This window comes from Neisseria sicca (genome assembly GCF_003044565.1).
GTDB lineage: Bacteria > Pseudomonadota > Gammaproteobacteria > Burkholderiales > Neisseriaceae > Neisseria > Neisseria sicca_A.
Window position 1 is genome coordinate 112408 of the sequence record NZ_POXG01000002.1, and the last position, 57671, is coordinate 170078.

The following is a 57671-nucleotide window of genomic DNA, read 5'->3' on the forward strand; positions in this document are numbered from 1 at the left end:
TGCCCATAAGGTTGTTTGGGAGCAGAGGAGCAGGCGGCCAGAACAGCGGCAAGTGCAGCCAATAAAATCATTTTCATATCAGTTTCCTTTTTTAAAAGTACAAAAGCCCGCACAGTGGATACTGTCGGGCTTTTAACGCTCAGGTATAAAATCAGTTGTCGTACCAATCTCTGCGGTCGAAACTGACCATTCCTACCAATGCAATAGGGAACACCAAAGCCATCATAATGGCAGGACCGATGTTGTTATGGCGGTTCAAATAGGCAATAAATACCAAACCGAACAAGATACCGACTCCTAGCAACATTTTCATAATGGAATTTCCTTCCCTTTATTTGATGTTATCAAAGGCATAATCATTAACAAACGCGCTCCAGTCGCGGCCGTTATGCAGGTTTTTGACCGTAACGCTTCTTCCATATCTGTCGAGCAGGTAGATGGTATAACTATGAGAAGCCCAGCCGAAAATACTTTGCCGGTACTGCGCCTGATCGAAGTTTTCCCAGCGAATGCCGCGAATGCCTTCAGACCACGGAAACAGACCGCTGTAATACCATACACCGGTCTCATCCATATAGGCACGGCAACAGGAAAGTCGGAACAGTATCCAACCGAACCCAACCAGATACAGCAGTGTCAGACCATAGAATACCGTTTGTGCTGCGCTTTTACCCAATGCCAATCCGAGCATCCCTGAAATAACGGCAAAGGCGGAAGACACAACAAACAGATAGAGCAGGATTCCTATAACAAAATACTGGATATACGCTACCCAAGACAGGCGTGCAGTCATGTTCGACTCCTATCGATTAAATTAAGATGGGCGTTTGTTAGACACCGGGGAGACACCGCCGCCGCTACGGCGATTGGAGGCCGCATTGAGTGTGGCAGCCCCGGCTCGACCTACTAAACGGCCTGCCGTACCTAAACCACTTGCGAGAGACATCATATGACGGGAAGCTCCCGACACAGCCGCACCACCCGTCAAAGCTGAGGCAATACTCGGAATGTTGAAAACGACGACTAGGAAGATGATGGTTTGTAACAAAAACAGCGGTGGTAGTACTTCGGCGGCAGCGTAATCGGCAATACCGCCAGACATGGCCATGTTAATCGCCTTATCAAATGCCGCCATCTGAATTTTAACCAACAGAACAAACATCGTGCAGGTCAGAATATGGTTCAAACACTGGCCGATCCAATTGATCGCGTACTGCCGCGTTGCCGGAAACAACATGCAGCCGAGAAATACAGGTCCGATCATCAGAACCAAAGCCAAGGAAATTTTAGCGACCATGTAGAAGGCAAAAGACAGCCCGACAACCAATGCTCCACAAATCGTGATAACTAGACCTATCTTGATAACAAGTCCGAAATGTACGGCTATCTCATACCATTGATGTTGATCATGTAGTTCTGATATCTTATCAAGCAAATCCATTAACAATTTCCAACTGGCATCCATTGCCGACGCATCCACTTTGTAGCCGCCGGCAAAGATTCCAGCAATCTCGTCTGGCATTCTGTAAATGATATGGGCCAATTTCATGTAAGTCGCCGGAGCCAACGAGAGCCCGATAATCAACATCCATCCGCAGCATTTTTTGAGAAAATCCACGGCCAGAACATCAAGACTAGAATTGTAATAATCCCAAATGACAAGCAGTACGTAAAAAGAAAAACAGGCGACGAACAGTGGTGTAACCTGTCCGATAAAGTCGCCAGTCTTATCCAACAGGTTCTGCCCCAAATCCGCCCCGAGCGTTTTGGCCACGTCGGCAAAAAAGGTTGACATAAACGTCTCCAATAAGAAAACCACCGTCGAAACGGTGGTTTTAGCTAGTTAATCAGTGTTTATTTTTCAGGACGAGGATATTTCTTATCACAATCAATATTCGTATTGTTAATCCGATTTTGACGGATGCAACTGTTACGTTGTTTATTGATTTCAGATAATTCCCTATCCTTGTTCATCTGTTGATAAAACTTCTCTTCTTCGGACTGACCGCAGGCGGATAATAATAATGCCGCACAAAGCAGCCCCGATAGATGAAGTTTCATTTCAGATGTCCTTTCAGTTGTTAACTACAAGCCGTATTGGAGTTGTTAATCCGATTTTGACGAATACAACTATTGCGAGCCGCACGTTTTTTTACTTGGACTTTTTCATCCAGTGCCATAAACCGTTCCATCATATCCAGTTGAGTTTGGTTTTGCTGGATATAGGCGTTTTCTAAGGCGATACGGTTTTGCAGGTCGGCGGCTGCTTTGGCATCTTGGGTAGTATTTACCCTATCCATCAACGCCTTAATGTTTTGAAAGCGTAGTTCTGAATCCTTGATGGCTTTCAGAGTCAGATCAAAATGTTTGATCAAACGCTCATTATCCGCGTTTTGATTATAGCCTTTGGAACTCAATAGATTGTTAAAGTTCCCACCTTTCGTCTGCATGGCTGCATCATAAACCGATTTCCACTCATCGGGCAGTTGTTCGAGGGCATCGGTTTTCAGGATATTGCCCAGATTGCGGTTGCCGGTCAGGGCTTTGACTTGGTTCTTCAATTCGGTAATTTGCTTGATCTGGTTTTGAATTTGTTGCCCCAGTTGGATGCCCTGTTGTATCGACTGGGCAAGCTGCGCAGGGTCTATCACGGGAATACCACCCGCCATCGTTGGGGCAGAGGTAGCAATCATCAGACCAACGGCAAACGCCCCCGCTGTTTTTTTGACTTTGTAAAGTTTCATCGAAATCTCCTACGAACAATGAGAAACGCCGCATTGTGCGGCGGATGGGTGAGGCCGTCCGTAAACGGCAGGAAAGTAAAAGGCCGTCTGAAAACAGTTTCAGACGGCCTATGTGTTTATATTTCAGTGAATATTTGCGTTCGGCTTTTCTCCTTCGAACTAAGTAGATGTTTTACCAGATACAGCCTGATAAAGCAGTGGCAGCCAAACATCGGGATCTTCGCTACCGGTTTCTTCCATAATGCGGTGCATTAGGGCAACATTTTCTGATGTGCCTGAAAGTACGACCAATTCATCATGAAAGTCGTGTAAATCAAGAGTGGCGAACGTACTCTGCTTACTTTGCTTAATCAGGAAAATACGGCTTTCAACCGGTAATTTGAGAAGTTCGGCGCATTCTTTATCGGAAAGGCCGCATTTCATGTAAGATTCTTTGCTGCCGTCAGGGTTAGGTAGGAAAATTTTGGTCGGCGTTTGCTGTACGATGGCCGCAAAATTGGGGGAGTTGGCGGCATCTTCTGGCGACTGTGAATCTAAAAGCAAAAACTCACCTGATTTACGGCCGGTTTTCAGTGTTTTAAGCATCAAATCGGCTGTAATATCAAACCGGTCGGCATACCAGAACTCGGCAATGACCGAAGCCATCAAACTGCCTTCATCTGCCACACGGTCTGCCATTATTTCCTTCAAATACAGCAGATAAGCCAATACCGGACCTGTCGGTTCATAATCCTCTTTCAAGATACAGGTTACGTCCAGACCGATACGGAAAAACGCTTCCGGATCAAAGCGGTTTGACAGACTGTCCAAGCACCAAGCAAATTCTCCGCCCTCGCTGCGGCACCACTTGGAGAGGCGCGTACGCAAAGAGTTTGGCGCGGTAGAGTATGGCAAGTTGTCCAGCAGGGTGCTGAAATTACGCAGGTCAAACTCCAGTTCGTAGAGTGTATCGACTGCCAACTTGATTTGCCGTTCCTCCGAAGCGTCAGCGCCGCCGGCACATTGTTTGACCAAGCGGTACAGGAAACTACGGTGTTTCGGCTGATCGGGCAGTTGGAACGGGTTAAAGCCATTGTCAACGCCTTCTTCGACCGCGTAGTAAGTTCCGCCTAATGCCCGAACGAAGATTTCCATCCCCCTATCTAAATCCAGAACAAACAGATAAGGATCAAACCGCGCCATAAAGGTCAGAATTGCGGTTTCCAGAGCGGTTTTACCCGTACCGGTTGCTCCAGTAATCAAAGTATGTCCCGCAATCCGTTTGCCGCGCATATTAATGTCTTTGCGGCTGTAATGCAGGTTCAGGTTAAACAGGGTGTTTGACAGCGTTTTCAGAGGCATCACCGGTGAACCGTCGCCAATCGGATTGCCCCAGCTTTTCCCTTGGGAGTAGTTGTGCATTCCGAATACGGTGGCAAGATTGGTGGTTGTTTTCGGCATCATCCGTGGACGCTGTTTGTAACCCGGAATTTGGCTGAAAAAGGTTGAGGGCATCGAACCGGCTGCATGGACAAAACGGAATCCGTTTGCATTGAGGAACTCCGTCATCGCCGTCGAACCGTTTTTACGGGCAGCTTTCGGGGTATCACCATATACAACAAGGGAGGCGGAATAATCGCCGAACATGGTGCGCCCCGCAGACAGTTCACCTTTTCCCAAAGTCAGTTCGTCCTGCTGATCTGTCGCTTCGTCTTTGGCACTTTTCAAGGCATTACGCTGTTGGTTGATGGCCGACTGCATATCAGCATTTTCCGTATAGATAAAACTTTGCGTCAGCGTAAATTCACACGGAAGTGACAAGACCGGCAGCAAAGTCATAATTTTACTCCGGCCGAAGTCCTTCAAATCATAGCAGGTAGCAAACTTTCGATGTTCCGCACTTCTGATCTCCAGAATATCCGTACCGAAATGCAGGTCGGCAGTAGGGATCACTTTATATGCCGCAGAAGGGGTTAGGGGAATATTTTCCCTTAATCCCCCATTGCAAAGTGTTCCAAAGAATTGATAGACATCTGAAAATACCACCCCGTTCTCGTTTTCATAAACGCCCAACGGTTCGGGATCAAATATGCTTAATCCTTTTACGATCAAATCCAACAGCTCCGCCGTTTCTTCAACCCCATCTGAAAAATCATGGTATTTTAAGACGACCGATAAGTAGAACAAATTTTCAAAATAGTCTTTTTGGTTGAATTGTTCGATATAGTGATCTGCAAACTGTCGGCAGAAGTTATTTTTGAAAATATAGTTTCTTTTCAAATCAATTTTCTGCCGTTGGAGCGTCGTCCATATGGCAAGCCGACTGCCATACTGCTTGCCAGCAGCATTCAAAACCCTTTTGAGGGTTTCGTTTGCCGCTATCAAATGCCCGTCATTCACGCCTTCAAACGGAATACCGTCAAATTTAACGGTAAAGCCCAAGTAGCCGTTTTCATAATGCACAATGTGCTCAGCAACGTGCCGACTGACTTTCGGAAAAAAGTTTTGCTGCGGCGGCTGCCTCTTCAGTTTCTTCCTTAATAAATCGGATGTAATCATCGCGGTCTCTTCCAAATTTGGTTGCTGTAATGGTTAGGGTGTCACCGAAAAGATTTGACTTCCTCCGGACGAACCACCAGTAAATTTCCAAACCCAATATACGTAATGCCTGATCATCCCTTTTCGTGAGTATCCTCAAGAAATAGATACAGGGCAGGGCCAGCAGGAAAATCCCGAAAGCCTTCAAACCGTAAACAGGCATAAGAAACATGGCGGTAGCCATAAATACCACTAAGATAATAAAGCCCGGAATAATAGGAACTCCGGCCAGCATGGCGACACGTGACAGTCCCTCATAAGAACTGTACTCTGTGTCAATATTGATTTCGGGTAATCCGTTCATCCGTATTCACCCTGTGTCAATTAGAAGTTAACGCTTTTTGCTGCTTTAATAATCCCTGCCGCCAACGCCGGTCCGCATCCGAACAGAAAAATCCAACCGCAAACCCGAAGAATGTCGCCAATAGTTTTTTCTTGAAAATAACCGCCAACAGCAACCATGACAATTGCCACACCTGCAACAATCGCCAAAATGTTGTACCACTCTTGAAACCATTGTTTGACTGTACTCTCTCCGGTTGACAGGCCGCCGGCGGCCAAAGCCGTCTGAATACCCCCCAACATTGCACAAAACAAAAACGCTTTTACCCATTGACGGGTGTTTTCACTTACATATTTCATTTTTGAAGCTCCAAAAAAAAGACCGCCAATATGGCGGATACAAAAAAACGACCATAAGGTCGTGTATTAAAAATCACCGAAAACATCCCAAGACTTAGGTTCTGGTTTTTGTAGAACAACTTGCTGATGTATTCCTCTTTCAATTCGGACAGGTATATCGGAGAAATTGGTTCGCTCTGAGAATACTGCCTGTCTGTATGGCGAATCAGATGTTTTCTTATTGGCAACCGTTACCGGAACAGGTTGTATTGCAGCTGGATTTTTTCCACTTAAACGTGCGTAACGTGCTTTGACGTTGCGGACGTAAAGCTTGGTTTCCCGATATGGTGGAATACCACCATATCTACGAACTGCTCCTTCGCCGGCGTTATAGCCGGCAAGCACTAAGTCAAGATTACAGCCGTGAATACTGGATCTATCAGGAAAATGGTTACATAAAAAACGCAGGTAACGAGTACCTGCGATGATGTTTTGTTCCGGATCGTAAAGGTTTTTGGGGTTTACCCCCATCCGTGCTGCCGTCCCAGGAATAACCTGCAAAAGGCCTCGCGCATCTTTGTTAGACAGGGCATAACGGTTTCCTGAGCTCTCACGCCCCATAACCGCCCATACAATGTTTTTGTCTAATCGTTGCAATGCGGCATGCTTTTCAACCAAAGCCTCATATTGTGGATAAGGGGCTGCGGCAATTGCTGATGTTTGGTAAAAAGCAAAGAGTGATGTAGTCAGTATCAATATTTTTTTCATGTTTTTTTCACATCCCATTTCTCAACAGGGGACACCTGCCAATCATTTACATAACGGATACGGCCGCCCTCAATTGAGTGATACCGTGTTCCATAAACATACACTTTCAAACGACCGTCAGACATGGTTTTCAACACATTGCAGTACATCAAGTAATCAATCCGAGACCGACTATTCAATGAATGCGAACATTTAAGAAAATGCGAACCGTTCCAACCATCCGGTTGTTCCTTATGAATTCTTCTACCCATTACTTATCCTTTATTTTTTCTGAAAAATAAAAAAAACGAAAAGCGAAGCAAATTGATTAAAAATGCTTGGATTTTCGTTCTTTGGGGTGTGTCCATTTTGTGACTGAAACACATTGAAATAAATAGTATGTGATGGTATGTGCAGACTTCACTTCTATTTAAAAACAATGGGTTAGTTTTTGTATTTAAGTCTCATAATCCCTTGGTCGTGGGTTCGAACCCCACCGGACCCACCAAACAAATCAATGCCTTGCGTAAGCAAGGTATTTTTTCATGTCGCAACTGTGTCCAAGTTGTGTCTTTGTAAATAGCCCGATTCCGTCCAATACCGCGGCATGGACCTGCAGATGTTCCGCCGACAAATTCACTAAATCCGTTCCCTGTCTGATCTGCTTACATCAGGGTAAACCCATGCAGTTCCCACCCAATCCACTTGCTGCCATTCCAAATCCCAAGCAACCGACAAAGAATCGTGTGGCATTTATAGTGGATTAAATTTAAACCAGTACGGCGTTGCCTCGCCTTGCCGTACTATTTGTACTGTCTGCGGCTTCGTCGCCTTGTCCTGATTTAAATTTAATCCACTATAGTGCCAATCTAGTGCCACCTGATTAAAACGTCGTCTGAAAATCGACAATTCGTTTTCAGACGACGTTTTATGAAAAATTCAGCGAATCCCTTTCATCTTCCCCAAAAAATCAATCTCCTCACTCGTTCCTTCCTTCTTCCCCCGCCAAACCGTGCAGCAGCAATCCCAATATATCCTGCGGCAGCTTTTGCGGCGCAGCGGCATAAAGCGCGGCCAATTGCGGGTGGCGCATCAATATATCTGCCTGTCGGATGAACAGGTCGATGAGTTCCACCGGCAAATCGGGCTGAATCAGGCGGCGTTGTTGCAGGGTATGGAAGAAACCGCGCATAAAGGCGTATTTTTCTTCGTTCAACTCATGGAAAAACCGCTCCAGCTCCAAATCGGTGTTTTCTTCGATGTCGCGCAGGAAGGCGGCGGAATAGAGTTCTTCAAACGATTGTTTTTGTAGGGCGAACACGGCTTCGGCGGCTTCGCGCAGGCTGCATTGCCGTGCGAGCAGGTTTTCAAATTCGGCACGGATGCGGTTTTTCTGCTCGGTAACGATTTCCTGCAAGAGCGCGTTTTTGCCGCTGTAATGTTTGTAAAAAGTAACGCGGCTGACGGCGGTCTCGGCGCAGATTCCGCCTACGGATACGGCGGAAAAGCCGTGTTCGCGGAACAGGCGGCGGGCGGTGTCGGCGATGGTTTGTTGTTTGCTGGCGGTCATGACGGTAGGAAGCTTTTGATTTTGTTCATAAAGGGTTTTCATTAAAGTTATCCGCGAGTCGGATACTCATCATATTTCCCCACGGCGGCAATGGCAATACGGCGGTGTTTCAGACGACCTCTTTCCTTACCTCTCCTCTCCGCCCTACGGATGAGGGCTGTCGGATGCTTAGCAGGCCAAATTCATAAAGGTCACGGAATTGCCCTCCCCAACCTTCTCCTGCCGAACTGGGAGAGGGAATTGTTTTTAGATGGTTCACTGTAAAAAGGGGGGAAGTAAAGTGAATGATAAACACTTGCATTCCTGTTTTTTGTTTTTTATACTTTACATTAATAGTTTGTTTTATGTAAATGTGTAAACAACAAATATTTGCATACTGACGGAGCGGTTGGATTGTCTGATGTTCAATCCGCCCCGACGTATGTCGTCTGAAAGGATAAGGAAATGCAGAAACCTACCCTCCGCCGCCTGCCGCTGCTGCTTGCCGCCGCTTTCGCCTCCGAATGGATTTATGCCGCCGATGCGGCGCAAGATGCGGAACAAGTGCAGTTGGAAGAAGTCGTCGTCACCGGCGAACGCACCAACCGCAGCGGCTTTGAAACCGCCACGTCCAACCGCGTTTTCACCACGCCGAACATCGACCGCAGCGGCCACAACCTTTCCGCAACCGACCTGCTCAAACAGACCGTGAACACGGTGGACTTGGGCAGCGGCAACGATTTGCCGACCGTGCGCGGCGTGGACGGCTCCGGCCCTGCCGTCGGTGCGGTGGCGTTTTTCGCGGGCACGCGGCCGCGCTTGAACCTGTCCATAGACGGCCGCTCCGCCACTTATAACGAATACGCCTTCGGCACGCAGTCGCTGTGGGACATGCAGCAGGTGGAAGTCTTGCGCGGGCCGCAAAGCCATGTGCGCGGACAGAATGCGGTGGCGGGGGCGGTGGTGATGCGTTCCAAAGATCCGACCGACGAATGGGAAGGCGCGCTGCGCTTGGGTTTGGGCAACCAGAAAACGCGCAATGTTGCCGGCGTAGTGTCCGGCCCGATTGTGAAAAACAACCTTGCCTTCAGATTGAGCGCGGAGCGGCAGCAGCGCGAAAGCTACGAGCCGTTCGTGTCCTATGAGCCGACCGGCAACCCGCGCCGCGTGGAAAACACCAACGTGCGCTTCAAACTCCTGCTCACGCCCGAAAACCATCCCGATTTTTACAGCCGCCTGACGCTGAACCACATCCGTTCGCGCGCACCGCAAAACGAAATCATGGGCAATACCGCCAGCCGCCGTTTTTTAAAAGAAAAGCCCGTGTTCGTAACCGGCTCGACATCGGGCATCTGGGACGTATCGTGGCAGCTTAACGACTATCTGAAACTGGAAAACAAACTGGTTTACGGCCGCTACCACAACGAGCGGCTGCACCTGCCGATGACCGTCAGCCCGCAAGGCGTGCCCGCCGAACTCAAAGGCCGCGAACTGCAATGGGAACCGGTATTGCATTTTTCAAACAAAGGCCGTCTGAAAGGCCTTGCCGGACTGCACTACTTCCACAGCAAACAAGACGAATGGGTGGATATCCGCAGCGTCGGCGGCCGCAACACCTTTGACGACCGCAACAGCGTGCGCGCCCTGTTTGCCGAAACCACATACAGCCCCAGCGAAAAATGGGATATCACAGCCGCCGCCCGCATTGAAAAAGAAACGCACAAACGAAGCGGCGGCAGCGGCGCACTGCACCTCGATTTAGACAAAGGTCAGACCGTGTTCCTACCCAAAATCGACATCGCCTTCAAACCCACCGACCAATGGGTCAGCGGCATCAAAGCCGCGCGCGGCTACAACCCCGGCGGCGCGGGCATCACCTTCGGCCGCCCTGTCGTAACCTACACTTACGAGCCAGAATATGTGAACAACTATGAGTGGTACACCCGCTGGCGCAGCGCAGACCGCCGCCTGCAACTCTCCGGCAACCTGTTCCTGAACCACTACCGCGACATACAGCTTCCCTTCTATCTCGGCACCAACTCCGTCGTTATCCGCAACGCCAAAAAAGTCCATACCTACGGCGCAGAACTCGCCGCCGACTGGCAGGCGACCGACAGCCTGAAACTCACCACCGGACTGGGGCTGCTCAACACCAAAATCAAAAGCTATCCCGACAGCGGCATCGAAGGCAACAAACTCGGCCGCGCGCCCAAATACACCGCCAACATCGGCGTGAAATACCTGAACGACAAAGGCTGGGAAGCCGGCGGCGACGTGCGCTTCTACGGCGGCTACTACTCCGCTGCCGACAATGCCGAATCAGGCAAAATCGGTGCATACAACCAAGTCAACCTCTACACCGCCTACAACTTCAAACAAGGCCGCATCTCGCTCTACGCCGACAACGTGTTCAACCGCCGCCGCCCCATATTCATTTCCAGTGCCGACCGCCAAGACGCGCTCTACCAACGCCCCAGAAGCGTGGGCGTGAGCGCGGAATGGAAGTTTTAGGCAAGAGCACAGGTCAGGCATTCATGCCCGACCTGTGCCTATTTCCCCAACACCCAAAGGAACCCCATGCACTACTTCACCCCCGCCAAAACCCTGCCCGAAGGCACCGTCTACCTGACCGACCTGACCCACGTTGCCGACTTTTCCGACTGGCTGGCCGAATTCGAAACCCTGTTAAACCAAAACCGCCGCTTCGCCACCGTCTGCACCCCGATGCGGCGACAGGTGAGCGACGAACAGCGCATTGCCGACCGCAAAACCTACATCGAATGGATAAAGGCACACCGCCCGCAACTCGCCGAACGCTGCGCCGCCATGCTCCTCATCGAACCCGACGCGGCGCAACTGGCGTTCTTCCGCGAACAATCGTCCAAACTCGCCCCCGCGCTGGGCGTGAACTACATCGTCGAAGCCGACGAGCAAACCGCCCTGCAAAAGGCGGAAGAAGCGTTGAAGGTCGTCTGAAAACAGAATCCATGCTCCGGCAGCGGCTTTATAGTGGATTAACAAAAATCAGGACAAGGCGACGAAGCCGCAGACAGTACAGATAGTACGGAACCGATTCACTTGGTGCTTCAGCACCTTAGAGAATCGTTCTCTTTGAGCTAAGGCGAGGCAACGCCGTACTGGTTTAAAGTTAATCCACTATATCATTCAGCCTTGCCTGCCCGATACGGATTTGAGCAAACCGACATTCTTTTGATAGCATGGGAAAACTCGGCAACTGACTTTCAGGAGTACAAAAATGTCATTTACCACAATCATTTATGCCCATCCCTACGATCAAAGCTTCAATTACGGCATTTTGCGGCGCGTGCAGCAACTGTTGGACGAAAAAGGCGAAAAATACCAACTGATCGACTTATACGCAGACGGTTTCAATCCCGCCTACACCAAAGAAGAGCTTGCCCTGTTCAACCAAGGCAAAGCCCTTGATCCGCTGGTCTTACATTATCAAGAACTCTTGAAAACCACCAACCGTCTGATTTTTATCTTTCCGATCTGGTGGGCGGATATGCCCGCCATCGTCAAAGGATTTGAAGACAAAGTTTTCCTAAAGACACTCGCTTACGTCCCGACTGCCACAGGCTTGAAAGGCAACCTATCCCACATCAAAGAAGCACTGGTCATCAGCACGTCCACCGCCCCCACATGGTATCTGAAATGGTTTTGCGGCAACGGCATCGGCAAAGCGATGGTGGGATACACACTCAAAGGCATCGGTATCGCCAAACGCCGGTGGCTCAACTTCGGCAATATGGACAAATCCACCGACGAACAGCGGCAGGCGTTTTTGGTAGATTTGAGCCGAAGCGTGTAATCTTCAGGCGGTCTCTTACTTCACCGCCGAATTTCCGCCGTCCGCAAACAACGCCGTACCCGTTACAAAACTACCCATCGGGCTAATAAGGAACAAAATCGCGGCGGCGATTTCTTCGGGTCGGGCGATGCGTTTGACCGCATGCACCCCTTCCGCCCATGCCCGCTGCTGCGGGTCGGTAGTCATCATTTCCGTATCCGTACCGCCGGGAAGCAGGGCATTGGCTCGGATACCTTGGGCTGCATAGTCGGCGGTAATGCCTTTTGCCAGCGCGGCAAGTGCGGCTTTGGCGCAGCCGTAGGCGGTTTTGTTAGGCAGGGCACAACTGGTGCCGACAAAGCTGGACGTGAACACAATCGCGCCACCACCGCGTGCGAGCATAAGGGGAATTTGGCTGCGCGCGCCGAGAAAGGCAGCAGTCAGGTTTCCGTCCAGCGTTACCCGCCACTCTTCGGGCGAAAGTTCCGCCAAGGGTTTGTACACTCCGATGATGCCCGCGTTGTTCACGGCGATATCCAAGCTGCCGAACTCTCGCTCTGCCGCATGGACGACGGCTTCATGCGTTTCAGGCAGCACCGCGTCGCCTGCAACAGCAACAGCCCGTCCGCCGCGCGAGCGAATCAGGGCTGCGGTTTCCTCCAGTTTGTCGGCACGGCGGGCGCATAAGACAACGTTTGCGCCGTGCTCCGCCAACAGCAGTGCAACCGCGCGACCTATACCCGACGACGCGCCGATAACGGCGGCGGTTTTATTTTTCAAATTCAACAGGTTTGACATAACTTTCCTTACATGTGCGGTTAAAGACGATGCAAGTTTAAGGAAGTCGCGATATAAAGACGACCCGATTATTGATGAATTTCAGACAGACAAACAATTTTTCCATCAACAATCGGGTCGTTTCTTGTCGGCTTTCAGGCTATCCTATCCCATACAACGACAGGATAATTTATGAACTTAAATCAAACCCGCCAATTCCTCCGCATTGCCCGCGCCATCGAATACCTTTACGACCATGCCGCCGAGCAGCCCGATTTGGCGCAAGTGGCGGCGGCAGTGCACGTTAGTCCCGAACATTTGCAGCGCGAATTTTCCGCATGGGCGGGCATCAGCCCGAAAAAAATGCTGCAACACATCAGTATCAGCCGTGCCAAAGAAGCCCTGAAAAATAGCGAAAGCGTGGCGGAAGCGGCGCATTGCGGCGGACTGAGCGGCACGGGGCGGCTGCACGACTTATTTGTCGGCATCGAAAAAATGACTCCGGGTGAATACAAAAACGGCGGAGCAGGCCTGCAAATCCATTACAGCCTGATTCCCGGCCCCTTTGGCGACCTGTTGGCAGCAGCAACAGACAAAGGCATCTGCTTCATGCGTTTTTCAGACGACCCTTCCGCCGCCCTGAACGAATTGCGCGCCGAGTATCCGAACGCCCGACTAATCGGGCAGGAAACCGCGTTCCAGCGCCAAGCCGCCGACATCTTCCGCACCCGTTGCGGCCGCATTACCCTACACATCAAAGGCACGCCCTTCCAGCTCAAAGTCTGGCAGGCGCTGCTCGATACTCCCGCAGGCAGCCTGCAAAGCTACGGCACAGTGGCGCAGGCCGTCGGTTCGCCCAACGCCGCGCGAGCCGTTGGGATGGCCATCGGGCAGAATCCCGTTGCATTACTCATCCCCTGCCACCGCGTCATCCGCGAAAGCGGCATCATCGGCGGCTACCGCTGGCAACGCGGGCGCAAAATGGCGATATTGGCGCACGAATTGGGAGACACTGATGACGCTTGACCTCTTCCCCGAAACCGTCAACCCGCACGCCAACCTGCTTCCCTACGACGGCATCGTCAGCGATTTCGGACGGATTTTCACCGCCGCCGAAGCTGGCCGTTATTTTGAAATTTTGCAGCGTGATATTCCCTGGCGGCACGACGAAGCCGTGATATACGGCAAACACATCATCACCGCCCGCGAAGTCGCGTGGTACGGCGACACGTCCTACAACTACGGTTATTCCGGCGCAAACCGCATCGCCCTGCCGTGGGATGGCGTCTTGCCCGAACTCAAAAACCACGTGGAAGCCGCCATCGCCGACATCTGCCCCACCCACTTCAACTCCTGCCTGCTCAACCGCTACAACAACGGCAACGAAGGCATGGCGTGGCACAGCGACGAAGGGCAGGGGCTGGCCGAAGACAGCGCCATTGCCTCCCTCAGCCTCGGCGCAGCGCGCAAATTCGCCTTCAAACACAAAGAAAGCAAGGAAAAACGCGAAATGTGGCTGGAACACGGTCAGCTCATCGTCATGCACGGCGAAACGCAGAAACACTGGCTGCACACCATCCTGAAAAGCACCCGCATCCAAGAGCCGCGGATTAATCTGACGTTTCGGGTGATGAAAAGATAAAAAGGGGCTGCTTTTTTCCATTTCAGACAGCCCCCGAAAGTCGTCTGAAAAACTACTTGAAAATGTAAAACAGAAAAGCCGTAGGTCGTCTGAAACGTTTTTCAGACGACCTACCGCACCCACATCATTCCCGTACACTCGCAATAGGGAGCCATCCATGTCCCAACAAACCCCGACATCCCCCGCCCCGCGCGACTGGCTGCTGCTTATCGGCGGCAGTACCTACAAATTCACGCTGACCGGTTTTTATCTGGTTGCTCTGGTCGCTATTTTGAAAAACCACGGTTACAGCCTGAACCAACTGAGCTGGATACATTTAATCGGCGGTATCGAAGCGGCGAAGGTGTTGTTTGCCGCGCTGATGGAGCGGCGGCCGGCGGGGCGGTTCGGGCGGTTTCGCGGCTGGCTGCTGGCGGCGACGCTGGGGCTTTCGGCGGTGTTCGGGCTGATGGCCTGCACCGACACAACGCAGAACTTCCCGCTGCTTTTGACCTGCTGCGTTTTGCTCTCGGCAATGTCGGCGGTGTACGGCTGCGCGATGCTGGGTTTGTCGTGCATCGTCCTGCCGCACCGCGAACGCGGTTTCGGCGGCGTGATTCAGACGATGGCGGCGCGCGGCGGCAAGATGATCGGCGGCGCGCTGGTGTTGTGGCTGTATCAGGAATACGGGCAGACGGCGGCGGCGAGCTTTATGCTGGCATTCACCCTGCTGATGCTGCTGCAACTCTTGTGCTACCGCGAGCCGGAAAGCCCGGCGGCGCAAGGTGGTTTAGTAGCGTTGGCGGCGCGGCTGTTCTCCTTTTGGCGGCGGCCTGAAACGGGCTGGCGGTGGTTGGTTTTGCTGTTTACCGTTGCCGCGCCGTATGCGTTTGCGGCGGCGACTTTTGTTCCAAAGCTGGCGGATTTGGGCTTTACCCCGAAGCAGACGGGCGGGATTCTGGCGGTGGGTATTCCTGTTGCCTGCCTGATTGTGACGCCGCTGTCGGGCTGGTTTTCGCGCAATTATCCATGCCGCAAACTCGTGTTCCTGCTCTACGCGCTGCAACTGCCGCTTTTGGCGTCCATGACCGCCATCGACGCGCTCGCCCGCGTCCATCCTTGGCTGCCACCCGCGCAAATCATCGCCCTGAGCCTGAGCTACACGCTGCTACTGCCAGTGATACTGGCGTTGGTGATGGACAAATCCGACCGCGCCACCGCCGCACTCGACAGCAGCCTGCAATTTTCCGTGGTTCTGCTCGGTAGTTATGCGGCGGGTTTCGCCGCCCTACGGCTGGCAAAGGCAGTCGGCTATGCCGATTCGTATTGGGCGGCGGTGGGTCTTGCCGTATTGGCGGGCGGGCTGCTGTATGCGTGCCGAGGACTGTTTGATTCAGACGAGCCGTCATGAAACCTCGTACCTTCGTATTTGAAGTGCAATGCTTTCCCGAATAAAAACAGGACACATCATCTACATCCCTTCTGAATGATACCCCTATTCAGACGACGTTTCCTTTTAAATCGAAATAGAACTTTTCAGCGGTTGCATTGCCTATTATGTTTTACCGTTCAAAATGACAGATCATTTCAAAAGGAACATATTAATGTCAGAAACTGTTACCTACGATCCATCCCGCTACGGTGCCAAAGCCGCATACACGACTTATGAAGCCGACCAGGGTACACTCTCAGCAGGTGCAACAGTCAAAAAAGCCGCTTCTTCCACACACTCCACTGCCCACGAAGCCAGCAAACAGTCTTACGTTGACCTGCCGGCCAATGCCGCCGTTTCGTTTACAGCAAAGGCGGATGCGGATGCCGCCACCCTCCGCTATACCGTTCCCGACGGGGCAACCGGCAAAGTTGAAATTCAAGTAAACGGCAACCCCGTAGCCAACCTCGATTTATCATCAAAACACAACTGGCAGTATTTGGAAAATTATGAACACCACAAAGGCGAAGACATCAAAATCCACGATACGCCTGCTGCCGACCGTGTCGCCCGCTTCCAGTTTGACGAAACGGGTACGCTGTTGAAAAATACATCCATCCAAAGCGGCGACACCGTTACCATCGTCAACCAATCAGGCAACACCCCGGTCGGTATCGACTTCGTTGAATTGGAAAAAGCCCCTGCCGCGATCAAACAGCCCGCAAACAGCGTCAGCATTACCGATTTCGGCGCAAAAGCAAATGACGGAATCGATGATTCAAAAGCCCTGACAGCGGCAATCGAATCGGCAAAAACCTCCGGAAAATCCGTTTACATTCCCGAAGGGCAGTTTGATTTCGACCACCAGCTCCACATCTATGCCCCTAAAGGAATCAGCATCAGCGGCGCCGGCAGGTGGCATACCAAACTGCATTTCACGAGCGCGGAACCGCCCGTTTTTGAAAACGGCACAGTGAAAAAAGGCGGCGGTATCGTGTTTGAACACGGCAGCAACAATATTGATTTCGGCAATCTGTCGATGGATTCAAATTTGGCATCCCGTTACCACCAACAAGCCAACTACAAGGGCATTTCCGGCACCTTGGGCAAAGGCTCGTCCATCCACGACATCGCCATTGAACATTTTGAAGTAGGCATCTGGACCGGCGATTACGCCAAAGTGGACAATGAACACCCACTGCACTACACAGACGGACTGACCGTCTCCAACGCCTTCATTCGGAACAATCTCGCAGACGGCATTAATTTTGCGCAGGGAACCAGCCATTCGACCGTCATCAATGCCAATATCCGAGGCAACGGCGACGACGGTCTGGCGACATGGTCGAGCATTGCAGACCAAACAGAATCCAAAGTAGCTGAAAACAACCGTTTCCTGAACAATACCGTCGAACTCGGCTGGCGCGCGGCAGGTATCGGAATCTTCAGCGGCGCCGGACATGAAGTAGCCGGCAACCTGATTCGCGACAACACCGCATGGTCGGGCATACGCCTCAACACCGTTTTCCAAGGACACAATTTTGACCTGAACAAAAAAGGTATTTCGGTTCGGGACAATCTGTTAATCGGCAATGGCACACGAACCGACACATACGGACGCGAAAAAGGCTCTATCGACTTCGAAGAAGAGCATGGCGCAATCAAAAACGTCAAAGTCGAAAACAACATCATTGCCAACAACCTGTCCGACACAGCCATTACTCAGACATCGCCGATTTCAAACGGCAAAGGCATCACCCTATCCGGCAACAACATCATCGGAAATGCGACGGTTTCTGATCCATCCGCCGTTGATCATCCGGAAAAAGTTACCTCCATTACTCGTCAGGAACTCAGCAATATTCCCGATCAAAATTATTATTACGCCAACGAAACTGCCGGCTTCAAATCCGTCAGCGTTACCTATATTACAGGCACGGCAGGCAGCGACAGTATCAAAGGCTCTGACGGCATAGACCATATTGACGGCAAAAGCGGCGACGACAGCATTTATGCCGGCGGCAGCAACGATACCGTATTCGTCAGCGGTGGGACCAACTTCATCAGTGGCGGCGATGGCGACGATATCGTCAGAGGCGGCGACGGCAGAGATACCGTCAATGGAGATTCGGGAAACGATGTAATTTTCGGCAACGGCGGAGACGACCATCTCAATGGCGGTGCGGGCAATGATACATTGTTCGGCGGCGAAAACAACGATGTCTTCTATGGCGAATCGGGCAAAGACGTGCTGTATGGCGGCTCAGGCGACGACTTACTGTTTGGCGGCTTGGACGACGATCTCCTGTATGGCGGCGCAGGAAATGATACCTATGTCTTCTGCTTCGGAGAGGGACACGACACCATTTCCGACAATCACGGCAACAACGCCCTCCAATTCGGACAAGGCATCGCCGTCAAGGATTTGCATATCAATGCAAGCACCGACGCAAACGGGGCAATCGATTGGGAAATCACCATTGCCAACTCAGGCGGCAAAATCACCATCAACAACCAATATCTCAAAGGCAGCAACGCCGCTTCTGTCGGAGAATTCCGATTTGACGAAGGGACATTTACCGTAGAAACCCTGCTGGACAAACTGTCGGCAAGCGGTCAAACCAGCGGGTTTGAAACGGTCAACAACGGGGTCGGCAGCTTTAGCTACACCGCCGATACGGCAAACGTGCAGCACTACGATGCCGTAACGCAGCCGGCAATTTTATAGCGGCCTGATGGAAATTTAGGGGGCGTGTGGTTTGATCCTGAATTCCACGCTCCCCTCGTAGGATATTAGGCTGCTGTAACAGTATGGCGAAGTCAGGCTGAAATGTTCACGCTGTCGGCACAAACAAGAGGTCGTCTGAACCGGTTTTCAGACGACCTCTCTCAATTTTTGGCACAAAATATCTTTTTTTACACATTTTAATTTAAATCATTTCCCAAATCATAGCCATTTAAAAAATTCACGCCAAAAGCTTATCGTTCTACGCACCATCTATGCGTTATTTTCCACCGCGTCCGCCATCCAGTATTATCCCCGACTACGCTTTGTTACAATTCAGCCAATTTTATTTCTCGATATATCCCGCTATGAGTCATTCATCCTCTTGGTCTTCCAAAATCGGTTTCGTCCTCGCTGCCGCAGGCTCTGCCATTGGTTTGGGCGCGATTTGGAAATTTCCTTATACCGCCGGCACGAATGGCGGGGCAGTCTTTGTTCTTCTGTTTGTCATCTTCACGATTATCGTGGCGTTGCCGGTACAACTTGCCGAGTTTTATATCGGGCGTACGGGCGGTAAAAACGCCATCGATTCGTTCAAAACCCTGCGCCCCGGTTCGCTTTGGCCTTGGATTGGTCGGATTGGTGTGGCTGCATGTTTCATTTTGTTATCGTTTTACAGCGTAGTCGGCGGTTGGGTTTTGAATTATGTCGTACACAGTTTCACCGGCGAAATTGCTCAAAACGTTGATTTTGAAGTTCTATTCCAAAACACCATTTCCAATTCGACAGGTTCGGTTTTTTATCAGGGACTGTTCATGCTGATTACCATTTGGGTAGTCAAAGGCGGAGTTTCTGACGGCATTGAAAAAGCAAACCGCTATCTGATGCCCGCTTTGTTTATCCTGTTTATTATTTTGGCAATCCGCTCGCTGACTTTGCCTGGTGCGATGAAAGGTGTCAGCTTTTTATTGAAGCCGGATTGGTCATACATCAAATCGGAAACAATGCTGACCGCGCTGGGTCAGGCATTCTTTGCATTGAGCATCGGCGTATCGGCGATGATTACCTATGCCTCTTATTTGGGTAAAGATCAGGATATGTTCCGCTCGGGCAATATCATTATGTGGATGAACCTGTTGGTATCGCTGTTGGCAGGCTTGGTCATTTTTCCAGCAGTATTTGCATTGGGTGCCACACCCAGCCAAGGCCCCGGTCTGATTTTCGTGGTCTTACCTGCCGTCTTCATGAAAATTCCGTCCGGCAACTATTTATTTGCCGTGTTCATGATGTTGGTCGTCTTTGCCACGCTGACTTCAGCGTTTTCCATGTTGGAAACTGTGATTGCGGCAACCATCCGCCAAGATGAACGCAAACGCAGCCGGCACACTTGGGTCATCGGCATTGCCATCTTTATCGTCGGCATCCCTTCTGCCCTATCCTTTGGCGTATGGAGCGATGTGCTTATTTTCAATAAATCTATTTTTGATTTATGGGACTACATTATTACTGCCATCATTATGCCGCTATGCGCATTAAGCATCTCCATCTTTACCGGCTGGATTCAAGACAGGCAGTCCGTTTTGACCAATGCGGGCATGGGCAGTACCGTACCGAGAACGGTTTTATATTTATGGCTGGGCGCGTTGCGCTACATCGCTCCGATTGCCATTATTGTAGTCTTCATCAATTCTCTTAAAATCATCTGATTTGCCACTATAGTGGATTAAATTTAAATCAGGACAAGGCGACGAAGCCGCAGACAGTGCAGATAGTACGGAACCGATTCACTTGGTGCTTCAGCACCTTAGAGAATCGTTCTCTTTGAGCTAAGGCGAGGCAACGCCGTACTGGTTTAAAGTTAATCCACTATATTTTCGACAAATAAAAAAGACGGAAGCAAACCGTCCTTTTTTATATTTCATTATCTTATCCCTCATCATCAAACAAAAAACCGCTTTGCACCTCTCCACCAATTTCAGGCGCGGCCATGGCATCAAGCTGACGGTTGCGGATTTTGGTTTTCCTCATACCGAGAAGACGCATCACCTGATGCTTTTGATCATCGGTCATTTTTTGCCAATACAGCCTTTCTTCGCGGCTGCGCAGACAGCCTTTGCAATAGCCTTTGGCATTGGCTTCACAGACGCCGATACAGGGGCTGGGGATGGGGAAAAAATCAGGTTGTTCCATATTTTTAAAGCGTTTGAGACAAAAGACCGGACAAACCAAAATTGCAGACTGCTTTCGCATTTGTCTAAACACGATCAGTGTATCCGGCAGGATTCCTACCAATATCCAAGTGAGTTGGTCATTTCAATAAGTTTATATCTGCCACCCTAGGCATAAAAACCCTAAGAGAAACCATAAATATATCGCAGAAGAAATCAGTATCTTCCCTATCCTCAGACTTTTCCAATACAACCCAAGTGAAAGCACCGCAAAAATCAAAGGAAGCCCAATATAAATATAATATTTCAGCCGACCTAATTCACTGAATACGTTTATAGCAGAGTAGAGACCGATAAATCCACCTACCCAAAAAATAATTATTGTCGGACCTAAGAGACCAGCCGTTATTAAATGAGGGAAGAGTAAGATTTTTATCCATTCTTTATGTTTAATGTTCATTTTATATCCTGATACTGCGATGGTATCGTGTCGCTTAAAATAGGGGGGAGCCATGTTTTATAGTGGATTAAAATTGCAATGATACGGCGTTGCCAACGCCCTTATGTACTACCCGTACACGGCGGGCGTTGCCGCCTTGTCTCATTTTTATTTTAATCCACTATACTAAATAACTAAAATTCCTCTATATTTTGATTTTCAGACGACCTATACCCTGCCCCAACCGTCTGGATTTTATGACTTAATCAGTTTACGCAAAGACTGATTGTTGTATTTGATGTCGGCAATCATTCGGTCGTATTGGTGCATTCTACGGAGCGAGCGGGTAATCAGATAGACCGAGAAAAAAATCAAACTGATGTTCATCAGGCTGACCAGCGCGAGCAAGGGCCAAACATCGACAGCCTCGTACCATTTCGATGTCGCAATCAATGCACTGAAAATAGACAAAGGCAGCGCGAACACGGCAATACCCGTACGCATGACAGCAAGTGCCGTGCGCTTTTCAGCAAGGAGAAGCTGCACTTGATTGATGCTGAGGATATCGTTTTGCTGTTCGGTAATCATAGGGAGCGTATCTAGAGCAAATTAACTTGAATCATGACAACGCGGCAAATATGGTTTTATGTTACCCGAAAGTCTTGAAAATAAAAACAAAGGTCGTCTGAAAATTTTCAGACGACCTTTGCTATTCCTAATTTACACCGTTTGCGAGTATTGGGCTTTGGTTTCCCTGTGGCGCAGGTGGTAGTCGAACACCATGGCGATGTTGCGTATCAGGAAGCGGCCTTTGGGGGTAACGGTCAGTCCGTGCGGTTTCAGGCGGACGAGACCGAGGGCGGTAAGTTGCTCCAAGTCGGCAATTTCGTCCTTGAAATAACGGTCAAACGGAATACCGAACACGCTTTCGTAGATTTGGTAATCCAAGGCGAAGCGGCACATCAAATCTTGGATGATATTGCGGCGCAAAAGGTCGTCCTGATTGAGCTGGTAACCGCGCATGATGGGCAGGTGTCCTGCATCGAGGGCGGCATAGTAGGCGTCAATGTCGCGTTCGTTTTGGGAGTAGGTGCTGCCGATTTTACCGATGGAAGATACGCCGATGGCGACCAAATCGCAGTCCGCGTAGGTCGAGTAACCTTGGAAGTTGCGCTGGAGAAAGCCTTCTTTAAGAGCGATGGAAAGTTCGTCATCGGGTTTGGCGAAATGGTCCATGCCGATGAAGACATAGCCGCGTTCGGTCAGGGTTTGGACGCAATATTGCAGCATATCGAGTTTTTCTTCACTACCGGGAACGGCTTCGGTATCGATGCGGCGTTGCGGCTTGAAGATATGCGGCAGATGGGCATAGTGATAAAGGGCAAGGCGGTCGGGATCGAGCGACAAGACAGTGTCGATGGTGGTTTTGATGCTTTCGGCGGTTTGGTGCGGCAGGCCGTAAATCAAATCGACGCTGACGGATTTGAATCCGGCTTCGCGGGCGGCATCGATGACTTCTTTGGTTTCGTCGTAGCTTTGGATGCGGTTGACTGCTGCCTGCACTTTGGGGTCAAAGTCCTGAATACCGACGCTCATGCGGTTGAAGCCGAGCTTGCCGAGCATGAGGACGGTTTCACGGCTGACTTTGCGCGGGTCGATTTCGATGGAGTATTCGCCGCCGGGTATCAATTTGAAGTGCTTGCGTATCATGCGGAATACGCGTTCGATTTGGTCGTCGCTCAAGAAGGTCGGCGTGCCGCCGCCGAAGTGCAGTTGCGCGAGCTGATGCCGTCCGCCCAGATGCGGGGCGAGCAGCTCCATTTCTTTTTCAAGGTATTTAATGTAGGCATCGGCGCGGCTTTTGTCTTTGGTGATGATTTTATTGCAGCCGCAGTAGTAACAAATGGTGTTGCAGAAGGGGATATGGATATAAAGCGAAAGGGGCTTGTTCAAAGCCCCCATACCGCGCTGATTCAAGGCATTGATATATTCGGCTTCGCGAAATCCGTCATGAAATCGGTCGGCTGTCGGGTAGGACGTGTAGCGCGGACCACTGGACGGAAGACTGGCGATGAGTTCGCGGTCAAACTCAGGTTTGTCATTGTTTCTATTGTGATTATTTTGTATTGGTATTACTTTCATGGCATGTGCGTGGTTTAGAGTAATGATGTTAGGCAATTTTCGGATAGTTTGGTAGAATGCCACAGTATGATAAACCTGTCTTGATATGTGTCAATAACTTACGTAATCATGACAGGATAAAAACCTTAATTTAAGGGTATTTTATGACCACACACAATGCCTTGCATCAGATGAAAACCCTGTGTTCTTCCTGTTCGCTGCGTGAACTCTGCCTGCCCGTCGGGCTGCTGCCGAATGAGTTTGCACAATTGGACGCGGTCATCCGTCAGAGCCGCCGCTTGAAGAAGGGAGAATATCTGTTCCGCACCGGTGAGCCTTTCGCGTCGCTGTTTGCCATCCGTGCCGGTTTTTTCAAAACCACGGTTGCCAGTCAGGACGGTCGCGATCAGGTTACCGGCTTTTTTATGTCCGGCGAACTCATCGGCATGGACGGCATTTGTTCCCATATCCACAGCTGCGACGCGGTGGCTTTGGAAGACAGCGAAGTGTGTGAGTTACCCTTTTCCCACATTGAAGAATTGGGACACAACATCCCCAGCCTGAGAAGCCATTTTTTCAGATTAATGAGCCGCGAAATCGTGCGCGACCAAGGTGTGATGCTGCTTTTAGGCAATATGCGCGCCGAAGAACGTCTGGCGGCGTTTTTGCTTAACCTGTCCCAACGCCTTTACTCGCGCGGATTTGCCGCCAACGATTTCATCCTGCGGATGTCGCGCGAAGAAATCGGCAGCTATCTGGGTCTGAAACTCGAAACCGTCAGCCGCACGCTGTCCAAGTTCCACCACGAGGGCTTGATTTCGGTCGAACACAAACACATCAAAATCCTCGACTCGCAAGCCCTCAAAAAAATGGTGTCCGGCTGTTCGCACGCCATCTGATGGATACCGAAACGATTTCAAACTTCAAACAGAATCCAAGGTCGTCTGAAAATTTTCAGACGACCTTCTTCATAAAACCAATATGAAACACAAGAAAAAACTCATTACCTTTACCACCGCCTGCGCCCTACTCACCTACTGGCTCTATCCCGACCAACATCCCGTTTACCCCGCAAGCGACCACTACGACCCAAAAACGCAAACCTTCTTCAACCCCGAACCGCAGCAAAAACCGACTGGTCTCGTCAGCGCATTTTGGAAAATCCTGACCGACCCGCAGGCAACGCGCCCGCCCAAACCTCTGCCTACCGTTAAGCCCGATTGGCAGACCTTCCTCGCCGCACCCGAAGGGAAAAGCCGTTTTGTCTGGTTCGGACATTCCACCCTATTGATGCGGATCGGCGGGCAAACCGTCATTACCGACCCCGTTTTCGGCAATTCCGTCTCCCCCATCCCCATCACCATGAAACGCTTCCAGCCTGCGCCCGCAGAAATTGACGAACTGCCGCCGGTCGATGTCATCCTGATTTCCCACAGTCACTACGACCACCTCGAAAAAGACAGCGTGCAGGCACTCAATTCAAAAGGCAACAGCCACTTTGTCGTCTCACTCGGCATGGGCGTATTGCTGAAAAAATGGGGCGTACCGCAAGAGCGTATTACCGAACTTGACTGGTGGCAAAGCACCGAACGCAACGGCATCCGCTACACCGCACTACCTGCCCGTCACGACTCCTCCCGAACCCTGACCGACCGCAATCAAGCCCTGTGGTCCAGCTTTGCCATCGAACACGGCGGCGAAAAATTCTATTTTCACGGCGACTCGGCACAAGGCAGCCATTTCGACAAAATCGCCGAAAAATTCAACGGGTTCGATATCGTGTTCATCGAAAACGGACAATACAGCGAACATTGGCCCAACAACCACCTCTTCCCCGAGCAAACCGCCCGCTATGCCGCGCAGCTTGCCCCCAAACGCTTCATGCCTATCCACTGGGGCGCCTACGCCATGGCATTGCACGTTTGGAACGAACCCCTGCTGCAAAGTATCCCTCTGGCACGCAGTTTGGGCGTAAATCCGTTGACTCCGCTAATGGGACAAGTCTTTGATGCCAATACCGCCACGCAAGACTGGTTCGCAGAGCCTTTAGAATAAAGCTGCCAAGGGGTCGTCTGAAAACAAATACAGCAAGTTCCATCAAGTCATAAATATAGTGGATTAACTTTAAACCAGTACGGCGTTGCCTCGCCTTGGCTCAAAGAGAACGATTCTCTAAGGTGCTGAAGCACCAAGTGAATCGGTTCCGTACTATCTGTACTGTCTGCGGCTTCGTCGCCTTGTCTTGATTTAAAGTTAATCCACTATACCGACGAAGCGGAAGCTGTTTTCAGACGACCTTTTTTTGAATTTACCTGTTGCAGCATTTCCAACACTTCTCTCCTTCTCCCGTTTATCCGTTTTGCAATATTTTGATAATAAAAAACTAATTTCTCCTCAGCCGAAATCCTTATCTGATAAAGCGCAGTTCGCGTACAAACCACTTGACCGATTACATCGGATTACGTAAAGTATGCGGCGTTCTTTTAAATTGGTGTTACCAATTTATTTGATAATTACTCTCAGATTAAGGTTCGATATCTCTCTCGCAGCCGACATCATTAGAAAAATTGATAAACAACGCCGATTTTAAGGATTCACCATGGCACTATTCCTCAGCATTTTTCCCATCATCCTGCTGATTTGGCTGATGGTTAAGAAAAACAGCATGCCTTCCTACATTGCGCTGCCGATTACCGCCGCGCTGATTTACGCCATCAAGCTGTTTTATTTCAACGACGACGCTATGCTGCTCAACGCAACCGCAGCGTCCGGTTTGGTTTCCACACTGACGCCGATTACCGTGATTTTCGGTGCAATTATGTTCAACCGCATGATGGAAACCACCGGCTGTATCGACATTATCCGTAAATGGCTGGCGACCATCAGCCCGAACCCTGTGGCGCAGTTGATGATCATCGGCTGGGCGTTCGCCTTTATGATTGAAGGTGCATCCGGCTTCGGTACGCCTGCTGCGATTGCTGCCCCGATTCTGATGAGCTTGGGTTTCAATCCGTTGAAAGTGGCGATTTTTACGCTGGTCATGAACTCCGTACCCGTATCATTCGGCGCGGTGGGTACACCGACTTGGTTCGGTTTTGCGCCATTAAACCTGAGTCCCGAAAACATCTTGGCTATCGGCAGACAAACCGGCGTGATGCACTTCTTCGCAGGTTTCATCATCCCCGTCATTGGCTTGAGCTTCATCGTGCCTTGGTCTGAAATCCGTAAAAACTTGGGCTTCATCGGCATCGCCGTCTTCTCTTGTACCATTCCTTATGTTGCCTTGGCGATGGTTAACGAAGAATTCCCATCACTCGTTGCCGGCGCAATCGGTCTGATGGTATCCGTATTCGCAGCCAATCACGGCTGGGGCTTGAGCAAAGACCATCCGAAAGATCCGAATGCTGAAAAAGTACCTTTCGCCCAAGTTGCCAAAGCACTTGCCCCTCTAGGTATGCTTATCGGTATGCTGGTGGTTACCCGTATCAAACAGCTCGGCATCAAAGGTCTGCTGACCAGCAAAGAAGAATGGTTCAGCTTCCAACTGCCGTTTGATTTGAGCAAAATCACCGTCAGCGACTCTTTGACCATTACCTTCGGCAACATTTTCGGACAAGGCGTCAGCGCGTCTTACCAAACCCTCTACGTTCCGGCATGGATTCCGTTTGTCTTTACCGTTTGGATTTGTATCCTGCTTTATAAAACCAAATTCAAAGATGCATGGGCTTTCTACGCTGCAACTTTCAACCAAACCAAAAAACCGCTGCTTGCCTTGATGGGCGCGCTGATTATGGTTCAACTGATGATGGTTGGCGGCGACAACTCCATGGTGAAAATCATCGGTAAAGAGTTTGCCGCGATGGCAGGCGAACACTGGGTTTACTTCTCCCCTTACCTTGGTGCTATCGGCGCATTCTTCTCCGGTTCAAACACCGTATCCAACCTGACATTCGGCCCGATTCAGCAACAAATCGCTATTGATACCGGCCTGTCCGTTACCCTCATCCTCGCCCTGCAATCCGTCGGCGGCGCAATGGGTAACATGGTCTGCATCAACAACATTATCGCCGTATGTACCGTACTGGACGTGAAAAACGCCGAAGGTGCGATTATCAAGAAAACCGTTATTCCGATGGCGATTTACGGTGTAATCGCTGTCGCCATAGCAGCTATTTTCTTCATGTAAAAACCTTCTAAAGCAAGAGGTCGTCTGAAAATTTTCAGACGACCTTTTTTATGGCTCAACTGCTTCGGAAGCATATATAGTGGATTAAATTTAAATCAGGACAAGGCGACGAAGCCGCAGACAGTACAGATAGTACGGAACCGATTCACTTGGTGCTTCAGCACCTTAGAGAATCGTTCTCTTTGAGCTAAGGCGAGGCAACGCCGTACTGGTTTAAAGTTAATCCACTATAAAATGCCCCATTTCTATTGAAGCCAATATCAAAAACAAATCCAAAGCAAGACAATATGGTCGTAAAAACCTGTCAATCCACTATAAACAAACGATATTTCCCTTTTCCTATACCATCCAACAGCAGCAGGTCGTCTGAATTCTTCTTTTAAAGATAAAAAATGCAGATAAAAAAACGGGCCGCCAAAAGGCGACCCTAAGAAACTCTTGCAGCTGGGAGTAATAGCAAGAGATTACGACACTTTAACCTGGTTTATGCCGGAGAAACGGCGCATCAGCTCCGGAATTGATTCCGCATTCGAAGCAACAGTGATGCCCATTTTCCGCATCTGATAGATAGTCTCGATGGTGCTTTCAGGCGCGTAGCCGTGGCAGGCACCGAGATTGACAATAATATGAAGATTGTCGCTGTACCAAGACAATTGCTTAGCCGTATTGGCGACAGTTTCTTCGATAGCCAATCCGCCAATAATGACGGTATCGGCATTTTGTTCGTGCAGCCATTCCAACAGTCCCGTACTGTTTGCCTCATGGGCATCACTAAAACAAGCACCGTGGATATGTTTACCGCTTAATTCGAGCGTATGATCATAATCTGCCGGAGACGGCAAACCTTGAAGCAAATGCGCACCGCGACAACCGCCGGCACATTGGCTAAAAAAACCGGATGGTCGGCCAAACATCACACCGTTACGATTGACGATAGTCGCACAAACGCTCTCGGGATCAATGTTCACATTCTCGATTAAAACCCGTTTATCTGCCAAAGCTGCCTGATGATTAAGCTCATTAACCATACTTTCCGGACGCAATAAAAAATGGGTTGCATTAGCAGCCATACAGGTAAAGCGAAATTGCGGTTGGATGTCGATTGCAACGGTAGTCATATGATATGGCTCTCTTTATTTAATTCTATTCTGCAAACAGAATCAGGATTGCTCCGTTCAATCACTGACACCAGACGAATGGTTTAATTTGAAGATAATCGGTATATTTATGATGAGCGGTATAATATCAGGATAATCGTTATATGGCTAGTAAATAATTTAAGATTTGTAACAATACTTGTAGTAAATATAATTTTCATGGTATTTAAGTTTAATACTCTAATTGAATATCATTTTTAAGCAATTCTTTTCATTCATTAATTTCTTATTTATTTTATGGTTTCTCTGCATTCGTGAAATATGATACATATTGAATAAAACTGTTGTTTAAAAGAAAATTTCGCCCCCAAAAGCGAGAAATTGTTGGCAATATCCGCATTACAAGCTGATTTTTATCCCGTCAAGGGCAAAAATAAACGGTACAAAAACCTTGCCATACCAACCGCCACAGCCCCAAACAAATAAAACGCGCAACACAGTTCTACCCGTGTTGCGCGTTTTCGCGTAGAGATTAAATGGTTCACTTCAGCTGCTAAACCGAATCATTCTAGAAAAAATCGAGCAGGAAAAGGCATAAAACCCATTTCAGACGACCTTGGTTTTAATCAAACTAAAATCAATGCCTAAAATGGCGAATACCCGTTACCACCATAGCGATGCCGTGTTCGTCTGCCGCGTCGAAAACTTCCTGATCGCGCATCGAGCCTGCGGGGTGGATGATGGCTTTGATGCCCTGCTCGGCAATCACGTCCACGCCGTCGCGGAACGGGAAAAATGCGTCCGAAGCGGCACACGCGCCGTTTAAGTCCAAACCTGCGTCCTGCGCTTTGCGGGCGGCGATGCGGGTGCTGTCCACGCGGCTCATTTGACCTGCACCGATGCCGTAGGTTTGACCGCCTTTGCCGAACACGATGGCGTTGGATTTGACGTATTTTGCGACGTTCCAAACGAACAGCAAATCGTTCCATTCCTGCTCGGTCGGTTGGCGTTTGGAGACGACTTTCAAATCGGCGCGGCTGATGCGGTGGATGTCGGGCGTTTGTACCAATAATCCGCCGCCGACGCGTTTGAGTTCAAAGCGGTTCGCGCCTGCTTCCAAAGGCACTTCCAATACGCGCACGTTTTTCTTGGCGGCGGCGATTTCGAGGGCTTCAGCGGTGAACTTCGGCGCCATCAGGACTTCCATAAACTGGTTGTCGGTAATCTGTTTGACGGTTTCGCCGTCCACTTCGCGGTTGAAGGCGATGATGCCGCCGAACGCGCTGGTGGTGTCGGTGGCGTAGGCGAGTTTGTAGGCGGTCAATGTATCGGCTGCAACGGCGACACCGCAAGGATTGGCGTGTTTCACAATCACACAGGCGGGCGCGTCGAAGGATTTGACGGCTTCCCAAGCGGCATCGGCATCGGCGATGTTGTTGTACGACAATTCTTTGCCTTGCAGTTGTTTGTATGCGGCGAGGCTGCCTGCGGCGGGATGAACATCGCGGTAAAATGCGGCGCGTTGGTGCGGGTTTTCGCCGTAGCGCATGTCTTGCACTTTAATCCAGCTTTGGTTGAACTGGCTGGGGAATTCGCCGATTTTGGGCGTGCCGCTCAAGACGTCGTCTGAAAGCGAGGTTAAGTAGTTGGAAATCATGCCGTCGTATTGGGCGGTGTGGCTGAATGCTTTGCGCGAGAGGTTGAAGCGGGTTTTGTCGCTCAACGCACCGCCGTTGGCTTCCATTTCGGCGGCGATGCCGGGAAAGTCGGCAGTGTCGGTAACGATGGCGACGTGTTTCCAGTTTTTCGCGGCGGAGCGCACCATGGTCGGGCCGCCGATGTCGATGTTTTCAATCGCGTCTTCCAGCGTGCAGTTTGGTTTGGCGATGGTGGCGGCGAAGGGGTAAAGGTTGACGCACACGAGGTCGATGTTGCCGATACCGTGCTCTTCCATCTTGGCGACGTGTTCGCCCAAATCGCGCCGGCCCAAAATACCGCCGTGGATTTTCGGATGCAGCGTTTTCACGCGGCCGTCGAGCATTTCGGGGAAACCGGTATAGTCGGCGACTTCAATCACGGGAACGCCCGCATCGGCAAGCAGCTTCGCCGTGCCGCCGGTGGAGAGGATTTCGACACCGAGTTTGTGCAGGGTTTGGGCAAATTCAACTGCACCTGTCTTGTCGGACAGGCTGATCAGGGCGCGTTTGATGGAAGGCATGGGGATTCCTTTTTTTGAAGGTTTAATCGATACACGCTGCTAGCGCAAAAATGAAACAAAATTTGATGAGATGTTTAGCTCCGATGATGTCCTCTTGGGCAATTCAATAAATTTACGCCTTACGGCAAGCCATATCTTGTCTATCACCCTGCATACGGACGCTTAGGCTGTCATTCCCGATTTTTTTAACCTGCATTTGCGATTTATCTGATTTACCAATGTCGTTTCTCATCTGGGCAAACATTTCGTTATCCACTTTACGCCACAGAATGGTGCGAATTTTAGCTGTGCTATGTTGTCTTTGAACATCGGTGATTTTAATATTCAAAACAATTTTTCCTCCGTCCAACGTCCAAGTACCGTCTGCAAAATTCCGATAAACTAAGGTTTCATCATCAGGTGAAGGAAAATTCATATCCACAATCACACTTACTTTTTGCTCACTGCCAAAAATAAACGTCATCGGAGTTTTATCGGCGGCAACGCATTGCCATTTACCGAGCAGTTGTGCTTCTTGAACAACAATAGGTTTTGCCAACACAGGCGCAGTAGCAAAGGCAGCAAGAAGAAAAATCAGGTGTTTTTTTTTGCATAACAGTTTCTTTCTATAAAATCGGGAGTGAATAAGCTACTTTCTTAGTTTTCCAACTGCCTTATACAAGTTTGAAGACACTGGTGGTCAGTTTGACAGAATACGTCTTCAATCTTGGCAAAACATTATGAGATGAATTTTCAGGGCGGTATTATCCCCTAGTTTCGGTTTTTTGGCAGCAGTTTTCTGGAAATATTGTTGACAATTTTTCTAGAAAAAAGGTCGTCTGAATTGATTTTCAGACGACCTTTCTGCCGTTCCCTTCCGTCATTATTACCTGCATAAGGCTAACGATTCAGATACGCCCGTCCTGCGGCTGACAGCTCGGACAAAATCCGCGCTGACGGTTTTCAGACGACCCTTTTCCCCGCCCTGCTTATTCAAACCCCATTTTCCTTGCCGTTGCCACTGCGCCCGCCATCGTGATGCACAAAGGCATCAGCAGGGCGGCGGGGGTGTAGGTGAGTTCGAGGATGAAGACTATGGCGGTCAGGGGCATTTTGAGGGAAACGCCGAGAAAAGCCGCCGCGCCGATGACGGCGGCACTTTCAGACGACATGGCAGGGAAGAAGGTGTTCCACGCGGCTGCGGCGGCGAAGGCGATGGTGCCGCCGAGCATCATGGACGGGGTAATCAGCCCGCCGTATGCGCCTGCGGCGAGTGCGAGCAGGACGACGAACCATTTGACGGCGGTCATTTCCAAGCTGTACCGCCAGTCGGTCATGCCGCCGAATGTAAGCTGGTTGCCCGCCTTGCCGTTGCCCAGTATTTCGGGAAACCAAACGGAAACGATGCCGATAAGGGCGAATAATGCAATCGCCAAAGGAATGATTTTCGGGTCGTTGCGCTTGAGGAAGGGAAATTTTTTGGCACTGCGCTGAAACCACACCGCCGTTGCGCCCAAAACAGGACCGATGGCGGCGGCAAACCACAGCAGCGGGATGTTCACATCGAGATGGGCGGGATGGTATTGCTGTACGTCGCCCAAGCCGATGCGGGCGACGGCGGTGGCGGTGACGGAAGTCAGCAATGCGGCGGCCACTGCCTGCTGCGTCCAAATGCCCAACATGGCTTCGAGGATAAAGAGCGTGGAGGCGAGCGGGACGTTATAGACCGCCGCCAAACCTGCACCTGACGAGCAGGCGAGCAGCAGGCGCGTGTCGTCTTCGCCCAAACCCAAACGCCTGCCGCCGACGGATGCAAACGCGGCGGTCATTTCACGCGGGGCGACTTCGCGTCCGAGCGGGGAACCGAGTCCGACGGTGATGATTTGCAGCAGCGCATGGGAAACGGTGGTCAAAAACGGCAGCCCCTGCAAGGGCTGCTTCAAGGCTGCCTTGATTTCGATTTGCGGTCTGCCGAAACGTTTGAGCGACCACCAGCCGAACCCCACCGCGACACCACACAAAATCAATACGAGGACGCGGCGTTCAGACGACGTTTGAACCACGCCTTCCCGAAAGGAAACATGCCCGCCGCCCGTGCCGTAACCGTAAGCCGTGTGCTGGATAAAGTGCATAAGCTCCGTTAAGGCAATGCCGACCATGCCGCCGACGATGCCGGCGAGGATGAGGGCTATCCAAAGTTTGTGCGTATGTTTCATGGGGATTTTGTTTTTGAGACAGGGTTCGGCAGTTTCGTTAAAAAATCAAACGGCCTCAATGTTTAACATTGAGCGGATAGCTTTTCGGCGCAACGTGTGTCTTGCCGTTGTAAGGAATCGCATATTTCTGATTTTTATAACGTTTTTTACCATCCACCCCCTTCACCGTTGCGCTTAATGCCCAAACGCCTGAGACTGAAGGATGGCTTTTGTCCAAGGCAATTTTCGCATCGATGCTGGTATATCGGTCTTCACAATCGCGTTTTTCCCGCCCTTTGTATACATCGCAATTGCCATAATATGCGCCATTATCTCTACCGTTGATAATGAAGCTGCGGCGGACACGGTTGCTGTTATCGGTAAACAGGAAATTTTCTCCGGTCGTCGTTTCGCCCTGACCCGTATAGCCTGATTCGACAGTGTAGCCCCAGTTTTGCTCACCCATCTGGACAAACCGCCAATCCTTATTCTCCGGCACATCCCCCCATGCGCCGATTTCATCTTTTCCGTGCTGTTTGATTGCCCACTTGCCGTCTGTTTTTTCCAAAACAAACAATTCTGCCAAGCCCGAAGAAGCATGCGAGTTCTGTTTTAATTTGTACTTCATATCGTAGGCAAAACCCGTATACAACACATAGCGCGTAGGCGTGCCGTTGCGCGTTACGCTATGGTCGGCAACGGGTTTCATACAATACATAATATTGTCAGATGCTGTCTCACTGTCTTTCGGCGGCTCGGTAAGCTGACAGTTGTGCGCCGCAAGCGGTCGGTTGTAATACTGGGCAATAGCTGCTGGGACGGCAGCTTTGTCGTTATTGGGCGCAGCCGATGCCAAAACGGGGCAGGCGGCAAGCAACAGGGCAATCATATATTTCATCGAAAATTTCCTGATATTGTTATAGTGGTTAAATTTAAATCAGGACAAGGCGACGAAGCCGCAGACAGTACAGATAGTACGGCAAGGCGAGGCAACGCCGTACTGGTTTAAAGTTAATCCACTATAAAACCACATTAAAACAAGATACTTGCGTACCTTCTCAGGTCGTCTGAAACCCGATTCACACGTTTTCAGACGACCCCTTACGCATTCTTTCCTCTGTTCGACAGCCATCCTGCGACAAACGTCGCGGCGATGACGATGAACACGCCCAAAGCGGACACGGCGGACAAATGTTCGCCCAAAATCAGTACCGCCATGATGACGCCGATGACGGGTTCGAGCGAAATCAAGAGGCCGGAGACATTGGCAGGGACTTTGTTCATGCCCTTGTTCCATAAAAGATAGGCAAGCCAACTGCATCCGATCCCCAAATACAAAACCGACAACACGCCGCCCCACGACCAGCGTACTTCATAACTTTCAGCCAACACCAGCGAAAACGGCAGGCACAACACCGCCGCCGCCGCCATGGAAGCAGAAGTAAATGCAGGCGCGCCGATGCGGGCAATCATCTCTCGGCTCGGGCGCATCACACCGGCAAAACCGATTCCGGCAAGCAAAATCAGCAAACAGCCGAACCAATCGACCGCGCCGCCCTCTTCCGCGCCGCCCAACACCATCATCCCGATCCCGACAAACGCCGCCGCACCGCAAATCCAGTGGTAAATTTTCGCTTTGTCGTTGAAAAAGAAATGCCCGACAAAAACTACCAGCAAAGGTTCAAGCCCGACCATGGTAATCGCGCTGGCGGCAGAGGTGTATTTCAAACCGATAAACTGAAGCAGCAAAACCACGACGTAATTGATAAAGGCAATCCACAACAAGGGCTTCCACTCGCGGCGCGGAATCTTGCCGAAATGACGGTAACAGGAAGGCAGCACCATCAAGGCGGCAATCAGCAGCCGCGCCTCGACCATCAGCGCGGCATCAAGCATCTCGTAGGAATATTTGGCGGCGATAAACGAACTGCCCCAAATAATCAAGGCAAGGACTTGATAGAACATTTCAGACGACCTCAGCCCTCCAGCAAACCGTGCTGCAACAGTTTCTTACGCAGCGTATTGCGGTTCAGTCCCAAAATCACCGCCGCTTTGGACTGATTGCCGCCGCATTGTTCCATCACGCACGCAAGCATCGGCTTTTCCACTTGGTGCAACACCATATCGTACACGCCGCAAGGCTCCGTACCGTTCAAGTCTTTGAAATACTGTTGCAAATTCTGTTCAACGCATTGCGCAATATCGGGGATGGGTTGTTTCATAACATATCCTCCTTCGTTGTTTTTAAAGATGACAGGTCGTCTGAAACGGGGTTCAGACGACGTTTGTTTATTTGTTTGAAATATATAGTGGATTAACAAAAATCAGGACAAGGCGACGAAGCCGCAGACAGTACAAATAGTACGGCAAGGCGAGGCAACGCCGTACTGGTTTAAATTTAATCCACTATATTTGACTGATTTAATTTTCAGAAAGCTGCCTTAGCTCCCCTGCTCGTTTTGAGATGCGCCGTAAGATTTATGCAGCAACGGGTTTCTGTAACTCCCTATCCCAAAATGCCCGCCATGTGCCGTTTTCTTGAGCAAGAAAGATAACAAATTAATTATTGACATGATCGGCAACGTATTGGATGCAATACGGTTTTTCTTCGCAATCCACTATCCAAACATGATATTGCCGGGTTCGTTGCCAAGATTTGCGGCTATATCCCTTTTCTTTATACATACTGGGAATAGGCGATTGCGCTTCTTTTTCCAAAGAGGCTTGGATTTGATTGTCCCAGCCATTGAGACAATGCAAAATTTCGCTATATGGTGTTTCGCTATCACGGGGAAAATACAGCAGAATATTGTGCGCACGTTCACTTAGCTCCAATTCGACCGTACTGCCCTGCTCATCATAATGTCCATTAGCATTGACCAGCCGACGGCTAGCGCCGGTCAATTCCCGCTCCCAATCCACATGTTCAAAACGATTGCGCGGAAACATGGAATCAGTTTGATGTTTTTGTGCAAAGAGCCGTTTTAACAACTGAAACATAAGACTTCCTAAAACCATCTTCTCACGCAACCTACTGCTCAAAGCAGGTAATCTTGCCAACCTTTTCTCCGTCACGTTCTATTTCTGCTATATAACCTGAAGCTTTACCAGTCCAAATGAAACGCCCGTTTTCCTCACGCCCAGGCTCGCCCAGTACATACCAAGCCTTATCTAAACTGTCACCGGGTCGGATAGTTTCACATGTCGCCTTAGTATCTTCTGGATGCTGCCCGCAAGCATCATGTTGACGACAATCGGGATTAATGCACCTGCCCTTGTCTTCACTCCAATAGCGATCCATTAATTTACAGGCTATCCAATTATAGTCATAAGCATAAAAACCGTATCCTGTCATCAACAGCGCAGCAATACCCAAGCTTTGTAAACGCGGCGTTAATTTCATATTTACTTCTCCCAAGATAAAAAGGTCGTCTGAAACGCCCTAACCTTCACGATACTCACACACCCAGCGGTCGGTTTTCTCTGAAAGCGTCTCAAGATAGGCGGCAAGGGTGTCGTATTGTGCCGCGGCGCTGTCCAAGCGGTTGATGTCGCGGCGCGTCTGCTCGCCGTCGGGCATGGCGTCGATGTACCAGCCGATGTGTTTGCGGGCGATGCGTACGCCGGCAACTTCGCCATAAAACGCGTGCATGGCGCGGATGTGGTTCAAAATGGTGGCATTGCATTCTGCCAAGCTCAAGGCAGGCGGCAAAACGCCGTGTTCGGCGTAATATTTCAAATCGCGAAAGAGCCACGGCCTGCCTTGTGCGCCGCGCCCTATCATGATGCCGTCTGCGGCGGTTTGTTTGAGGACGGCGGCGGCTTTTTGCGGTGAGGTGATGTCGCCGTTGACCCAGACGGGGATTTTCAGACGACCTTTGGTGTCGGCAATCAGATCGTAAGTTGCTTCGCCTTTGTACATTTGCGTGCGTGTGCGTCCATGGACGGCAAGCGCGGCAATGCCGCAATCTTCGGCGATGCGGGCGATGGCAGGCAGGTTTTTGTGGTCGTCGTGCCAGCCCAAACGGGTTTTAAGGGTAACGGGAACGTCCACCGCGCGGACGACGGCTTCAAGAATGGTGGCAACCAGCGGCTCGTTTTGCATCAGCGCACTGCCGGCTTGAACGTTGCAGACTTTTTTGGCGGGGCAGCCCATGTTGATGTCGATAACCTGCGCCCCCAGACTGACGTTGTAACGCGCGGCATCCGCCATCTGCTGCGGATCGCTGCCGGCAATTTGGACGGCAACGATGCCGCCTTCATCGGCAAAATCGCTGCGGCGCAGGGTCTTTTTGGTATTTCTAAGCGTCGGGTCGCTGGTCAGCATTTCGCACACCGCCCAACCCGCGCCAAAATCTCGGCAAAGTCGGCGGAACGGTTTGTCCGTAATGCCCGCCATCGGGGCGAGTGCAATAGGATTGTCGATAATGTAGCCGCCGATGCGCATGGTCAAACCGCCGTATGGAAAGGGTTGCCATTGTACAATTTTTAAGCAGGGTTTCCAATGGGATTTACTTTGACGGATAGGGAAAAAGGTCGTCTGAAAAAGTTCAGACGACCTTTGTTTTCCATTCACCTTGCTATTTTACTAAGTCGGCTATACCTGCAAAAATCAATGCGGTAAAGATAGAGACTGAGCTCCCTATCACCAGAGAGAATAAGTTAATCAAACCTGACAACGCGCCCGTAAGAAGCAAAGCCAAAACAATCCATGTTCCATAAGGTTCGATTTGACGAAACTTCATAGACCATTTGGCGTTTAGGAACGAGTCAACAATGACGCCGCCATCAAGCGGCAAAATCGGAAGCAGGTTAATGACGATCAAAACTATATTGATTGTCATACCAAACTGGGTCATGATCATTAATGGGTCAACATACGCCTCAGGGACAGCTCCACCTAAAAACGAGAGCATCCCCCAGATATACACCAGAATCAGATTGGTGACCGGACCTGCCAAGGCAATCCATCTCCGCGCGCTGCGCACATTCTTAAAATTGCGGGCATTAATCGGTATGGGGCGTACCCAGCCATAGACAAACGGCGTTAGCATCAGGCTCAATGCGGGTGCGACGATGGTTCCTATCAAATCGATATGCGCCATCGGATTTAATGTTAATCGTCCGAATTGCAATGCGGTAGGGTCGCCGCAGCGATATGCTACATAGCCGCGCGCAATTTCACGCATGACCAAGGAAAGCATCACGGGAGGAAGAGCAAGCAGCACATAACTGAAATCAAAGTTTCCAAACATAGTTTTCCTTAAAAAGGTCGTCTGAAAAACTCAGACGAAATGCACCAAGGGCGCATCGTAGGTAAACACTGTCAAATTTGCAATAAGCAGGCCGCTCGAGAATCTCGGCGGCCTGTCGGCAGATGATTATTCTTCAGTTGCTGAATGTTCTTCAGTATTTTCTTCGGAATCAGTTTCTGCCTCTGATTCACCAAGCAACGACGACCACAATCCGTATTTGGATGCCATCAACTCTTTCATGGTGATGACTTTTTCGCTTGCAGGCTTAAACTTGAATACGGGTTTGCCGTAATTGTGGTAAATACTTTCCATAACGATGTTCAATGCCTGAGTGTTGCTTTTGCTGTTGACCTGCGTATAAATACGCGTTGCCAACAATCTGCCTTTTCCATTCAGATAGTAGTCATAATAGAGAGGCATGCCGACCATCTTTTCAAAGCCGGAGTGCATTGAAATGCCTTTCTCTTTTGTACTGTCTATAAACTCGCCAAAGAATTTTTCAACTTTCTCGTAGCCTTCAGCCGTAGAGCCTTCCTCCGGTTTTTTCTTCAGAGCATCAAATTCTTTTTTGAATTCTTTAGCGAAAGCGTTGATAAAGAGTGGGTCATATTCGTCTTTATGGGTGTAATGGATACGGTATTTCGCTTTGTTTTGTTTGCCGAATTCATCCATATTTTCAAGACGGTATGCCTCAGCAGGAGCAGCTTTGCTGGCTTCAATAAAGGCTTTGAATGCCGCCTTTGTTGCATGGCGCAAAGGAATACCTTTTACCATCTCTTCATCTTTAAGCTGGATGCTGATGGGTTGCTCTTCAGCCAAACGCTTACGGATCTCTTCGCTCGTAAAGAAGCTCATAATCATGGAGTTGAGCAAAGGCTGATCAATAGTCAGGCTGAGATTTTCACCATCAAGCAACATGGGAGATTGGATATGTAATTGCTCATTACGATGGTTAATCGAGATGGCAGGAATCCACTCGGCTTTTTTAGCAGGCAAGTCGATTGCGATATGCGATTTCAAACGTACGCCTTCCAAATAACGTCCGGCAACCGGATATTCCTGCCATTTGTCGAGCATCTCAGGGAACCATTTATCATCGCCGGTGTTCAACAAAGCTTCTTTCAGCTTGGTTTGATCTTCTTCAGAAAGTTCGATTCCGTCTTCGTTCAATTCTTTGACTTGTTTGTCAAGTTCGGCCTGTTCCTTCTTCGCCTCTTCCAAACGTGCTTTCTTCTCGCTTTCCGGCGCTACCCCTGCTTCGGCAGTAGAAGTATGAAATTTCACTTCGCTATCAATGTTATAGCTGTAATCATCCGTATAGACGCGATCAAGGGAAATTGCCATCATTTCATGGGCAGATTTGTTTTCAAGGCTGCTGCATGCGCTCAAACCAAATGCCGCCGCCAATACTAGACAAAACGTCTTTTTCATTTACTGTTCCTTAAAAAAACAATCCAATGGGAATGTAAATGACTTTTAACACAAATAATTTAATGTGACAACAGCATCGGATTGTTCGGTTTCTAAAAACGCTAAAAGGTCGTCTGAAACGGCAACTTACCGTTTCAGACGACCTTTTAAACTCCATTACAAAATGCCGGAATGGTAAGCCTGGTCATCAATCATAGTCGGATATTTCGGATGATTGGCATAAACAGTATCGTGGATTGCTTCAACTTTGTTATGCACATGACCCAATACATCAGAAAGCGCGATGTCCTTACCGGTTGTATTCACATCTTTCAATTGGTCGCCATTATGGGTATTGCTGCCGGCAAAGGTATCGATATCTGCCTCATGTTTCAACCAAGTCGCATACAGTTTACCTTTGATGTCAGTATGCAGGGTATTGTTGGCAACATTCAACGTGGCTTTTCCTGCGCCGTCACCGGTACTGTTGACATCCACAATGGCATCGTTCAGTTTGCCGTGGAGGGACAAGGTATTGTTGGTCACGTTGTACTCTTTGGCATTGGTACGCATATAGGCAAATTCACGATAACCGGCTGACTCTTCACGAACAGTAATATCGTTGTTGTTCAATGTTACCGAACCATGCAGGGGGACTTCTGAACGGTGTTCTTCAATGTAGAACGGCACGGCTCCCGGTGCAATTTTTCCGATATTGGCAGTATTGTCGCTGATATTGATGGTGCCCGTACCGATACCGTTGTGTTTGTTGACATGATCGTATGTGTTGTTAATCACTGCCATCAGGTATTTAGTGGAATCACCGTCGATTTTGTTATCGGTAATATTCAGCGTGTAATCCATTTTGCTTTCATGGTTACGGAATTCAATACCATAAGTTTGGATGTTGTTTTGATACACTGCCAGATTTTTAATGGTATTGCCGCTGATGTCGTAATAACCTTTATCCGCCGTATGCAAATCGCGCAATTGGGTATTGGTTTGCACTTGGATACCGGAATACATGTGGTAATGCTTGCCTAAATCATCATCCATATAAAGACGGAAATTCGGGTCTTGTGTGATGACGTTGCCTTTAATTTTCACATTATCCATGGAAAATTGGCGGTTGTAAGCAGCGATACCATACAAACGGTCACCGTTTAACACGTTGTTTTCAATAACAATACCGGTACCATCGTGTACATCCAAACCTTTACGGTAGTTGTGGTCGGTCGTGTTGTTGCGGAAAGTAATGCCGTAGTTGTAGCTGCCTGCCATAGCGGTCATGCCGTAACCTGTACCGCCATCTGCCTCGTGACCGTTCCACTCCAATCTGTTGCCTTCACCGACAAAGTTCTTTTGGTATCCGACCATCGCACCGGCAACACGGTTGTGGTGCAGATATGAGTCGACAATACGGTTGTTCTCACCCAAAGGAAGATGGTCATATTGTTCGTTGATCTCACCGCTTTGGACGCGCGCTTTGTAGGTTTGGCTCTTACCTGCTTCACGAACCAATGCATCAGTCGATGTAAACATCACACCTGCACGGTTGGCACCGGATACCTCAACTTTACTGATTAAAGTATGGTCGGCATCATTGACCAAAATGCCGCTCACTTTTCCGAAGTAGCTCAAGCCCTTCCGATAGAAGTCCGAATTGGTATATTTGACAGACAGATTCGCAATCGTTTTGTGGTTTTGTCCGTCCACCAAAATACCGGCAAATGCGCGAATATCATCATGGTTGGTGTTGGGGTTGAACACGCCTACTTGTGCTTTATCAAATGTGATCAGCGTCTTACCCATGCCGGAACCGAAAATGCCTTTGACACCTGAATTATTGCCATTGATAACAATTTGATCAGAAATATAGTAAGTGCCGTCCATAAACAGCATGGCTTTTTCTTTGTGTGCCGCATTCAATGCCGCTTTGATGGCAGCCAAGCTGTCTTTTTTGCCTGTCGGATCTGCACCAAAATCATCGACGTTAATGTATTTGCCAAACTCTTTTGATTGATGGACGGTGTAGTTGAAAACTTCCTCTTCTTTCACGTCATCTTGTTGATCGACATGATTTTCAGCTTGTTTGGCAATATGAGCGGCATTGGGTTTGGACGTATTGTGTCGAGCCGCTTCTTTATTGCCACTTACCTGATTGTCTTCATGTTTGTGGGCAACTGTTACCGTGTTTGCTGAATACGCTGTTTTACCGCTGGTTTGCTGATTGTGTGCGACATCAGTTTCGGTATGTTGCGCTTTCTCGGCAGCTTGTTTTTCAGCCAGGATTGCTTTGGTTTTAGCCGCAATTTCGGCTTGTTTGGCAGCATGCGCGGCTTTTGATTTTTCTAATGCTTCCGCCTGTCTTGCAGCCGATGCTGCTTTGGCTTTTTCAACAGCTTCGGCTTGGCGTGCTGCAGCGGCGGCTTTTGCTTTTTCCATAGCTTCTGCATGTCTTGCAGCAGCAGCGGCAACGGCAGCCTGTCTTGCAGCTTGGTATTTTGCCATGAGCTGCTCTTTGGCTGCTTGAGCTTCAGCCTGTTTGCGTGCGACGGCATCAGCGCGGAGAGCCTGAGACATGATGGCCATTTCTTTGCTGGTTAATTTACTGCGGTCAGCAACCAGCGCAGGTTTTGAAACTTTGGATGTAGTGTTATCGGCAAAGGATGTGTTCTGCAGACCGAGAATTTTATCTTGCCCCCTCAATTGCTTAGGCAGGGCGGCTGCCAGATTCAGACCGCCAAAAGAATGGTCGTAAATCAATTTGTTCAATGCAGAAGGAGCATTGCCGGCATTGTCTTGGCTTTTAGCAACCGCATGATTAGATTGAGAAGTTTGACTTCTAGTATGAACTTTTGTTTGTCCGAGATTAAAGAAGGAGTGCGTGGTTTTAGATGACATAATATATTTTCCCTAATTAAAAAGCTGCAGGCTTGCGCCCGAAGCAAAGAAAGCAATGCTTTCTACCCTTTTTCTGCGATCTTTATATGTCGCTTGTATGATTTGGAATCGTTTCCATCGCCATATAAATAGACGTAACGATTATTACTCATTCTAAAACCTCAAAACCTAATGCTCTTTTTTAATCCCTTCGCCTTTTAAACAAAAACCAATCTTTAAATTATTTCGATATCATTTCAGACGACGTTTTCTGACTTTTTGGAAAAGTCGTTCCAAAGTTTTCACCTGGAACAGTCATCTTGAAATGTCAAATTAATAAATTAAATGCAGCTTTATATTAAAAAACGTAAACCTAAGCCTATCAGAGTTCTAGAGTATCTATTTAGTTCACTACAACATCGATTTAAATCCCTTTTGCCGATGCCTTCTAGCAAACTAATATACCAAACGAGTAATGAAATGATTTTAGCATATTGAATTGGTATAATTACATTTTCATAACTTAGCAAATATTAAAAAAACTTAATTATCTGAAAAATAATAAAATTTTTTTATTTTTTAGTTTGAAGAGTGACTGTTTTTCACAACAACAAACAAAATATCAAAATATTTTTTGCCAAATGCCGCGTAAAAAACCACCGATAAAATAAAAAAGGTCGTCTGAAAAGAAAATTTCTTTTCAGACGACCTTGGATTCGTGCTATCAATACAAAATCAAATCAGCACACTTCAACCAACCAGCCATGTTTGTCTTCTGCCAAACCGTATTGGATGTCGGTCAAGGCTTTGCGCAAAGCGTAGCCACGCTCTTGGCTCTTCACTTCGATTTCTTTGCCGTCGATAACGAAAGAAGTAACGGGCGAGATGACGGCGGCGGTACCGGTCAGAATCGCTTCTGCGCCCTCTTCGACTGCGGCTTTGAGTTCGTCCACGGTAAAATTGCGTTCGCTGACGGTGTAGCCCAAGTCTTTAGCAACGGTCAGCACAGAATCGCGGGTTACGCCGTGGAGGAATTCATCGGTCAACGGTTTGGTGATGATTTCGTTGCCTTTAATCAGGATAAAGTTGGATGCGCCGGTTTCCTGTACGTCGCCGTTCGGGCAGAACAGGACTTGGTTTGCGCCGTGTTCGGCTTTTGCTTTCAGCACCCAAGGCATGGCGGAGGCGTAGTTGCCGCCGCATTTGACGCGGCCCATGTGCGGTGCGCAGCGGATGTGTTCGGTTTCAACCAAAATCTTCACGGGCGAACCGGCTTTGAAATAGTCACCGACCGGAGAAGCGAGGATATAGAGCAACGCGGTTTCGGACGGCGAACCGGCTTTGCCGATAACGGGGTCGGTACCGATGAGCGTCGGGCGCAGATACAGCGCGGCAGGCGCATCGGGAATTTCCTCGGCGGCGCGTTTGACCAATTCGATCAGGGCATTTAAATAGGCTTCGGTTTCGGGGCGCGGCAGGTGCAAAATGTCTGCGCTTTGCTGCATACGGGCGATGTTTGCCGTCGGGCGGAACAAGACGATTTTGCCGTTTGCCTGACGGAAGGCTTTTAAGCCTTCAAAGCACTCGCTGCCGTAATGCAGGGCATGCGCGCCGGGCGCGAGGGTAAGGTCTGAGGAAGTTTGCCATTCGGTCGGCTGCCATTTGCCGTCCTTATAGGCGATAACGGGCATTTGGGCGTGGAAGACGCTGCCGAACACGGCGGGTACAGGTCTGCTCATGATGATTGCCTTTCTTATTCTGTTTGGTTCTGTTTAGATATTAAAAGTTGAAAGATACGCCTGTACGGATGGTTTTGACAAGTGCGAATATCTGTTTCAAAAACGGCCTCCGCCCAAGCCCTTGCCTGATAACGAAATACGGAAAACTACCCATTCCAATATGGATACAAATTGTCAGCAATCATGCCTACTGTTTACTACATATATATAATGAAGCCTGAGGTCGTCTGAAAACTGCCGCACATCCTATCCGAAACAATCCAAATCGTTTAAACTAAGCCGCATCTGCGGTAAACGGATTCAGAAACAGAATCCCATCTCAACCGCCTTACTGAATTTTCAGACGACCTTTTCAAAACTTTCCGACAGGCATACCGCCGGAGACATCCATGAAACTGATTTACACCATTATCAAAGTCATCATTTTATTATTGTTTTTACTGCTCGCCGTCATCAATACCGACAGCGTCGCCTTCCACTATCTGCCCGGTCAGAAAGCCGATTTACCGCTGATTGTCGTCCTCTTCGGCGCGTTTGTTATCGGCATCGTGTTCGGCATGTTCGCCCTGTTCGGCAGACTTTTGGCGCTGCGCAGCGAAAACAACCGCTTGCGTGCCGAAGTCAAAAAACACGCGCATTTGAGCGAAAAAGACCTTGTTGCCCCCGTACCGCAGCAACCTGCGCCGCAGACGACTACTCCCGCCAACCCACCCGTACAAACGCCCAAGCCTTAAAGAAGGAATCACATGGACAACGAATTGTGGGTCATCCTGCTGCCTATTACCCTTTTGCCCGTCTTCTTTGCCATGGGCTGGTTTGCCGCGCGTATCGACATGAAAACCGTGTTGAAACAGGCGAAAAGCGTGCCTGCCGGTTTTTACAAAAGTCTGGACGCATTGGTTGACCGCAACAGCGGCCGTGCCGCCCGCGAGCTGGCGGAAGTCATCGACCAGCAGCCGCAGTCTTACGACCTCAATCTGACCTTGGGCAAACTCTACCGTCAGCGCGGCGAAAACGACAAAGCCATCAATATGCACCAAGCCCTGCTCAACTCGCCCGATACCGTCAACGAAAAACGCGCGCGGGTATTGTTCGAGCTCGCGCAAAACTACCAAAGCGCAGGCTTGGTTGACCGTGCCGAACAAATCTTCATCGGCTTGCAGGAAGGCAACATGGCGCGAGAAGCCCGTCAGCACCTGCTCAGCATCTACCAGCAAGACCGCGACTGGGAAAAAGCCATCGAAACCGCGCAACTCCTCAGCCACGACGAGCAGACCTACCAATTTGAAATTGCACAGTTTTATTGCGAACTTGCCCAAACCGCGCTGTTCAAATCCAATCTTGACGCCGCCCGTTACAACGTCCAAAAAGCCTTGGACGCCAACAAAAAATGCGCCCGCGCCAACATGATTTTGGGCGACATCGAAACCAAACAGGGCAATTTCCCCGCCGCTGTCGAGGCATACGGCGCCATCGAGCAGCAAAATCATGCCTATCTGAGCATGGTCGGCGAAAAACTCTACGAAGCCTACGCCGCACAAGGCAAACAGGAAGAAGGGCTGAACCGGCTTATCGGCTATATGCAGACCTTCCCCGATTTAGACCTCATCAACGTCATCTACGAAAAAACCCTGCTGCTCAAAGGCGAAAGCGAAGCCGCCCAACTCGCCGTCGAACTCGTGCGCCAAAAACCCGACCTCAACGGCGTGTACCGCTTGCTCGGTTTGAAAATCAGCGACATGAACCCCGCGTGGAAAGCCGACGCCGACATGATGCGCTCCGTCATCGGCCGCCAACTCCAACGCAGCGTCATGTACCGCTGCCGCAACTGCCACTTCAAATCCCAAGTCTTCTTCTGGCACTGCCCCGCCTGCAACAAATGGGAAACCTTTACGCCCAATAAAATCGAGGTGTAAACCAAACCAACAAAAAGGTCGTCTGAAACTTTTCAGACGACCTTTTATCTATTCCCTGCCCTACACCGCTACGGCAGCTTTGATGTGCGGATGCGGGTCGTAGCCTTCCAACTCGAAATCTTCAAATTTAAATGCAAACAAGTCTTTGACCTCTGGATTGATTTTCATCACCGGCAGCGCGCGGAAGTCGCGGCTCAATTGCAGTTTTGCCTGTTCGAAATGGTTGCTGTACAGATGCGCATCGCCAAAGGTGTGGATAAATTCGCCTGCTTCCAACCCGCAAACTTGGGCAATCATCATGGTCAACAGCGCGTAGCTAGCAATGTTGAACGGTACGCCGAGGAAAATGTCCGCGCTGCGTTGGTAAAGCTGACAGGACAATTTGCCGTTGGCGACGTAAAACTGAAACAGCGCATGGCAAGGCGGCAATGCCATTTCATCCACCAGCGCGGGATTCCATGCCGAGACAATCAGGCGGCGGGAATCGGGATTTTTCTTGATTTGTTCCACCACATTGGCAATTTGGTCGATATGTCGGCCGTCGGGTGCAGGCCAACTGCGCCATTGGTAACCGTACACAGGTCCCAAGTCGCCGTTTTCGTCCGCCCATTCGTCCCAGATGGAAACATTATTGTCTTTCAAGTATTTGATGTTGGTATCGCCTTTGAGAAACCAAAGCAGCTCGTGAATAATCGAGCGCAAGTGTAGCTTTTTGGTGGTCAGCAGCGGAAAGCCTTGACTCAAATCGAAGCGCATTTGATAACCGAACACCGAGCGCGTGCCTGTACCGGTACGGTCGGATTTGTCGGTGCCGTTTTCGAGAACGTGGCGCATTAAGTCGTGGTAGGCTTTCATTGGTATCCTTTAAGAGTGTGTGTTGTTGGAAATGCTTGGGGCGTATTGTATAGCAATTTGTCGATGAGCTGCATGATAGAGGTCGTCTGAAAACGGCAAATCCGGTTTTCAGACGACCTTTGCGTTAACCGCTATTGAACGTTCCACAAACACGCTCTTCCACCTAAAACAAGATTCATTTTTTCAACATGTTATTTTCTTTCTTAGCTTCTTTTTCAAGCAAAAAATCAGCGTTATTGTTGACAATATTAGTCATATTTACATGAAAATTTGCGCCAGATTAAATTTTTATGCCGTCTCACTCTAAATTTCTAATTTAACTACTTAGAACATAAATTCAACTTATATCAATACAATAGAATTTTTAAAATCAATTTTGTATTTTAATGGCAAAATATACCAAATAATAAAATTCTCAAAAAAATAATGTCAACAATTTTCGTCAAAACCGCTTGGCAGGTAAAAAAATTAGGTTTATATTTCTTTCCATAAATTCATTATCTCTTTAATCCTATTCTCAAGGAGCACCAAATGGCTGACCTGAATGCCTTGTTTGCCAATCTAAAACAACGCAACCCCAATCAAGAGCCGTTTCACCAAGCGGTTGAAGAAGTATTCATGAGTTTGGGTCCGTTTTTGTCGAAAAATCCGAAATATACCCAGCAAAACTTGCTTGAACGCATCGTTGAACCCGAGCGCGTGATTATGTTCCGCGTCACTTGGGTGGACGACAAAGGACAAGTCCAAGTCAACCGCGGCTACCGCATCCAAATGAACTCCGCCATCGGCCCTTACAAAGGCGGCTTGCGCTTCCACCCTACTGTCGATTTGGGCGTATTAAAATTCCTCGCCTTTGAACAAGTGTTCAAAAACGCCCTGACCACCCTGCCTATGGGCGGCGGCAAAGGCGGCTCCGACTTCGACCCCAAAGGCAAATCCGACGCCGAAGTGATGCGTTTCTGCCAAGCCTTTATGAACGAACTCTACCGCCATATCGGCCCGAACACCGACGTACCTGCGGGCGACATCGGCGTAGGCGGCCGCGAAATCGGCTTCCTCTTCGGTCAATACAAAAAAATCCGCAACGAATTTGCCTCCGTCCTGACCGGTAAGGGCCTCGAATGGGGCGGCAGCCTCATCCGTCCCGAAGCGACCGGCTACGGTACCGTGTACTTCGCCCAATCCATGCTGCAAACGCGCGGCGATTCGATTGAAGGCAAACGCGTGCTGGTTTCCGGCTCCGGCAACGTCGCACAATACGCCGCCGAAAAAGCCATCCAACTGGGCGCGAGAGTGCTGACCGTTTCCGACTCCAACGGCTTCGTCCTCTTCCCCGACAGTGGCATGACCGAAGACCAACTCGCCGCGCTTATCGAGCTGAAAGAAGTCCGCCGCGAACGGGTTTCCACCTACGCCCAAGAACAAGGTTTGAAATACTTTGAAAACCAAAAACCGTGGGGCGTTGCCGCCGAAGTTGCCCTGCCCTGCGCGACCCAAAACGAATTGGACGAAGACGCCGCCAAAACCCTGCTGGCAAACGGCTGCTACGTCGTTGCCGAAGGTGCGAACATGCCTTCCACTTTGGGCGCGGTCGAGCAGTTCGTCAAAGCGGGCATCCTGTATGCGCCGGGCAAAGCCTCCAACGCCGGCGGCGTGGCAACTTCAGGCTTAGAAATGAGCCAAAACGCCGTCCGCCTGTCCTGGAGCCGCGAAGAAGTCGACCAACGCCTGTTCGACATCATGCACAGCATCCACGAATCCTGCTTGAAATACGGTACTGAAAACGGCAAAACCAACTACGTCAACGGTGCGAACATCGCCGGTTTCGTCAAAGTCGCCGATGCCATGCTGGCGCAAGGCATTGTGTAAGCCTGTATTTTCCTGACTTGAAGATGTGGAAAGGTCGTCTGAAAACCTTAATTCAAGGTTTTCAGACGACCTTTTTTAGTGTTCGAAACTGCTTAAGTGAATTCAAAGGCAGGCACGCAATAAAGCGCACCTGAGTGTGATTTCACATCTACCACATTCTTTAAACGGACAAAAGGTCGTCTGAAACAGCCAAATTCAGCTTTTCAGACGACTTTCTTTCATGCTTTCTAAATCAAACGCCTTTAAAACGCTTCGCCGACTTTCACGCCGCCGGCTGTGTCTTTAGGCGTGGCAAGTTGCGCGGTCATGGCTTGGGCGGCTTGGAAATCGGGCGTTTGCATCACGGCTTGGGCGGCTTCCTTGCCCAATGTGTTCGCCATGTATTGCCAGCGGTTTGCCAAATCGGGATTGGCGGGGATTTGGAAGCCGTCGCGCAGTTCGTCGACGAGGTCGGGGCGGTTGCAGACGAGGACGATATCGCAGCCTGCCGTGAAAGAGGCGTTTGCGCGTTCTTTGATACCGCCCGCTGCGCCCGCGCCTTCCATGGTGAGGTCGTCTGAAAAGATAACGCCTTTAAATCCGATGTCTTGGCGCAGGATTTCTTTCAGCCATTTTTCGGAAAAACCGGCGGGTTTGCCGTCAATTTGCGGATAAACGACGTGGGCAGGCATGACTGCCGCCATGCCTTCATCGCTTAAGGCGCGGAACGGGATAATGTCGGCGACTTTAAGTTCGGCAAGGCTGCGCGTGTCTTCGGGTTGAACCAAATGGCTGTCGCCTTCGACGAATCCGTGTCCGGGAAAATGTTTGCCGCAGGATTTCATGCCACCTCGATTCAGACCTTTTTGCAGGGCAAGGGCGAGCTGGGTTACGGTGTCGGCGTTGCGGTGGAAGCTGCGGTTGCCGATGACGGGACATGTTCCCCAGTCGAGGTCGAGGACGGGCGTGAAGGAAAGGTCTATGCCGCAGGCGGTCAGCTCTGTTGCCAATACCCAGCCGACCTGCTCGGCTTTTTCTTTGGCGGCAGCTTCGCCTTCGGTGTCCCAAATCTGCCCCAAGGTGTTCATCGCGGGCAGTCGGGTGAAGCCGTCAATGAAGCGTTGCACCCTGCCGCCTTCGTGATCGACGGCGATGATGAGTTCGGGCGTACGCAGTGCTTTGATTTCTTGAACCAGGGCTTTGAGCTGCTCAACGTTTTGAAAATTGCGGCGGAACAGGATGACGCCGCCGATGGACGGGTCGAGCAGGCGTTGTTTTTCTTCTTCGGTCAGACAGTAGGCGGCGACGTCTGCCATAACGGGGCCGCGCGGGATGGAATGGGGAGCGTTCATTTTTGGATTCCTTAAAATGTTTCAGACGACCTTAAAGTATCGAAGGTCGTCTGAAAACGGGAAAACACATCAGGCAGCTTTGCCTTTTTTGTCTTTCAGTATGAAGATGAGTGCGGTCATGACGACGCCGGTTGCGAAAAAGCCCAGCCAAGCCGATTGCGTCATGCCCAACACGAGGTAGCCTGCCGCTGCCGCGCCTGCAACGGTCAAGGCGTAAGGCAGTTGCGATGTAACGTGGTCGATATGGTTGCAATGCGCACCGGTGGAAGACAGGATGGTGGTGTCGGAAATGGGCGAACAGTGGTCGCCGCACACCGCGCCTGCCATCACGGCGGACATACACGGGATAACCAACGATGCATCGACTTTGACTGCCATCGCGGCGGCAATCGGCAGCATAATGCCAAACGTTCCCCAGCTTGTACCTGTGGCAAACGCCATCACGCTGGCAAGCAGGAAGAGGATGACGGGCAGGAAGCCGGGATGGATGTTGTCTGCAACCAGCGTGGAGAGGTAGTCGCCGGTGTGCATTTCGCTGACGACGGTGCTGATGAGCCAGGCAAGAATCAGGATGGTAATCGCGCCGAACATCGAAGATATGCCTTGAATGATGGCTTTGGGATAATCGGCAGCTTTGATGGTACCAAGCGTGCAGAGGATGACGGTCAGTACGCCGCAAGTGCCGCCGAACACCAGCGAAGTGTTTACATCGGTATTTTCAAACGCGCCCAAAATGGTGAAGGTTTCGCTTGCCTGCGCGCCTGTGTAAATCATGGCGGAAACGGTGGAGACGATTAACACCAAAACCGGAATAATCAGCGCGTAAACCCGGCCTTTAGGGTCGTCTGAAACGGTGGTTTCGTCGTGAACTTCCTGCAATGCCGCTCTCTCAAAGCGCGCCATCGAGCCGATATCGAAGGAGAACCATGCGACGATGAACACCATCAACAGGGCAAATAAGGCGTAATAGTTCATCAAGCTCATGGCGACGAACGTACCCATCGGCGTGTATCCGGTGATGTGGTAAGTAACGAGCAGACCTGCCAGCGTGGCGATAATCGATGCACCCCAGCTTGAAACCGGCATCAGTACGCACATCGGCGCGGCGGTAGAATCAAGGATATACGCCAGTTTGGCGCGGGAGACTTTGAATTTATCGGTAACGGGGCGGGCAATCGCGCCGACGGCGAGACTGTGGAAATAGTCGTCGATAAAGGTAACGAATACGAGGCAGGCAGTCAGCATTTTTGCGCCGCGCCGTCCTTTGATGTGTTGCTTCGCCCAGTTGGCAAATGCCTGATTGCTGCCGGAGAAGGTCAGTAGTGAAGTAAAAATACCGAGCAACAATAAGAAAATCAGAATTTTAGGTTTTCCCAAAGACCAATCGCCGTCCGCCCAAGCCAGTCCGACCACCATGTCTTTCAGATGCGCCAAACCGTCAATCGGACTGCCGCCGACCAAAAAGGCAACGCCGACCAAAATACCGATGCCCAAAGACAACAGTACGCGGCGGGTAATGACGGCAAGTGCCAACGCCAAAAACGGCGGCACGACGGCTAAAAACGAATTCGAATAATCAATCAGTTGCATAATATTTTTTATAATAGGAAGTCAATCGGAGCGGAACGTTTTCAGACGACCTTTGAATATAATTGTTAACAAAGCCCCAAAAGAGTAAACAATCAAAACTTAAACAAATCAATTCGTTGTCAAAATTGCAAAATACCCGCCACCTTAGGATGGCGGGTATTCTATCATTGAATGGCGCTTGCGTTGCACCTTATTGCAGAGTCAGGGCGAGGAAAAGCGTATTGCCGTCGCGCTGAACCAGCAGCGGCACGTTTTTGCCCGCGCCTGCCAACGCGCTGCGGAAGCTTGATTCGTCGTTGACGCTGATTTGGCTGACGGCAAGAATTTCATCGCCGCGCTTAAGTCCGGCACGTTCCGCCGCGCCGCTGACGCGGGAAACAATCAGGCGGCTTTTGCCTGCGCCTTCATCAACGCGCAGAATCAGACCTGTATTGTCGACGGTAAAGCCGTCCGCCGGATTTTCCTGCTGCGGCTGCTCGGTAGCGCGCGAAGAAGTTTCGTTCTGCTCCGCCATGCTGCCGAGTTTGACTTTCACATTGATTTTCTCGCCTTTTCGCCATACTTCCAGTGTGACCTCCTTACCCGGCAGCATCGAGCCGACCATGACCGGCAAATCGCTGGAAACGCGCACTTCTTCGCCGTTGACGCTGCGGACGATGTCGCCCACTTGCAATCCCGCCTGCATGGCAGGGCTATTCGGCATCACTTTGGCAATCAACGCGCCGCTGGCTTTGTCCAAGCCGAACGATTTTGCCAGATCGTAAGACACTTCCTGAATAATCACGCCCAACTGACCGCGCTGAACCTTACCGCTGGTTTTCAACTGCTCGGCAACGTTCATCGCCACATCAATCGGAATCGCGAAAGAAATGCCCATAAATCCGCCGCTGCGGCTGTAAATTTGGGAGTTGATGCCGACCACCTGACCTTTCAGGTTAAACAGCGGGCCGCCGGAGTTGCCCGGATTGATGGCAACGTCGGTTTGGATGAAAGGCGTGTAGCTTTCGTTCGGCAGGCTGCGTCCTTTGGCGGACACGATGCCTGAAGTAACGCTGTTGTCAAAACCGAACGGCGCGCCGATGGCGGCAACCCACTCGCCCGGTTTCAAATCTTTCGGATTGCCGATTTTGACGACGGGCAATTCTTCCGACGCATCAATCTTCAACAGCGCGACATCGGATTGCGTATCCGAACCGATCAGCTTGGCAGTATATTCGCGCTTGTCGTTGAGCAGGACTTTGATATTGCCCATGCCGGCGACGACGTGGGCATTGGTCAGGATATAGCCGTCTTTACTGATGATAAAGCCGGAACCGAAATTCAAATCATCGTCGGCAGATTGGTCTTCCGGCATATCGGGCATATTCGGAACCAGGCGTTTGAAAAACTCGTAAAACGGGTCGTTGTCCGGAAACTGGCTCAAATCCATGCCCTGCTCTTCAGACTGCCCGCTGCCTGCGGCACGTCCGGCGGGGGACGCTTGGATATTGACCACCGCCTGACCTTCGTTTTGCACCAATTGTGCGAAATCGGGCAGCAGCATACCGACGCTGCCGTCGTTTTTCGAGGGTTCGATTCTCTGTACGAATTCTTCGCTTTTGCTGTCGCCGCCGAAGAAGCTGCTGATTTTGTCACAGCCGCCCAAGGCCAGCGCAGAAGCCGTTACCAAAGCAAAGTATCTGTATTTTTTCATTTTTTCGCGCACCGCGTTTCCTTTTCCGAATAACGGATTGTGTTCTTGCATCTTAAAAAACCGGGGTCGTCTGAAACTTTTATCGTTTTCCAACCCGATAAGGTCGAATTTTACCTTTTGCCCGTATTTTTTCAAGCATTTCATTTTGAATAAAAAAATGCCGTCAGAAATTTTAACCTAATGGGAAGGTTGTTTTGTTGATTGTTTACAATTTATCAACGTTTACATCAACTTCGCACCATACTCGCATAAATCATTAATCATACATTTCCCGCATTGCGGCTTCTGCGCCTTACAGGTGTAGCGTCCATGCAAAATCAGCCAATGATGCGCATCCATCAAAAACTCTTTCGGCACAAAGCGCATCAGCTTGTCTTCCACCTCCCGCACATCTTTGCCCGGCGCGATTTTGGTACGGTTGGACACTCTGAAGATATGCGTATCGACCGCCATGACGGGATGACCGAACGCCGTGTTCAACACCACGTTTGCCGTCTTGCGCCCTACGCCCGGCAACGATTCCAAAGCCTCGCGGTCTGCCGGCACTTCGCCGTTGTATTTTTCCAGCAGGATGCGGCAAGTCTGCATGATGTGTTTGGACTTGGTTTTATAAAGCCCGATGGTTTTCGTGTATTCCATCACACCGTCCAACCCCAAATCCAGCATCGCCTGTGGCGTATTGGCAACCGGAAACAGCTTCGCCGTCGCCTTATTCACGCCCACGTCGGTCGCCTGCGCCGACAGCAAAACGGCAATCAAAAGCTCGAAGGGGGAATTGAAATGAAGCTCGGTGGTCGGATGGGGATTGGCAGCGCGGAAACGCTCGAAAATTTCTTGGCGGATCTGTTTGTTCATGGAGATATGGGTAGGATTTGTGTGTGTCTTTATAGTGAATTAACTTTAAACCAGTACGGCGTTGCCTCGCCTTGCCGTACTATCTGTACTGTCTGCGGCTTCGTCGCCTTGTCCTGATTTAAATTTAATCCACTATATCGTTTGCCCGATTATATCGCAAAAGGTCGTCTGAAAACGCCAAACGCTTTTTCAGACGACCTTTCTATCCTGCCGCTTTACGCGGTTTCTTTCTTGCTCAACGTCAGACCTGTCCAGCCGAACAGCAGCGTCAAAATCAGGCTCAGATAGCAGAAAAAGGCATAAGGCAGGTATTCCCAGACGGGTACGCCGAGGGCGTGGCTGATGAACACGCCGCAGACGCTCCACGGCACAAGCGGATTGATGACCGTACCCGCGTCTTCCAGCGTGCGAGAGAGGTTGCGCGAATGCAGTCCGAGCTTGTCGTACACGGGTTTGAAGGTTTCGCCGGAAAGCAAAATACTCAAATATTGTTCGCCAATCAGAAAATTCACGCCGACCGATGTGGCGGCAACGCTGAAGGTGGCGCGTCCGGCAGTGGTCAGAAACGCGCGGATGGCGTCCAACAGCGACGGAATCACGCCGAGCGTAAACAGCAGCCCGCCCAAACTCATGCCGAGAATCACGATGGTTTGCGTGAAGAACATGCTTTCCAAACCGCCGCGCGAAATGAGTTTGGCGATGTCTTGAAACGCTTCGCCTTCGAGTTTGTAGCCGCCGTAAAACCATGTGCCGAGCTGGTTCAAGTCGGGCGTGCTGTGGAAATAAGTTACCGCAAGCGCGGCGAGGATGGTGAAGAGCATGGCGACAACGGCGTTAATGCGCAACAGTGCCAGCACGACCAACAGCGCAAACGGAATCAGTGAATAGCCGTGTACCAAGCCCGTCGCTTCAAGCTGGCTGCGGAAGGATTCGACACTGTTCAAATCGTGGGCGGCAACATTGGGCAAGAGCCACAGCATCAATGCCGCACTGATGAGCCACGCGGGAATGGTGGTGTACATCATGTTTTTGATGTGCTCGAACAAATCGATGCCGACGATGGAGGCGGAAATGCCCGTGGTATCGGAGAGCGGGGACATTTTGTCGCCGAAGAACGCGCCGGAAACAATCGCACCCGCCGTCATCGCCAAATCGGCATGAAACGCCGCCGCCATGCCCATAAAGGCAACGCCGACGGTGGCGCAAGTGGTCAAACTGCTGCCGATGGACACGCCGATGACGGAACAAAGTGCAAAGGCGGAGAAATAGAAATAAGTAGGGGAAATCAGCCCGAAACCGTAATACATCAGCGTCGGAATCGCGCCGCTCATCATCAGCGCGCTGACCATCAGCCCGATGAAGAAAAACAGGTAAATCGCGCCCATGCCCTGCCCCACCGCGCCGACCATGCCTTTTTGCATGTCGTTATATTTCAACCCGCGCGCGAGACCGTAGAGGATGAGGACGGTAATGGCGGCGATGATGGACATATGGGGCAGCCAGCCCAGCGAAATGATGGTGTAACCCATCGCTCCGATTAACGCCGCAACGACGGCAAGCGCCTCTTTGCGCGGCATATCGAGCAGTGATTTGAATGCAAACATATTGCTTTGCCTGTTTTGTGTGTATTTAACGAAGTTTAGCACACGGGGTCGTCTGAAAAACCGCTTTTCAGACGACCCCGTGATTTTTTATGAATGTAATAACGGATTTTAGTTGATGCGATATGGTTTTAAATTTGATTTTTTGAAACAAAATATCCTTATTTTCAAAATAAAGCCGTATTATTTCTTTTTATCATGATTAAACTGCCCTTCACGCAAAAATGTTGCGGTTTGCTCAGCAGTAATGTGTTTGAACAGCATACCGCTATGGCTGACGGGCAAGATAACGTGGTCGCGCATATTCGGGCAGCGGGTTTCGCTGACCAAAACCGTACCGTCGTGTTCGCCGTGCAAACCCAATACGCGCCCCAGCCCGAGCGGCTTGTTGCCGGCGATACTGCCCAGTTCGATATGTTCGGGCAAATCGGGCGTACCGCCGTCGAGCGCATCGCGATAAGCGCCACCGAGTACGGGGGTTTTTAACCCGAGTCGGAACACCCTTTGCGCAGCCCGGCTGCCTTGGTGGGGCGTACCGAAGGTAACGATGCGGCCGGTAATTTTTTCGGGATGGGCGGCGGCAAAGTGGCGCAACACCAGCCCGCCCAGACTGTGTCCGGCAAAATGCAGAGGCTCGCCCGTATTGTGTTTTTCAACAAACTCTGCCAATGCCTGCGTGTGCTGCGGCATGGTGTGCCAGACGCTGTAATAACCGAACAGGGAAACGTCAAAGCCTTGCTTTTCCAGCATATCCGCTAAAGGTTTCATCACCCAAGAGTGCATGTGCAGTCCGTGTAATAAGATGATTTTCGACATGAAGACCTCCTGTATTTTTGCCGCCAGCATTATGCCATAAGTCAGTCAGACCGTATTGCGGACGCATTTTGTCTTTTGAAAACGGGTTTAAGCTCCGGTTAAAATCTGTTGCCGTATTTTCAGACGACCTCTGTTGGAACGGATCAGGTTTAAAAGTCCGCCGCAAAGCAAAAAGGTCGTCTGAAAACCTGATTTCCAAGTTTTCAGACGACCTTCTGTTCAAACCATGCTTAATCGTCGGCTTTATAACCCTTGAGGGCAAAGAAGACGATGTAGAGGTAGCACACGGCTGATACGACAAAAGACGACATCAGGCTGTAAGTATCGACCGCCCAACCTTGTACGACCGGAACAATCGCACCGCCGACAATGGCAGTACAGAGTACGCCTGAAGCAGCATTGGTGAATTTACCGAGATTTTTGGTCGCCAGCGAGAAGATGGTCGGGAACATGATGGAGTTGAAGAAGCCGATGGCAAGCAGCGACCACATGGCGACGTCGGCATTGCCTTTACCGGTCATCATGGCGATGATGAGCAGGACAACAGCGATAGTGGCATTGAAGGCAAGGTAGCGGTTGGGCGCGATTTTCGCCATAACTGCTGAGCCGAGGAAACGTCCGACCATGGCGCCGCCCCAGTAGAACGACAGGTATTGGGCGGCGGAAGCGTGATCCATCCCTTTCAGGAAGCCCAAGACATTGACCATCAATGAGCCGATGGATACTTCGGCACCGACGTAGCAGAAAATACCTGCCGCACCGAGGACGAGGTGTTTGTATTGCCACACGCTGCTTTTGCCGTCGTGGTTGTGTTCGCTTTCTTCTTCGGCGATTTTGCGCGCGTCAGGCAG

General features: G+C 50.2%; 51 protein-coding genes and 1 pseudogene (1 of these 52 running past the window's edge). 15 read left to right on the forward strand and 37 right to left on the reverse strand.

Annotation, left to right across the window (positions count from 1 at the left end; all coding sequences use genetic code 11):
- Nucleotides 1–151 precede the first annotated feature (151 nt).
- The 10 genes from DBZ16_RS05120 to DBZ16_RS05170 form a co-directional block, all read right to left on the reverse strand.
- A complete protein-coding gene (locus DBZ16_RS05120; RefSeq protein ID WP_107813191.1) occupies nt 152–313 on the reverse strand; it encodes a pesticidal protein Cry5Aa in 162 nt (53 codons plus the stop codon).
- Nucleotides 314–331: 18 nt separating this feature from the next.
- On the reverse strand, nt 332–793 hold the full coding sequence (locus DBZ16_RS05125; protein WP_070603231.1) for a cytochrome C oxidase subunit III: 462 nt from the start codon (nt 791–793) through the stop codon (nt 332–334).
- 21 nt (nt 794–814) lie between these two features.
- Nucleotides 815–1795: a type IV secretion system protein gene (locus DBZ16_RS05130; RefSeq protein WP_107813192.1), complete on the reverse strand. Its 981-nt coding sequence runs from the start codon at nt 1793–1795 to the stop codon at nt 815–817.
- A gap of 59 nt (nt 1796–1854) precedes the next feature.
- The gene (locus tag DBZ16_RS05135) at nt 1855–2061 is read right to left on the reverse strand and encodes a hypothetical protein (RefSeq protein WP_009311157.1); all 207 of its coding nucleotides are present in this window, start codon (nt 2059–2061) and stop codon (nt 1855–1857) included.
- Nucleotides 2062–2081: 20 nt separating this feature from the next.
- Nucleotides 2082–2744: a type IV secretion system protein gene (locus DBZ16_RS05140; protein ID WP_107813193.1), complete on the reverse strand. Its 663-nt coding sequence runs from the start codon at nt 2742–2744 to the stop codon at nt 2082–2084.
- A gap of 159 nt (nt 2745–2903) precedes the next feature.
- On the reverse strand, nt 2904–5186 hold the full coding sequence (locus tag DBZ16_RS05145) for a conjugal transfer protein (protein WP_107813194.1): 2283 nt from the start codon (nt 5184–5186) through the stop codon (nt 2904–2906).
- 7 nt (nt 5187–5193) lie between these two features.
- Nucleotides 5194–5625, reverse strand: a complete 432-nt coding sequence (locus DBZ16_RS05150; RefSeq protein ID WP_070512377.1) for a VirB3 family type IV secretion system protein — start codon at nt 5623–5625, stop codon at nt 5194–5196.
- A 20-nt stretch (nt 5626–5645) separates the two neighbouring features.
- Nucleotides 5646–5963, reverse strand: coding sequence for a hypothetical protein (locus DBZ16_RS05155; RefSeq protein WP_107813195.1), 318 nt, complete (start codon nt 5961–5963; stop codon nt 5646–5648).
- Between the two features lie 66 nt (nt 5964–6029).
- Complete coding sequence (locus DBZ16_RS05160; protein WP_107813196.1) at nt 6030–6710, reverse strand: lytic transglycosylase domain-containing protein; 681 nt, start codon at nt 6708–6710, stop codon at nt 6030–6032.
- A gap of 958 nt (nt 6711–7668) precedes the next feature.
- Nucleotides 7669–8301 (reverse strand): TetR/AcrR family transcriptional regulator, encoded by a 633-nt coding sequence (locus DBZ16_RS05170; protein ID WP_107813197.1) that lies wholly within the window; start codon nt 8299–8301, stop codon nt 7669–7671.
- 402 nt (nt 8302–8703) lie between these two features.
- Here DBZ16_RS05170 and DBZ16_RS05175 point away from each other — a divergent pair, with 402 nt between their 5' ends.
- The 3 genes from DBZ16_RS05175 (at nt 8704) to DBZ16_RS05185 (ending at nt 12070) form a co-directional block, all read left to right on the forward strand.
- Nucleotides 8704–10749, forward strand: a complete 2046-nt coding sequence (locus DBZ16_RS05175) for a TonB-dependent receptor (RefSeq protein WP_107813198.1) — start codon at nt 8704–8706, stop codon at nt 10747–10749.
- A 66-nt stretch (nt 10750–10815) separates the two neighbouring features.
- Nucleotides 10816–11214 (forward strand): extensin, encoded by a 399-nt coding sequence (locus tag DBZ16_RS05180; RefSeq protein WP_070603220.1) that lies wholly within the window; start codon nt 10816–10818, stop codon nt 11212–11214.
- A gap of 280 nt (nt 11215–11494) precedes the next feature.
- Nucleotides 11495–12070: an NAD(P)H-dependent oxidoreductase gene (locus DBZ16_RS05185; protein WP_070635921.1), complete on the forward strand. Its 576-nt coding sequence runs from the start codon at nt 11495–11497 to the stop codon at nt 12068–12070.
- Between the two features lie 15 nt (nt 12071–12085).
- Here the strand turns inward: DBZ16_RS05185 and DBZ16_RS05190 are convergent, their stop codons facing one another.
- The gene (locus DBZ16_RS05190; protein WP_070635920.1) at nt 12086–12847 is read right to left on the reverse strand and encodes an SDR family oxidoreductase; all 762 of its coding nucleotides are present in this window, start codon (nt 12845–12847) and stop codon (nt 12086–12088) included.
- A 171-nt stretch (nt 12848–13018) separates the two neighbouring features.
- Between DBZ16_RS05190 and DBZ16_RS05195 the strand changes: the two genes are divergently transcribed.
- The 6 genes and pseudogenes from DBZ16_RS05195 to DBZ16_RS16700 form a co-directional block, all read left to right on the forward strand.
- Nucleotides 13019–13852 (forward strand): bifunctional transcriptional activator/DNA repair enzyme AdaA, encoded by an 834-nt coding sequence (locus DBZ16_RS05195; protein WP_070635919.1) that lies wholly within the window; start codon nt 13019–13021, stop codon nt 13850–13852.
- The gene (locus DBZ16_RS05200) at nt 13842–14468 is read left to right on the forward strand and encodes an alpha-ketoglutarate-dependent dioxygenase AlkB family protein (RefSeq protein WP_070635918.1); all 627 of its coding nucleotides are present in this window, start codon (nt 13842–13844) and stop codon (nt 14466–14468) included. The genes DBZ16_RS05195 and DBZ16_RS05200 overlap by 11 nt, the downstream gene beginning before the upstream one ends.
- 157 nt (nt 14469–14625) lie before the next feature.
- Nucleotides 14626–15858 (forward strand): MFS transporter, encoded by a 1233-nt coding sequence (locus tag DBZ16_RS05205; protein ID WP_107813199.1) that lies wholly within the window; start codon nt 14626–14628, stop codon nt 15856–15858.
- 193 nt (nt 15859–16051) lie between these two features.
- Complete coding sequence (locus DBZ16_RS05210; RefSeq protein ID WP_107813200.1) at nt 16052–18607, forward strand: calcium-binding protein; 2556 nt, start codon at nt 16052–16054, stop codon at nt 18605–18607.
- Between the two features lie 365 nt (nt 18608–18972).
- Nucleotides 18973–20310 (forward strand): sodium-dependent transporter, encoded by a 1338-nt coding sequence (locus tag DBZ16_RS05215; RefSeq protein ID WP_107813467.1) that lies wholly within the window; start codon nt 18973–18975, stop codon nt 20308–20310.
- Nucleotides 20311–20318: 8 nt separating this feature from the next.
- A pseudogene (locus DBZ16_RS16700) lies at nt 20319–20521 on the forward strand (hypothetical protein); the annotation flags it as partial.
- 9 nt (nt 20522–20530) lie between these two features.
- Here the strand turns inward: DBZ16_RS16700 and DBZ16_RS05225 are convergent.
- The 4 genes from DBZ16_RS05225 to hemN all read right to left on the reverse strand — a co-directional run bounded on the left by DBZ16_RS05225 (nt 20531) and on the right by hemN (nt 23353).
- A complete protein-coding gene (locus DBZ16_RS05225) occupies nt 20531–20794 on the reverse strand; it encodes a DUF1289 domain-containing protein (protein ID WP_107813201.1) in 264 nt (87 codons plus the stop codon).
- A 132-nt stretch (nt 20795–20926) separates the two neighbouring features.
- Nucleotides 20927–21232 (reverse strand): glycerol transporter, encoded by a 306-nt coding sequence (locus DBZ16_RS05230; RefSeq protein WP_107813202.1) that lies wholly within the window; start codon nt 21230–21232, stop codon nt 20927–20929.
- A 234-nt stretch (nt 21233–21466) separates the two neighbouring features.
- Nucleotides 21467–21799, reverse strand: coding sequence for a hypothetical protein (locus DBZ16_RS05240; protein WP_107813203.1), 333 nt, complete (start codon nt 21797–21799; stop codon nt 21467–21469).
- A 132-nt stretch (nt 21800–21931) separates the two neighbouring features.
- Nucleotides 21932–23353 carry an oxygen-independent coproporphyrinogen III oxidase gene (hemN, locus tag DBZ16_RS05245; RefSeq protein WP_107813204.1) on the reverse strand — a complete coding sequence of 474 codons (1422 nt, stop codon included), beginning with the start codon at nt 23351–23353 and terminating at the stop codon, nt 21932–21934.
- A gap of 143 nt (nt 23354–23496) precedes the next feature.
- Between hemN and fnr the strand changes: the two genes are divergently transcribed.
- From fnr to DBZ16_RS05260, 3 genes are all read left to right on the forward strand, one after another.
- Nucleotides 23497–24231, forward strand: a complete 735-nt coding sequence (gene fnr / locus DBZ16_RS05250; RefSeq protein ID WP_107813205.1) for a fumarate/nitrate reduction transcriptional regulator Fnr — start codon at nt 23497–23499, stop codon at nt 24229–24231.
- An 82-nt stretch (nt 24232–24313) separates the two neighbouring features.
- Complete coding sequence (locus tag DBZ16_RS05255) at nt 24314–25387, forward strand: MBL fold metallo-hydrolase (RefSeq protein ID WP_107813206.1); 1074 nt, start codon at nt 24314–24316, stop codon at nt 25385–25387.
- Nucleotides 25388–25931: 544 nt separating this feature from the next.
- Nucleotides 25932–27518 carry an L-lactate permease gene (locus tag DBZ16_RS05260; RefSeq protein ID WP_107813207.1) on the forward strand — a complete coding sequence of 529 codons (1587 nt, stop codon included), beginning with the start codon at nt 25932–25934 and terminating at the stop codon, nt 27516–27518.
- A 464-nt stretch (nt 27519–27982) separates the two neighbouring features.
- Here DBZ16_RS05260 and DBZ16_RS05265 read toward each other — a convergent pair whose 3' ends face one another.
- The 14 genes from DBZ16_RS05265 to ilvE all read right to left on the reverse strand — a co-directional run bounded on the left by DBZ16_RS05265 (nt 27983) and on the right by ilvE (nt 44294).
- A complete protein-coding gene (locus tag DBZ16_RS05265; RefSeq protein ID WP_107813208.1) occupies nt 27983–28636 on the reverse strand; it encodes an isochorismatase family protein in 654 nt (217 codons plus the stop codon).
- 616 nt (nt 28637–29252) lie between these two features.
- Entirely contained in the window at nt 29253–30833 is a 1581-nt protein-coding gene (gene purH, locus DBZ16_RS05270; RefSeq protein WP_107813209.1) for a bifunctional phosphoribosylaminoimidazolecarboxamide formyltransferase/IMP cyclohydrolase, read from the reverse strand.
- A gap of 112 nt (nt 30834–30945) precedes the next feature.
- Entirely contained in the window at nt 30946–31374 is a 429-nt protein-coding gene (locus DBZ16_RS05275; protein ID WP_205836778.1) for a hypothetical protein, read from the reverse strand.
- 427 nt (nt 31375–31801) lie between these two features.
- On the reverse strand, nt 31802–33028 hold the full coding sequence (locus DBZ16_RS05280; RefSeq protein ID WP_167390264.1) for a chloride channel protein: 1227 nt from the start codon (nt 33026–33028) through the stop codon (nt 31802–31804).
- Between the two features lie 55 nt (nt 33029–33083).
- Complete coding sequence (locus DBZ16_RS05285; protein WP_107813211.1) at nt 33084–33905, reverse strand: hypothetical protein; 822 nt, start codon at nt 33903–33905, stop codon at nt 33084–33086.
- A 203-nt stretch (nt 33906–34108) separates the two neighbouring features.
- Complete coding sequence (locus tag DBZ16_RS05290) at nt 34109–34972, reverse strand: DMT family transporter (protein WP_107813212.1); 864 nt, start codon at nt 34970–34972, stop codon at nt 34109–34111.
- Nucleotides 34973–34983: 11 nt separating this feature from the next.
- Complete coding sequence (locus tag DBZ16_RS05295; protein ID WP_016686672.1) at nt 34984–35229, reverse strand: Fis family transcriptional regulator; 246 nt, start codon at nt 35227–35229, stop codon at nt 34984–34986.
- 337 nt (nt 35230–35566) lie between these two features.
- Entirely contained in the window at nt 35567–36007 is a 441-nt protein-coding gene (locus tag DBZ16_RS05305; protein ID WP_107813213.1) for a hypothetical protein, read from the reverse strand.
- Between the two features lie 31 nt (nt 36008–36038).
- Nucleotides 36039–36410, reverse strand: coding sequence for a toxin (locus tag DBZ16_RS05310; RefSeq protein ID WP_107813214.1), 372 nt, complete (start codon nt 36408–36410; stop codon nt 36039–36041).
- Between the two features lie 39 nt (nt 36411–36449).
- Nucleotides 36450–37454 (reverse strand): tRNA dihydrouridine synthase DusB, encoded by a 1005-nt coding sequence (gene dusB / locus DBZ16_RS05315; RefSeq protein WP_107813215.1) that lies wholly within the window; start codon nt 37452–37454, stop codon nt 36450–36452.
- Between the two features lie 133 nt (nt 37455–37587).
- Nucleotides 37588–38262: a site-2 protease family protein gene (locus DBZ16_RS05320; protein ID WP_107813216.1), complete on the reverse strand. Its 675-nt coding sequence runs from the start codon at nt 38260–38262 to the stop codon at nt 37588–37590.
- A gap of 126 nt (nt 38263–38388) precedes the next feature.
- A complete protein-coding gene (locus DBZ16_RS05325) occupies nt 38389–39693 on the reverse strand; it encodes an RNA polymerase subunit sigma (protein WP_107813217.1) in 1305 nt (434 codons plus the stop codon).
- A 156-nt stretch (nt 39694–39849) separates the two neighbouring features.
- Nucleotides 39850–42576: a right-handed parallel beta-helix repeat-containing protein gene (locus DBZ16_RS05330; RefSeq protein ID WP_107813218.1), complete on the reverse strand. Its 2727-nt coding sequence runs from the start codon at nt 42574–42576 to the stop codon at nt 39850–39852.
- Between the two features lie 719 nt (nt 42577–43295).
- Nucleotides 43296–44294 (reverse strand): branched-chain-amino-acid transaminase, encoded by a 999-nt coding sequence (ilvE, locus tag DBZ16_RS05335; protein ID WP_107813219.1) that lies wholly within the window; start codon nt 44292–44294, stop codon nt 43296–43298.
- Between the two features lie 389 nt (nt 44295–44683).
- On the opposite strand from ilvE, the gene DBZ16_RS05340 reads away from it, so the two are divergent.
- Nucleotides 44684–45028 (forward strand): LapA family protein, encoded by a 345-nt coding sequence (locus DBZ16_RS05340; RefSeq protein WP_107813220.1) that lies wholly within the window; start codon nt 44684–44686, stop codon nt 45026–45028.
- A 12-nt stretch (nt 45029–45040) separates the two neighbouring features.
- Nucleotides 45041–46210, forward strand: coding sequence for a lipopolysaccharide assembly protein LapB (lapB, locus tag DBZ16_RS05345; RefSeq protein WP_107813221.1), 1170 nt, complete (start codon nt 45041–45043; stop codon nt 46208–46210).
- A gap of 60 nt (nt 46211–46270) precedes the next feature.
- On the opposite strand, the gene DBZ16_RS05350 is transcribed toward lapB, so the two are convergent.
- Complete coding sequence (locus DBZ16_RS05350; protein WP_016687607.1) at nt 46271–47065, reverse strand: thymidylate synthase; 795 nt, start codon at nt 47063–47065, stop codon at nt 46271–46273.
- A 531-nt stretch (nt 47066–47596) separates the two neighbouring features.
- Between DBZ16_RS05350 and gdhA the strand changes: the two genes are divergently transcribed.
- On the forward strand, nt 47597–48934 hold the full coding sequence (gene gdhA, locus DBZ16_RS05355; RefSeq protein WP_107813222.1) for an NADP-specific glutamate dehydrogenase: 1338 nt from the start codon (nt 47597–47599) through the stop codon (nt 48932–48934).
- 242 nt (nt 48935–49176) lie between these two features.
- On the opposite strand, the gene nagZ is transcribed toward gdhA, so the two are convergent.
- The 7 genes from nagZ to DBZ16_RS05395 form a co-directional block, all read right to left on the reverse strand.
- A complete protein-coding gene (gene nagZ / locus DBZ16_RS05360) occupies nt 49177–50265 on the reverse strand; it encodes a beta-N-acetylhexosaminidase (RefSeq protein WP_107813223.1) in 1089 nt (362 codons plus the stop codon).
- 69 nt (nt 50266–50334) lie between these two features.
- The gene (locus DBZ16_RS05365) at nt 50335–51855 is read right to left on the reverse strand and encodes a Na+/H+ antiporter NhaC family protein (protein ID WP_107813224.1); all 1521 of its coding nucleotides are present in this window, start codon (nt 51853–51855) and stop codon (nt 50335–50337) included.
- Nucleotides 51856–52045: 190 nt separating this feature from the next.
- Nucleotides 52046–53548, reverse strand: a complete 1503-nt coding sequence (locus DBZ16_RS05370) for a DegQ family serine endoprotease (protein WP_430914338.1) — start codon at nt 53546–53548, stop codon at nt 52046–52048.
- Nucleotides 53549–53770: 222 nt separating this feature from the next.
- Nucleotides 53771–54403 carry an endonuclease III gene (nth, locus tag DBZ16_RS05375; RefSeq protein WP_107813226.1) on the reverse strand — a complete coding sequence of 211 codons (633 nt, stop codon included), beginning with the start codon at nt 54401–54403 and terminating at the stop codon, nt 53771–53773.
- Between the two features lie 215 nt (nt 54404–54618).
- A complete protein-coding gene (gene nhaC, locus DBZ16_RS05385) occupies nt 54619–56007 on the reverse strand; it encodes a Na+/H+ antiporter NhaC (protein WP_107813227.1) in 1389 nt (462 codons plus the stop codon).
- 180 nt (nt 56008–56187) lie between these two features.
- A complete protein-coding gene (locus DBZ16_RS05390; protein WP_167390265.1) occupies nt 56188–56820 on the reverse strand; it encodes an alpha/beta fold hydrolase in 633 nt (210 codons plus the stop codon).
- Nucleotides 56821–57050: 230 nt separating this feature from the next.
- Nucleotides 57051–57671, reverse strand: partial view of a sugar MFS transporter gene (locus DBZ16_RS05395; RefSeq protein ID WP_107813229.1) — the 3' portion only. The gene runs 603 nt beyond the window's last position; the window shows 621 of its 1224 coding nt (coding positions 604–1224); its start codon lies off the right edge, out of view — the gene reads right to left on this strand; it ends in the stop codon at nt 57051–57053.

What these genes read in the sequence shown, in the direction of transcription:
- DBZ16_RS05120 (WP_107813191.1), bottom strand. Translation starts at nt 313, where the DNA reads ATGAAAATGTTGCTAGGAGTCGGTATCTTGTTCGGTTTGGTATTTATT.
- DBZ16_RS05125 (WP_070603231.1), bottom strand. Translation starts at nt 793, where the DNA reads ATGACTGCACGCCTGTCTTGGGTAGCGTATATCCAGTATTTTGTTATA.
- DBZ16_RS05130 (WP_107813192.1), bottom strand. Translation starts at nt 1,795, where the DNA reads ATGTCAACCTTTTTTGCCGACGTGGCCAAAACGCTCGGGGCGGATTTG.
- DBZ16_RS05135 (WP_009311157.1), bottom strand. Translation starts at nt 2,061, where the DNA reads ATGAAACTTCATCTATCGGGGCTGCTTTGTGCGGCATTATTATTATCC.
- DBZ16_RS05140 (WP_107813193.1), bottom strand. Translation starts at nt 2,744, where the DNA reads ATGAAACTTTACAAAGTCAAAAAAACAGCGGGGGCGTTTGCCGTTGGT.
- DBZ16_RS05150 (WP_070512377.1), bottom strand. Translation starts at nt 5,625, where the DNA reads ATGAACGGATTACCCGAAATCAATATTGACACAGAGTACAGTTCTTAT.
- DBZ16_RS05155 (WP_107813195.1), bottom strand. Translation starts at nt 5,963, where the DNA reads ATGAAATATGTAAGTGAAAACACCCGTCAATGGGTAAAAGCGTTTTTG.
- DBZ16_RS05160 (WP_107813196.1), bottom strand. Translation starts at nt 6,710, where the DNA reads ATGAAAAAAATATTGATACTGACTACATCACTCTTTGCTTTTTACCAA.
- DBZ16_RS05170 (WP_107813197.1), bottom strand. Translation starts at nt 8,301, where the DNA reads ATGAAAACCCTTTATGAACAAAATCAAAAGCTTCCTACCGTCATGACC.
- DBZ16_RS05175 (WP_107813198.1), top strand. Translation starts at nt 8,704, where the DNA reads ATGCAGAAACCTACCCTCCGCCGCCTGCCGCTGCTGCTTGCCGCCGCT.
- DBZ16_RS05180 (WP_070603220.1), top strand. Translation starts at nt 10,816, where the DNA reads ATGCACTACTTCACCCCCGCCAAAACCCTGCCCGAAGGCACCGTCTAC.
- DBZ16_RS05185 (WP_070635921.1), top strand. Translation starts at nt 11,495, where the DNA reads ATGTCATTTACCACAATCATTTATGCCCATCCCTACGATCAAAGCTTC.
- DBZ16_RS05190 (WP_070635920.1), bottom strand. Translation starts at nt 12,847, where the DNA reads ATGTCAAACCTGTTGAATTTGAAAAATAAAACCGCCGCCGTTATCGGC.
- DBZ16_RS05195 (WP_070635919.1), top strand. Translation starts at nt 13,019, where the DNA reads ATGAACTTAAATCAAACCCGCCAATTCCTCCGCATTGCCCGCGCCATC.
- DBZ16_RS05200 (WP_070635918.1), top strand. Translation starts at nt 13,842, where the DNA reads ATGACGCTTGACCTCTTCCCCGAAACCGTCAACCCGCACGCCAACCTG.
- DBZ16_RS05205 (WP_107813199.1), top strand. Translation starts at nt 14,626, where the DNA reads ATGTCCCAACAAACCCCGACATCCCCCGCCCCGCGCGACTGGCTGCTG.
- DBZ16_RS05210 (WP_107813200.1), top strand. Translation starts at nt 16,052, where the DNA reads ATGTCAGAAACTGTTACCTACGATCCATCCCGCTACGGTGCCAAAGCC.
- DBZ16_RS05215 (WP_107813467.1), top strand. Translation starts at nt 18,973, where the DNA reads ATGAGTCATTCATCCTCTTGGTCTTCCAAAATCGGTTTCGTCCTCGCT.
- DBZ16_RS05225 (WP_107813201.1), bottom strand. Translation starts at nt 20,794, where the DNA reads ATGGAACAACCTGATTTTTTCCCCATCCCCAGCCCCTGTATCGGCGTC.
- DBZ16_RS05230 (WP_107813202.1), bottom strand. Translation starts at nt 21,232, where the DNA reads ATGAACATTAAACATAAAGAATGGATAAAAATCTTACTCTTCCCTCAT.
- DBZ16_RS05240 (WP_107813203.1), bottom strand. Translation starts at nt 21,799, where the DNA reads ATGATTACCGAACAGCAAAACGATATCCTCAGCATCAATCAAGTGCAG.
- hemN (WP_107813204.1), bottom strand. Translation starts at nt 23,353, where the DNA reads ATGAAAGTAATACCAATACAAAATAATCACAATAGAAACAATGACAAA.
- fnr (WP_107813205.1), top strand. Translation starts at nt 23,497, where the DNA reads ATGACCACACACAATGCCTTGCATCAGATGAAAACCCTGTGTTCTTCC.
- DBZ16_RS05255 (WP_107813206.1), top strand. Translation starts at nt 24,314, where the DNA reads ATGAAACACAAGAAAAAACTCATTACCTTTACCACCGCCTGCGCCCTA.
- DBZ16_RS05260 (WP_107813207.1), top strand. Translation starts at nt 25,932, where the DNA reads ATGGCACTATTCCTCAGCATTTTTCCCATCATCCTGCTGATTTGGCTG.
- DBZ16_RS05265 (WP_107813208.1), bottom strand. Translation starts at nt 28,636, where the DNA reads ATGACTACCGTTGCAATCGACATCCAACCGCAATTTCGCTTTACCTGT.
- purH (WP_107813209.1), bottom strand. Translation starts at nt 30,833, where the DNA reads ATGCCTTCCATCAAACGCGCCCTGATCAGCCTGTCCGACAAGACAGGT.
- DBZ16_RS05280 (WP_167390264.1), bottom strand. Translation starts at nt 33,028, where the DNA reads ATGAAACATACGCACAAACTTTGGATAGCCCTCATCCTCGCCGGCATC.
- DBZ16_RS05285 (WP_107813211.1), bottom strand. Translation starts at nt 33,905, where the DNA reads ATGAAATATATGATTGCCCTGTTGCTTGCCGCCTGCCCCGTTTTGGCA.
- DBZ16_RS05290 (WP_107813212.1), bottom strand. Translation starts at nt 34,972, where the DNA reads ATGTTCTATCAAGTCCTTGCCTTGATTATTTGGGGCAGTTCGTTTATC.
- DBZ16_RS05295 (WP_016686672.1), bottom strand. Translation starts at nt 35,229, where the DNA reads ATGAAACAACCCATCCCCGATATTGCGCAATGCGTTGAACAGAATTTG.
- DBZ16_RS05305 (WP_107813213.1), bottom strand. Translation starts at nt 36,007, where the DNA reads ATGTTTCAGTTGTTAAAACGGCTCTTTGCACAAAAACATCAAACTGAT.
- DBZ16_RS05310 (WP_107813214.1), bottom strand. Translation starts at nt 36,410, where the DNA reads ATGAAATTAACGCCGCGTTTACAAAGCTTGGGTATTGCTGCGCTGTTG.
- dusB (WP_107813215.1), bottom strand. Translation starts at nt 37,454, where the DNA reads ATGCGCATCGGCGGCTACATTATCGACAATCCTATTGCACTCGCCCCG.
- DBZ16_RS05320 (WP_107813216.1), bottom strand. Translation starts at nt 38,262, where the DNA reads ATGTTTGGAAACTTTGATTTCAGTTATGTGCTGCTTGCTCTTCCTCCC.
- DBZ16_RS05325 (WP_107813217.1), bottom strand. Translation starts at nt 39,693, where the DNA reads ATGAAAAAGACGTTTTGTCTAGTATTGGCGGCGGCATTTGGTTTGAGC.
- DBZ16_RS05330 (WP_107813218.1), bottom strand. Translation starts at nt 42,576, where the DNA reads ATGTCATCTAAAACCACGCACTCCTTCTTTAATCTCGGACAAACAAAA.
- ilvE (WP_107813219.1), bottom strand. Translation starts at nt 44,294, where the DNA reads ATGAGCAGACCTGTACCCGCCGTGTTCGGCAGCGTCTTCCACGCCCAA.
- DBZ16_RS05340 (WP_107813220.1), top strand. Translation starts at nt 44,684, where the DNA reads ATGAAACTGATTTACACCATTATCAAAGTCATCATTTTATTATTGTTT.
- lapB (WP_107813221.1), top strand. Translation starts at nt 45,041, where the DNA reads ATGGACAACGAATTGTGGGTCATCCTGCTGCCTATTACCCTTTTGCCC.
- DBZ16_RS05350 (WP_016687607.1), bottom strand. Translation starts at nt 47,065, where the DNA reads ATGAAAGCCTACCACGACTTAATGCGCCACGTTCTCGAAAACGGCACC.
- gdhA (WP_107813222.1), top strand. Translation starts at nt 47,597, where the DNA reads ATGGCTGACCTGAATGCCTTGTTTGCCAATCTAAAACAACGCAACCCC.
- nagZ (WP_107813223.1), bottom strand. Translation starts at nt 50,265, where the DNA reads ATGAACGCTCCCCATTCCATCCCGCGCGGCCCCGTTATGGCAGACGTC.
- DBZ16_RS05365 (WP_107813224.1), bottom strand. Translation starts at nt 51,855, where the DNA reads ATGCAACTGATTGATTATTCGAATTCGTTTTTAGCCGTCGTGCCGCCG.
- DBZ16_RS05370 (WP_430914338.1), bottom strand. Translation starts at nt 53,548, where the DNA reads ATGAAAAAATACAGATACTTTGCTTTGGTAACGGCTTCTGCGCTGGCC.
- nth (WP_107813226.1), bottom strand. Translation starts at nt 54,403, where the DNA reads ATGAACAAACAGATCCGCCAAGAAATTTTCGAGCGTTTCCGCGCTGCC.
- nhaC (WP_107813227.1), bottom strand. Translation starts at nt 56,007, where the DNA reads ATGTTTGCATTCAAATCACTGCTCGATATGCCGCGCAAAGAGGCGCTT.
- DBZ16_RS05390 (WP_167390265.1), bottom strand. Translation starts at nt 56,820, where the DNA reads ATGTCGAAAATCATCTTATTACACGGACTGCACATGCACTCTTGGGTG.